Source organism: Glycomyces luteolus (assembly GCF_027622875.1).
Lineage (GTDB): Bacteria > Actinomycetota > Actinomycetes > Mycobacteriales > Micromonosporaceae > Glycomyces > Glycomyces luteolus.
In genome coordinates, this window is sequence record NZ_JAPZVP010000006.1 from 283,809 (window position 1) to 329,166 (window position 45,358).

Consider the following 45,358-nt stretch of genomic DNA (forward strand, 5'->3'; position numbering starts at 1 on the left):
GGGTCGGGGCCACCCGGCCCCCCACCCCCCCCCCCGGCGCCCGGGCCGGCCCCCCCCCCCCCCCCACTACGACATCGTAGGGCTAACCGGCAACCGCCTCGGTACCCGCTTCCTCTTCCGGCACGAAGTCGATGCCGGCCTCGGCGCGCTGCTCGGGCGTGATGGTGGTGGGAGCCGAGGTCAGCGGGTCCATGCCGCCGCCCGACTTGGGGAACGCGATGACATCGCGGATCGAGTCGGACTTGGCGAGGATGCCGCAGACGCGGTCCCAGCCGAGCGCGATGCCGCCGTGCGGCGGGGCGCCGTACTTGAGGCCTTCGAGGAGGAACCCGAACTGCTCCTTGGCTTCCTCGTGAGTGAGGCCGAGCACGTCGAAGACGCGGCTCTGGACCTTCGCGTCGTGGATACGGATCGAACCGCCGCCGAGCTCGTTGCCGTTGCAGACGATGTCGTACGCGTAGGTGAGCGCGTTCGCCGGGTCGGACTCGAACTTGTCGATCCACTCCGGGTTCGGCGAGGTGAACGGGTGGTGGATCGCGGTCCAGCCGCCGGTCTCGGTGGGTTCGAACATGGGCGCGTCGACGACCCAGCAGAACGCCCAGGCGTCCGGGTCGATGAGGCCCACGCGCTTGCCGACCTCGAGGCGGGCCGCGCCGAGCAGCTCCTGTGCCTCGCGGCGGTCGGTGGACGCGGCGAAGAACACGGCGTCGCCGGCCTTGGCGCCGACGGCGTCGGCGAGCCCGGCGAGGTGGTCCTCGGAGAGGTTCTTGGCGACAGGGCCCTTCGGCTCGCCGGTCTCGGCGTTGAAGGTGATGTAGGCCAGGCCCTTGGCGCCGCGCGCCTTGGCCCAGTCCTGCCAGCCGTCGAGCTCCTTGCGGGTCTGCGAGGCGCCGCCGGGCATGACGACCGCGCCGACATAGCCGCCGGCGTCGATCGCGCCGGCGAAGACGCGGAACTCGGTGCCGCGCAGGTAGTCGGTGAGCTCGACGAGCTCCTGGCCGAAGCGCAGGTCGGGCTTGTCCGAGCCGTAGCGGTCCATGGCGTCGTGCCAGGTCATGCGCGGAATCGGCAGCTGGACCTGGTGGTCGGCGAGCTCGGACCAGAGGGCCTGGACGACGCGCTCGCCCAGGTCGATGATGTCGTCCTGGTCGACGAAGGAGGCCTCGATGTCGAGCTGCGTGAACTCGGGCTGGCGGTCGGCGCGGAAGTCCTCGTCGCGGTAGCAGCGGGCGATCTGGAAGTACTTCTCGAAGCCGCCGACCATGAGGAGCTGCTTGAACAGCTGCGGGGACTGCGGCAGGGCGTACCAGGTGCCGGGCTGCAGGCGCACGGGGACGAGGAAGTCGCGGGCGCCCTCGGGGGTGGAGCGGGTCAGCGTCGGGGTCTCGATCTCGACGTAGCCGTCCTCGACCAGGAGGTTGCGGGCGATGTGGTTCGCCTTGGAGCGCAGGCGGATCGCGTTGTTCGGGCCGGTGCGGCGCAGGTCGAGGTAGCGGTGGCGCAGGCGGATGTCCTCGGAGACGTCCACGTGGTCGTCGATCTGGAACGGCAGCGGCGCCGACTCGGAGAGCACTTCGAGGTTGGTCGCGGTGATCTCGATCTGGCCGGTGGGCAGGTCGGGGTTCTCGTTGCCTTCGGGGCGGCGCGCGACGGTGCCGGTGACGGAGACGCAGTACTCGTTGCGCAGCTTCTGGGCGGCCTCGGCGGCCTCCGAGTCGCGGAAGACGACCTGGACGACGCCCGAAGCGTCGCGCAGGTCCACGAACTCCACCCCGCCGTGATCGCGGCGACGCGCCACCCATCCGGCGAGGGTGACTTGCTGGTCGACGTCAGCGGCACTCAACGTGCCGGCGAGGTGTGTCCGATACACGGGTTCAAAACTCCTCGAAGGAAACGGTTGGTCGATTGGACCGGCGGAGCCGGTTCGCGGCGTGCGGGTCTCGCCTGGAACGCCGCGCCGAGGCCCGCTTCGCGGGCCTGGGCCGATGACATTCTCTCGAGAATCCGTGCCAGCAGCAATCGTATAACCGCGCGCAGCGCAGCGACTCGGCCGTGCCGCCCGCCACGGCGGACGTCACGCAGGTCACGCGACGAGCCCGCCAAGCGTGCGGCCGCGGGGCCGGTCGCGCGCCGCTCCGCTCATCCTTCAGCGCGCAAGCGCACTGAAGCCGAGGAGTCTCACCACGACGTCGAGGAAGCGGCGGGCGTCGGCGACGATCGCGTCGGCCTCTTCGGGGGTGACGATGTCGGGGATGCCGGCCTGCGCGAGGACCCGCTTGCGGGCGGTGCGGGCGAAGTGCGAGGCCCACTCCTCCAGTTCCGGGGCCACGCCCCGCAGGAGCTCCCAGGTGCTCGACGGGCGGCCGGGCCGCCGCCTGCCAGTGGCGTCGCCCGCCCGCACGGCGAGCACGGCCACGGCCACTCTGAGGGCCGCGAGATGAGCCTCGGCATAGCGTTCGCCGGGGCGGGTGCGTTCCGCCGCGTCGTCCAGGTCGACGCGGGCGGTGGCGAGGAGCTGGAGCGGGGAGCGGTTGGGGAGCTGGTCCGCGGGAATGCGCAGACGCGAGTTCTGCACGGTGCCCGCCTGCACCAATCGGGGCCCGCTCGCGCCGCGGGCTCCCACGGGCGAGGCGGATCGGGTGATGGCGGGTCGAGAAGCTGCCATGACGTGGGCCTCCTAAACCTGTTCGAACTTGCGTTCGAGAAATATGGAACCATACGGGTCCGACATTTCCAACCCCCATCGTCGCTCGAAATCAGCAAATGGCTACGGACTGTCGCGCATCCGACAGCACTCCCATTGCACGGCAATAGAAAAGGGCCGCGAACCTTACAGTTCGCGGCCCCTGGAACTCGCCTGCGGCACACCCGCTGTTCGAACGAACCGGGCGGCCGCGCTAAGCCGCCCAGTAGTTCGGACGGCCTACTCCGCGATCTCGTCGATCATGCGGAGGTGGCCGCGCGCCTCGTCGGCGCGGCCGAGCCGCTGCAGTGTGCGGCCGAGCAGCCTGCGGGCGTAGAAGTCCGCCGGGTTGGCCTCGACCATCTTCTCGGAGAGCTCGAGCGCCCGGTTCAGCTGCGCGGACTTGAAGTACGCGCGCGCGGCCAAGAGCATGACGTCCGGGTGGTCCGGGTGGTCGCGCAGCAGCGGCGCGAGGAACTGGAGGGCCCCGAGCGGGTCTTTGAGGGCCAGCATCTCCTCGGCGTCGCGCAGCCGCCGAGTCTCCTCGGGGACCTGGCGCGGCCGGGATTCGGAGTCGATGAAGGCGGCGATCTGGTCGTCGGTGATGTCGTCGTAGCGCATTCCGTGGACAACGCAAGCGCGCTTCGGATCATTCCCGGTGATCAGTCGTTGCGCAGCGCCGTCGCGACCACGATCACCAGCTGCAGCAGGCCCAGCGCCGACAGCAGCAGCCAGGCCGTCACCGCGATGGTGATCGCGCCGCCGATCCACTGCTCGTACTGTCCGCCGCCCGCGACGGCGATCACGCCCGCCGCGCCGAAGCCGAGCGCGACGACGAGTTCGCGGACCGACCGCTCCCCCAAGGTGGTCATGCCGAGGTCGCGCAGGCCGACCTGCCGGGCCCGGTTGCGGGTGAGCACGTACATCCAGCACAGCGCGCCGGTCACGGTGACGCTCCAGCCGGGCGCGCCGAGGAACCACAGCGCGAGCAGCCAGGACCCTTCGGAGAGGCGCGCGGCGAGCGGCTCGAACACCAGGACCCGGCGGGTGAGGCTCGTCGAACGAGCCGCGAGGAGCGCGTACGAGGAGTCGGCCAGCGCGGTGATCCCGATCAGCGGCAGGGAGGCCAGGATGATCGGTCCGCCGAGGAGGACGCAGAAGGGGATGAGGAGGCTGGCGACGAGGCCGACGCCGACGACGGCGCCGGGCTGGAACCGGGTGGAGAGGATGACCCTGCCTACAAGGGAGTCGGCGGGCACTCGGGTGCGCATGGATGTTGTTGTAGCAGACGGCATCAAACGCGCATTCGCAGCATCGAACATAAAAGAGGACTCTACGTGTCCGTGCGGTGACCGCAATCCCTCGATCGGGTTGCCGACAGTCCTAGGGGCGGAGGTTCTGCCAGACGCGCCGGGTGGAACGGGAGTGGTTGAGGGTGGTGAAGTGCAGTCCCGGGGCGCCTTCGGCGAGGAGCCGGGCGCCCATGTCGGTGGCGACTTCGACGCCGATGTCGCGGATGGCGTCGCGGTCGTCCTCGACGGCGCGGAGGCGTTCGGCGAGCGCTTCGGGGAAGCTCATGCCGGTGAGGACGGCGAACCGCTCGATCTGCTTGATGTTGGTGACGGGCATGATGCCCGGGACGATCGGGATGTCGCATCCGGCCGCCGCGACGGCGTCGCGCAGGCGCAGGTAGTCCTCGACGTCGTAGAAGATCTGGGTGATCGCGAAGTCGGCCCCGGCGCGGCATTTCTCGACGAAGCGGCGCACGCCGTTGTCCCAGTCGAGGTCGCGCGGGTGGCCTTCGGGGAAGGCGGCGACGCCGACGCTGAAGTCGCCGGACTCTTTGATGAGTTCGACGAGTTCGCGGGCGTGGAGGACGCCGTCGGGGTGCTTGACCCAGTCGGCGCGCGGGTCTCCCGGCGGGTCGCCGCGCACGGCGAGGATGTTGCGCACGCCGACGTTGGCGAAGTGGCCGATGAGGTTGCGCAGTTCGGCGATCGAGTGGTTCACGGCCGTGCAGTGGGCCATCGTCAGGAGCGTCGTCTCGGAGTTGATCCGTTCGGTGGTCTCGACGGTCTTCAGCCTGGTGGAGCCGCCCGCGCCGTAGGTGACGGACACGTAGTCGGCGCCGAGCCCCTCGAGGGCGCGGATGGTGCGCCAGAGGACGCCATCGGCCTGCTCGTCGCGGGGCGGGAACATCTCGAAGGAGAACTTCGGCATGCCCGAGCGCAGCAGATCACCGATCTTGGCGGTCTTCTGCGGCATCACGCTGGGCACTCCGAGAGTCATGCCTGCAAATGTAACGGCTCGGGTACACGTGTTCTGACCTGCACTGGCGACCACCCAATAGTTGGGACGGAGCGCCGGTCTCCTAGGGTTCGACGCGTGGAGCTCAACGACCGCATCGACGCCGCCCTGACCGTCTTCCTCGACCGTCAGGCCGCCGTGATCTGCGGGATCGACGACAGTCTCGGCGCGTATGCGGACGCGGTGCGCGATTTCGTGCTGCGGGGCGGAAAGCGCCTGCGCCCGGCGTTCGCGTACTGGGGCGCGCGGGGCGCGGGGCTCGCGGATTCGGACGAGCTGGTCGCGTGCGTGGCTTCACTGGAGCTGCTGCAGGCGTCGGCGCTCATGCACGACGACCTCATCGACGGTTCGGACACGCGCCGGGGGATGCCGTCGATCCACCGGCGGTTCGCCGCGCTGCACGAGGCCGAGGGCTGGTCGGGCCGGCCCGGCGGTTTCGGGGCGGCGGCGGCGATCCTGCTCGGGGACCTGTGCCTGGCCTGGTCGGACGAGCTGTTCTGCTCGGCGGGCATGCCGTTCGCGGCGGTCGCGGCCGCGAGGAGCGACTTCGACCTGATGCGCACCGAGGTGAGCGCCGGGCAGTACCTGGACGTGCTCTCGGAGGTGCGCCGGGACGTCTCGGAGACGACAGCGGCGAAGGTGGCGCGGTACAAGTCCGCGAAGTACACGATCGAGCGGCCGATGCTGATCGGCGCTTCACTGGCGGGCGCTCCCGAGCGGGTTCGGGCGCATTATTCGGCGATCGGACTGCCGCTGGGCGAGGCGTTCCAGTTGCGCGACGACGTGCTCGGCGTGTTCGGCGATCCGGCGCAGACCGGCAAGCCCGCCGGGGACGACCTGCGGGAGGGCAAGCACACGTTCCTCATCGCGCGGGCTTCGGCGTCGGCGGACGCGGCGCAGCGGGCGGCCCTGGACTCGGGGCTGGGCGACCCGAACCTCGATGCGGCAGGGGTGGAGCGGCTGCGGGCGGTCCTCATGGACACGGGGGCGCTGGCCGACACGGAGGAGCGGATCGCGGCGCTGGCGGCGGAAGCCGAAGCGGCGCTGGAGGATTCGCGTGCCGATGTAGATCCGGCGGCGTTGCAGGTCTTCGCGGGCCTCCTGGTCAAGGCCGTGAAGCGGGACTTCTAGTCGCCGTCCACGTTGGATTTCGTGTCTTTCGGTCGGCTTCCGTCACCCGAATGGGCCGAATGACACCCGCACGGGTGACGCAACGGTTACCGCCTGTCCCCTCGCTCGTTGATCGGAGTGAAGGACATGAAACGGACGGTGGGACACAGTGGGACTCTTCGGCGCCATCGGGCGCGAGGCCAGGGGCGCGTTCCGTTCCCTCGGTTACGATCTGCGCCAGTCGCGGCGCTTCCGGCGGGCCGGTGCGATCGCGGTGGTGGCGGTCGCGGGCGGCATGATCGCGACGGGCGCGCTGCTGTGCGAGCCCGTGCCGGGTCTGCAAGGACTCGGCGGCGAAGGCTCGGACATCACCGACGGCTGGTTCGGCCTGGGCGCCGACACGACCGGTCAGGACGCGGAGTCATCGGAGCAGGAGACCTCGCATTCGCCTTCCGCCGCAGAGGAAGCCGACGATCCGGAGGTCACGGCCTCGTCGCCCTCCGCCGATGCGCCGGGCAAGAACCTCGGCGACGCGCCCGGCCTGGTGCCGATCGGCGAGGAGACCTCCGACTCGGTCGAGGAGCACTCGCCGACGCCGACCGAGGAGCCCACCGAGGAGCCGACGGACGGGCCGACCACGGACGCGCCGACCGAGACGCCCACGGAGGAGCCCACCACGGACGCCCCGACGACCGCGGAGCCGACGCCGAGCGCTTCACTGCCCACGAGCGACGGCCCCACGCAGGAGCTGACCGCCGAGCCGACGTCGGATTCGAGCTCCGCGCAACCGAGCGCCGAGCAGGCCCCGCGCGGCTCGACCGCGCCGATCCCGCGCAAGGGCGCCATCGGAGACTGATCAAGCGAACGCGCTTCGGTCTTCACTGCACGTTCGGTGCGGCGAAGACTCGCCGACTACCTGCCGCGGTCCCAGTGGCGGCCCGGCGTTTCGCGGCCGCCGCGCCCCGGTGCGGCACTGCCGTGCTGCTTGCTATGCCGCCTTCTCCTCGGCGAGTTCGGCCCTGATCGCGGCGATGTTGCGCTTGACGGCGGCCACGTCGGGCCCGTCCTCGACCGCCTCGCCCCGCCGCTGGTCGCGGGCGACGAGCGTCGCCAGGTTCACCAGCTCCCGGTGCAGCTGCCCGAGCAGTTGCGAGGCCTCCTTGCCCCACTGCTTGTGCGCGCGCTGCCGGGCCTTGCGCCTGCTGCGCAGCGACCGCATCTCTGTGAGGTCGTCGGCCGTGATCACCGCTTCCTCCTGATCGGACATCGTGGTCACGAACCAGTGCCATTCCGCGCGGGCCGCGAAATGGTAGAGCACGAAGAACAGCCCGAGGATGATCAGGCCCTTCCCGTAGCTGAGCGGAATGCCCAGTGCGGACGGCATGCTCGACGGCAGCGGCAGGTTCCACAGGCCGTGCATCCCCAGCGCCAGCGCGTAGAGGCCGACCGCGACGCCGAGGCGGGTGCTGAAGCGCCGCCGGGTCTGGGTCACGAAGAACGCGATGCCGAGCCCGGCCGCGCCGGTGTACAGCGGGTGGGACCAGGGCCCGGCGACCAGGACTCGGGTGAACGTCACGGTGAGCGCCCCGGTGAGGTCGGAGTTGGGGTTCATGACCGCGTACTTGATGGCGTACGTGAGGTTCTCGACCACTTGGAAGCCCAGGCCCACGAGCGCGCCGTAGATGAGGCCGTCGATGGAGCGGTCGAAATGCTCGCGCACGATGAGGACGAGCATGACCACGCCCATGGCCTTGAGCCATTCCTCGTTGAGCGGCCCCACGAGGGACGGGGCCCAGGTGCGGGCCCACTGGGTGTCGGTGAATTCGGCGAGGACGACGAGCGCGGCGTCGTTCGCGAAGATGGCGAAGGCGACGGCGGCGAGCCCGCCCCAGCACATGGCCGCGGCGCGCACCGTGGGCGGTTCGCGCTCGAAGAGGTCGAGGCGGGCGAGGATGTCGAGGAAGAAGTACGCGAGGACCGCGTTCACGCCGATGGAGGCCCACAGGGCGGTGGCGATGTCGCCGTAGTCGGGCGAGAGGACGCGGCCGAGTTCGATCAGGCCGTAGACGAGGCAGGCGACGAAGAGCCAGTAGGCGGGGCGGCGGATGCGGACGAACGCGCCTTGGCTCTCGACGACGACGCGCTCCGTTCGGACGATCACTCTCCCTCCAGTTTGAAGGAGCCGATGAACGGGTCCGGGTCGACGGAGGCGCTGCTCGGATCGTCGCCGGGGGCGATGAGGATGAGGATCGCGGCCGCGCCGCCGTTCTCGCCCACGACGGTGATCGACCCGGCCGTGTCGAGGCCGACGATGTCGGCGCGGAAGCCGGAGAGGCCCGTCGCGGGGTGCTCGTAGGGGCGCTCGTTGTTGTAGGCGTAGCCGCGTTCGGCGGTGATCGGGTCCGCGCGGCGCACAAGGAGGTTCTCGAGGCTTTCGACGTGCGTGTCGACCTCGACGGTGGCGGTGAGGGCGCCGTGGCGGAAGTTCTGGCGCTGGTCGGCCATGTGGATGCCCGGGGAGGTCCAGCCCTCGCCGGGGAGGGTGAACTCGAGGCTGGCGCCGGTGACGGGGTAGGACTGGAGGTAAAGGGTCTCCCCCTTGTCGATGTCCTGCACGGAGTCGCCGAGGGCGCGTTCGATGCCGATCCAGAACGCCAGCGGCAGTGCGATGGCGAGGGCCGCGACCACGGCCTGCCACATGCGGCCTTGTTCGACCCCGAACCGGTTCAACCGGATGGTGGCGTCGCCCAAAGTCCCCTCCCCGAGCCTTGACACACGTGGATATCAAGGTACGGGAAGGGGACCGGGATTGGTCCCGATTTCCGCGACCGGGCGGTCGAACCTCCCTGTCGCGGAAGGAGGGTCGCCTCAGGCGACCTTGGCGGTCCAGCCGTGCGTGTCCTCGGCGCGGCCGTGCTGGAGGTCGAGGATGGTCTGGCGCAGCTGCATGGTGAACTTGCCGGCCTCGCCGCCGTTGACCTGGAACTCGCCGCTGCGGCCCTTGACGGTGCCGACGGGGGTGATCACGGCGGCGGTGCCGCACGCGAAGGCCTCGGTGAGCACCCCGGACTCGGCGTCGTCGCGCCAGCGCGCGAGCGAGTAGTCGGTCTCGCGGACCTCCCAGCCCGCCTCGGTGGCGAGCGTGAAGATCGCGTCGCGGGTGATGCCGGGGAGGATCGTGCCGAGCTTCGGCGTGTACAGGACGCGCTCGTTCTCGTAGACGAAGAACAGGTTCATGCCGCCGAGCTCGTCCACGTTCTCGTACTTGACGGCGTCGAGGAAGACCACCTGGTCGCAGCCGTGCTCGATGGCCTCGGCCTGCGGGAGCAGACTCGCGGCGTAGTTGCCGCCGCATTTGGCGGCGCCGGTGCCGCCCGGTCCGGCCCGGTTGAACTCCTCGGAGACCCACAGCGTGAGCGGCTTGGGACCGTGCTTGAAGTACGCGGCGGCCGGGGAGGCGATGACCAGGTACGTGTACTCCTTGGCGGGGCGCACGCCGAGGAACGCCTCGGAAGCGAACATGTACGGCCGCAGGTAGAGGCTGGCCTCCTCCTGGCTGGGCACCCAGTCGCCGTCGACGGCGAGGAGCTCGCGGATCGAGGCGAGGAACCACTCCTCGGGCAGGTGCGGCATGGCCATGCGCTCGGCCGAGAGGTTGAGGCGGCGGGCGTTGGCCTCGGCGCGGAACAGGCCGATGCCGCCGTCGGGGTAGCGGTAGGCCTTGAGGCCCTCGAAGATCTCCTGGGCGTAGTGGAGGACCGCCGCCGCCGGGGAGAGCGTGAGCGGCCCGTAGGGCTTGACGGTGGCGCTGTGCCAGCCGCGGCCCTCGGTCCAGGTCATCTGGAACATGTGGTCGGTGAAGCTGGTGCCGAAACCGGGGTTGGCGAGGATGCGGTCGCGCTCAGCGGCCGGGATCGGGTTCGGGTGCGGCTCGCGCCGCAGGTCGGGAAGACCGTCGCTGGTCATAGATCTGTCCTTCAATGCAAGTGGCTCGGGTGCGGTGCTGTATTTGGTCCTGATGCCTAACTTACCGCTCGTTCAGGTGGTCGGGCGGTGCGTGGCCCGGTCGGGCTTCGACACGGAAAAACGCCCGGCGAGGCGCTCTTGTCGGAGCGCTGGCCCGCCGGGCGTCGAAGCTGCTTGGGTGTTAGCTGAGCTGTCCGGCGACGTCGGCGGCTACTCGGTCGCCTACCTCGCCCGTGCGGATCTTGGTGCCGGAGTCGCGTCCGCCGAGTTCGCGCTCGACCGCGGCGTTCACCGCGATGGCGGCGTCGGTGCGGCCCAGGTGCTCCAGCAGGAGCGCGGTGGAGGAGATCGCGGCGACCGGGTCGGCGATGCCCTGACCGGCGATGTCGGGCGCCGAGCCGTGCACGGGCTCGAACGTCGACGGGTGCGTGTGGTCGGGGTTGATCGAACCGGTGGCGGCCAGTCCGATGCCGCCGGTCACCGCGGCCGCGATGTCGGTGAGGATGTCGCCGAACAGGTTGTCGGTGACGATCACGTCGAACGTGTGCGGCCGGTTCACCAGGAACATGGCGGCGGCGTCGACGTGCTGGTACTCGGTGGTGATGTCCGGGTACTCGGCGGCGACCTCGTCGAAGGTGCGCTTCCAGAGCCCGCCGGCGTGCACGAGCACGTTGGTCTTGTGGACCAGGGTGAGATGGCCGCGGCGGCGCTTGGCGCGCTCGAACGCGTCGCGGATGACCCGCTCGGTGCCGTAGCGCGTGTTGAGCGACTCCTCGGTGGCGATCTCGGCTGCCGATCCGGTGTGGAGGTTGCCGCCGGCGCCGGTGTACAGGCCCTCGGTGCCCTCGCGGACGACCACGAAGTCGATGTCGCCGGGCTTCACGTCGGCCAGCGGCGTGGGCGCGCCCGGGTAGAGGCGGCTGGGCCGCAGGTTCACGTACTGGTCGAACTCGAAGCGGAGCTTCAGCAGCAGGCCGCGCTCGAGGACGCCCGGCGGGACCGACGGGTCGCCGATGGCGCCCAGGAGGATCGCGTCGTGCCCGTCCAGTTCGGACAGCACGGTGTCGGGGAGGACCTCACCGGTGCGGTTGTACAGGCGGGCGCCCAGGTCGTACTCGGTCGACTCGTAGCCGGGAAGCGCCACGGCGAGCACCTTCTGCGCCTCGGCGATGACCTCTTGCCCGATCCCGTCGCCCGGGATGACCGCGATCCTGCTCATGCTGCCTCTCTGATTTCGTCCTCAGTCGCTGAAGCGAACTGGTGCGCCGCGTACGGCCTCCGACCGCCCCGTATCCCCATCGAGCTGTGCCGCCTAGGGAAATGCGGAATGCGGGCGAGTGCGTTCACCTTAACGCACCCGTCCCGCATTCCGACGAACGACTCTCAGCAGATGGAACCGGACCGGTGAACACCACAGAGGGCGGGCACCAGGCGGCCCGCTAGTCCTGCAGGGTCACCGTCTTGACGCCCTTGGCGCCGACCGACTCCTTGATGCGGCCGAGCAGCTCGGACGGCACCGGGGCGTCGAGGGCCATCGCCATGACCGCTTCGCCGCCGGCGGCCTTGCGGGCCACCTGCATCGCCGCGATGTTGATGCCCAGGTCGCCGAGCGCCCCGCCGATGAGGCCGACCACGCCGGGCCGGTCGGTGTAGCGCAGGAACAGCAGCGAGCCGTCCAGGTCGATGTCGAGCTCGAAGCCGTCGATCTCGGTCAGGCGCAGGCCGCCGTGCGGGCCGGGGCTGATCGTGCCGGACACCGTGAGGCTCCGGCCGTCGACGAGCGCGCCGCGCAGCGTGATCAGCGTCTGGTACTCCGGCGATTCCTTCGAGGTGAACAGGCCCACCTCGACACCGCGCTGGTCAGCCACGAGCGGCGCGTTCACGTAGGTGACCGAGTCGGCCACGTCCACGAACAGGCCCTTGGTGGCCGCGAGCTGCAGCACCGTGACGTCGTGGTCGACGACGTCGCCGCGTACCTCGACCGTGAGCGACTGGACGGGCGCGCCGGTGAGCGCGTTGAACGTGCGGCCCAGGCGCTCGGCGAGCGGCAGCAGCGGGCGCACGTCCTCGTGGACGACACCCCCGGCCTGCACGTTCGCGGCGTCCGGCACGAACTCGCCGGAGAGGGCGAGGCGCACGCTCTTGGCGACCGCGAGACCGGCGTTGTCCTGCGCCTCACGGGTGGAGGCTCCCAGGTGCGGGGCCGCGACCACGTTGTCGAGGGCGAACAGCGGCGAGTCGGTGCACGGCTCCTTGACGAACACGTCGAGGCCGGCGGCGGCCACGCGGCCGTCCTGCAGCGCGGCCGCGAGCGCTTCTTCGTCGATGAGGCCGCCGCGCGCGGCGTTGACGATCCGCACCCCGGGCTTGACCTTGTTGAACGCGTCCTCACCGAGGATCCCGACGGTCTCGGGGGTCTTCGGCAGGTGGATCGTGATGAAGTCCGACGAGGCCAGCAGCGTGTCGAGGTCGACGAGCTTCACGCCGAGCTTCGCGGCGATCGCGGGCTGGGCGTACGGGTCGTAGGCGACGACGTCCATGTCGAAGGCCTGCATGCGGGTGGTGACGAGCTGCCCGATCTTGCCGAAGCCGATGACGCCGAGGGTCTTGCCCTGGATCTCGACACCGGTGAACTTCTTGCGGTCCCAGCGCCCGGCGCGCAGCGAGGCGTCGGCGCGGGCGATGTGGCGGGCGCTGGCGAGCAGCAGCGTGATGGCCTGCTCGGCGGCGGAGACGATGTTGGAGGTCGGCGCGTTGACGACCATGACGCCGCGTTCGGTGGCGGCGGGCAGGTCGACGTTGTCGAGCCCGACACCGGCGCGGGCGATGACCTTGAGCTTCGGCGCGTGCTCGAGAGCAGGGGCGTCGATGGTGGTGGCGGAACGGACGATCACGGCATCGGCCTCGACCAGCGCGGCGTGGAGGGACTCCACGTTCGTACCGTCGATCTCCCGGACGTCGAAGTCGCCGGAGAGGACTTCGACCGCGGCGGGCGCGAGCGGGTCGGCAATGACCACGACGGGTTTCGGTTCGGTCATGGATACCTCGCAAAGGTAAGGAGAGACGGAGGACCGGGCGCGGCGCTGCGTCGTCGCGGCCAATGGTATGTCGAACGCGTTAACGACTCCTTACCGACCTGCCAAATCCCGGATGATGGAACTCCCCTCGCATGGCGGGCCCCACAGGTCACGCCTGGGACAGCCCGCACCTCACGAGCCGCCGCCCGTTTCGTGAGCCCCGCGGCTACTCGAAATGGGCGTCCTCGTCGAGGAGCTCCGCCGCGTCGCTCTCCGCTTCGGCCAGGACCTGCTTCACGACCGGGATCGCCACGCCCGACCCGTAGCCCTTGCGGGCGAGCATCCCCACGAGCTTGCGCAGCACGGCGTCGTCGGCCTGGCCCGCCATGGATCGGTAGCGACGGCGCGCGAGCTCCAGCGCGGCCTCGCGCTCGTCGTCGTCGCTGACCTGCTCGACCGCCGCGTCCACGAAGTCGGGGTCGACGCCTTTGCGGCGCAGCTCCCCCGCGAGGCTCCGCTTCGACAGGCCTCTGCTGCGGTGGCGGGATTCGACCCAGGCGCGGGCGAAGACCGCGTCGTCGATGAGGCCGACCTCGGCGTAGCGCTCCAGGATCTCGGTGACGATCTCCTCTTCGAAGCCCTTGCGGCGCATCGAGTCCCCGAGTTCGGTGCGCGTGCGGGGCCGGCCCGACAGCAGTTGGAGACAGTACTGCCGGGCCGCCTCGGGGTCGTTCGGCTTAGAAGTCGACCGGGGGTTCTTCAATCTCGTCCTCGATCGGGGCGTCTGCGGCGGCGGCGTCGACGCCGAGCTTCTCCTTGATCTTCTTCTCGATCTCCAGGGCCAGGTCCGGGTTCTCCTTGAGATTGGTCCGGGCCTTCTCCTTGCCCTGGCCGAGCTGGTCGCCCTCGTACGTGTACCAGGCGCCCGACTTCTTCACGATGCCGTGCTCGACGCCCATGTCGATGAGCGAGCCCTCCTTGGACACGCCGTGCCCGTAGAGGATGTCGAACTCGGCCTGGCGGAACGGCGAGCCGACCTTGTTCTTGACGACCTTGACGCGGGTGCGGTTGCCGACGGCCTCGCCGCCGTCCTTCAGCGTCTCGATCCGGCGGATGTCCAGGCGCACCGAGGCGTAGAACTTGAGCGCCTTGCCACCGGCGGTGGTCTCGGGCGAGCCGAACATGACGCCGATCTTCTCGCGCAGCTGGTTGATGAAGATCATCGTGGTGCCCGTGGTGTTCAGGCCGCCGGTGATCTTGCGCAGGGCCTGGCTCATGAGCCGGGCCTGGAGGCCCACGTGCGAGTCGCCCATCTCGCCCTCGATCTCGGCGCGCGGCACGAGCGCGGCCACCGAGTCGATGACGATGAGGTCGACGGCGCCGGAGCGGACCAGCATGTCGGCGATCTCCAGGGCCTGCTCGCCAGTGTCCGGCTGGCTGACGAGGAGGTCGTCGACGTTGACGCCGAGCTTCTCGGCGTAGATCGGGTCGAGCGCGTGCTCGGCGTCGATCATCGCCGCGACCCCGCCCTCGGCCTGGACGTTCGCCATAGCGTGCAGTGCGATGGTGGTCTTACCGCTGGACTCGGGACCGTAGATCTCGATGATGCGGCCCTGCGGCAGGCCGCCGACGCCGAGCGCCACGTCGAGCGCGATCGAGCCGGTCGAGATGGTCTTGACGTTCTGCTTCGGCTTCTCGCCCAGCCGCATGACCGAGCCCTTACCGAACTGCTTGTCAATCTGGGCCAAGGCGAGATCGAGCGCCTTGGACTTGTCCTGAGCGGAATTCATCCCGCCTCCCCTGGTTCCTGTCTGCTTAGCCATGCTGATTACGGTAGTCGCACCCACCGACAACCTAGGACAACGGCTTGTTCGAACAGGGCACATCTCGCAGAGATGAAGGAAGCACCGTCCGCGGCGGCGGCAGCGGCTCGGTTCGCAGCGGCGCGGGGAACGCGGACGAGCACCGCCCGGTGTGGCCGGAAGGTCAGCGCACCAGGCGCGACGGAATCCGCTCGGGCCAGGCGCGGCAGACGGCCATCCACACGGCCTTGGCGTTCTCGCCCTCGGCGAGCGCCTGGTCGATGGTGCGGCCGCCGAGCTGCCCGAGCGAGTGGTCGGAGGCGACCGACCGGGCGTAGGCGGCGCCGAAGGTCTCGTTCATCCGGTCCCAGAAATCGCTCTGCTTCATGCGCCGCTCCCCCGCTTCCAGCACCTTCCGGTGCGCCGTTCCTGCCGTTCCACCGGGACAACGGTAGGCGACACCGTGGGCCGGGGCCAACCGCAGGTGGCAAGATTGCCGGGTGCCTCGCGTCAGCCAAGAACACCTCGACTCCCGCCGTCAGCAGATCCTCGACGGCGCCCGGTCGTGCTTCGCCAAGTTCGGATACGAGGGCGCGACGGTGCGGCGGCTGGAGGAGGCGACGGGGCTCTCCCGCGGGGCGATCTTCCACCACTTCCGCGACAAGGACGCGCTGTTCCTCGCCGTCGCGTCCGTGGACGCCGCGGAGATGGCGGCGACGGTGGCCGAACGCGGCCTGGTGGGCGTGATGCAGGACCTGACGACGGGCGCGGACAAGCCCGAGATCGCGGGCTGGCTCGGCACGCAGCTCGAAGTGGCGCGGCGCCTGCGCACCGACCCGGAGTTCGCCGAGGCCTGGGGGCGGCGCCGCGAGGCGATCGCGGAGGCGAGCCGGGAGCGCTTGGAGCACCAGCGCGAGATCGGGGTGCTGCGCACCGACGTCGACATCGAGGTCCTCGGCGGATTCCTGCAGCTGATGTACGACGGCCTCGTGCGCTATCTCGCGACCGGCCGCGACGACTTCGACATCACGCGCATCCTCAGTCTCGTGGAAGAGGCCGTGCGCCGCCACTGAGCGGTCGATATCGAGGACTCGCGCATTGTGCCCGTCCCTCCGGCATTTGTCACCGCCTCAACGCGACACAAAACGCGCATGGTGTTCCTAGCTGGCAGACATTTACATTCATCATTACATTTTGCTAAACTTCTCCTTTAGTCGAAAAGACAATGTGTCGCTTCAGGCTCCTCCGCGGCGCGGTCCACCGACCGCGCTCTGTGCCTCTCACAGGCCGGTCGCGGCGCCACACCCCTATTGGAGGTCATAAATGATCACCCGACTCCAACCGATCGGTCTCCTCATCGGACGCGTCGTGCTCGGCGTCGTCTTCATCGCACACGGATGGCAGAAGTTCAATGTGAACGGGATGGAGGCGACGGCGCAGGGCTTCGAGGGCTTGGGCATCCCGGCACCCACGCTGTCGGCCTACTTCACCGTCGGCGCCGAGATCCTCGGCGGTTCGCTGCTTATTGTGGGAGCGCTCCTACCGCTCGCCGGGCTCTGGCTCGCCAGCGTCATGCTCGGCGCGATGTACTTCGTGCACCCGCTCAGCGGCGCGTTCTTCTCGCAAGAGGGCGGCTACGAGTACGTGCTCCTGCTGGCCGCCCTCTCGATCGCCATCGGCTTCTCCGGCGGCGGCGCGCTCGCGGTCGACTCACTCTGGCTGAACAAGGTGGGCGACAAGAAGGCCGAGGAGCCGGCGCGGGTCGAGAGCGTGGCTTAGCCTGCGCCCCGATTGAATCCGGAGCCTCTGAGCGGTACCGCTCAGAGGCTCCGGTCGTTCACGCCAGGAACCGTCGCACGCGGGCGCGGAGGCCCTCCGCGTCGAGCCCGTGCAGGCGCTCGTGCTCGGCGGCGGTGCCGTAGCGGCGCAGCTCCTCGCGACCCACGCCGATCGACAGCAGCCGGTGCGGCCGGTCCTCGTAGGCCTCGGCGACCAGCCAGGCGGACGTGCCCTCCAGGTAGGGCTCGACCATGACGATCGTGTCGCCGGTGTCCGCCGCCAGCTCGCGGAGGCCCGCGGTGTCGAGCGGGCGCGGCGTATTCGTGTACGCCACGGTGACATCGAGATCGGCCGTCGCCTCGAGCACGTTGTCGAGCAGCGGGCCGACCACGACCACCGTCGCGCGGGCGCCCTCGCGCAGGACGAGCAGTGAATCCTCAGGCACGGCGTGCGGGTTCTCGTTGTGCCGCAGCGAAAGACGCAGGTAGACGCTATCGTCGGCGCGCACCGCGCGGTCCAGCAGCGGCGGCACCTCCGCGGCGTGGCCGGGCACGAACACCCGCCAGCCCGGCAGCGTGTCGAACAGCGCCACGTCGCGCGGACTGAAATGCGTAAAGCTGCCCTCGGCCCAGTCGTACGAGGCGCCCACGCTCACCAGGACGCCACTCGTGCCCTGGTGCTCGAAGTCGAGCTTCACCTGCTCGAACGCCCGCTCCACTAGGAAGGGCGCATACGAGTGGGCGACCGGGCGCATCCCGGCCAGCGCCAGTCCCCCGGCGGTGCCGATCAGGAGCTGCTCGCGGATGCCCACATTGATCACGCGGTCCGGATGGGCCTTCATGGCCTCGGCGAACATCTCGGACGAGATGTCGGCGAGGACCACGGCGAGGCGCGGGTCGGCGTCGACGAGGTCGGTGAGGTGCGCGGCCCAGGCGTCGCGCATGGTCAGGGTCTGCCGGTCGTCGGTCAGCGGGTCGGCGATGAACACCATCGGTCTTCTCCAGTTCAGGGGCGGTGGACGGCGACGGTGACGTGCGGCCGGTCGGGGTGGTCGGTGGTGAAGGAGCGGTACAGGGCCTCGTGGTCGCTCGCGTCGACAGTGGCGGCGCTCCAGCCGTTCACTTCGAAGCGGGACGCGATGCCGCCGTTCCAGCCGTGGGAGGCCGAGCCGTTGTCGGCGACGATCACGTCGAGGTTCGCGAGGCCGGCGGCCCCGGCGTACGCGATCGCCTCGTGGTTCGACCCCTCGTCGAGTTCGGCGTCGCCGACGAGCACGAAGACGCGCGAGTCGGGGAAGCCGGTGGCGCGCAGGCCGTGTGCGGTACCGACGCCGAGCGGCAGGCCGTGGCCGAGGGACCCGGCGGACATCTCGACGCCGGGGACGAGGGTCGCGTCGGGGTGGGAGCCGAGCGGCGATTCGAGGGCGGCGACGTGGTCGAGCCATTCGACGGGGAAGAAGCCCTTGGCGGCGAGGACCGCGTAGAAGGCGCTGGGGCCGTGGCCCTTCGAGAGCAGGAAGCGGTCCCGGGCCGGGTCGTCGGGCCGCTGCGGGTCGATGCGCAGGACCCGGTCGTAGAGGACCCAGATCGGGTCGAGCGTATAGGTCTTGACGATCGGGTAGCGCACATCGGTCACGGTGCGGTGCGCGAGCGCTCGTACTTGTTCGATGGTGTCGTTCACGCCTGCGATCATGTAACTTCAAGTCGACTTGAAGTAAAGATCGAAGTGAGCAGGGCCACATGACTTCTCATGATCCGGCGACGATGCTGACCATCGGCGACTTCGCCGCCCGCGCCGGCGTCACGGCTTCGGCGTTGCGCTACTACGAATCGCTCGGCCTGATCCACGCTGTGCGCACGGGCGGGAACCAGCGCCGCTACCGCCGCGCCGAGCTGCGCCGCGTCGCGTTCATCCGGGCGGCCCGGTCGATCGGTTTGTCCCTTGAGGAGATCAAGGCGTCCCTGGACCGGCTGCCCGACGGGCGGATCCCGGACCGCGCCGACTGGCAGCGGCTCTCCTCCTCATGGAGTCGGCGCATCGAGGACCGCATCGCCCAACTGCGGAACCTCCAGGAGGAGCTCGACGAGTGCATCGGCTGCGGCTGCCTCTCGATCAGCAAGTGCGCGATCTACAACCTGGCTGACGCGCGGGCCGATGAGGGCGCGGGGCCGCGGCTCGGCTTCAAGGCCGGCTAGGTGCGGCGGTTCAGCATTCGGCCAGGCCGCCGAGGGAGTTCAGGTTGCGGGGGTCGATCACGAGCCACACGAACGGGATGAAGCCGCGGCCCTCGGCGAGCTCCACTTCGACCATGAGGTTCGAGGCGGCCTTGCCGGGGTGGTAGTCCCAGAAGCCCTCGTCCTCCCAGCCGCTCGGGTCGATGGTCTCTGCTTCGGCGAAGCAGGCGAGCTCGAACTGCTCGCCGACGTCGGCGTAGTCGATCGCGTCCGGATCATCCGCGGCGCCGCGAATGCCGGGCCTGCCACCTTGGTTCTGGCAGTATGTGCGCATTTGCGGGCAGTCCCAGTAAACGGTTCCCACGACAGTGGTCGTGTCGCCGGTACCTGTCACCGGATCGATATCCGTCGCGGGGCTGTGGATCGAGAACATGTACGTGTCCGAGGCGTTGAGGCCCTCGAGGGTGAACTCGGCGCACGACACGTCTTCGAGGCTGCCCTGATCGCTGGCGCCGGTGTAGTCGACCCGGCAGCCGGTCGACTCGGGGTCGGCGTCGGTCGTGACGGTGAGCGAGGAGACCCCGGAGGCGACCTCGTCGACTTCTCCCGGCCAGGCCGGGAGCACTGCATCGGTCTGTGCGGCATCGGATTCGGCGTGCACCTCGCCGGTGCCGTCCGGCTCCTCGCCGCCCGTCCCGTTGGAGTCGTCGTCGCGGTTCAGGAGCTCCGAGAGGACCGCTCCGATGATGAGGGCGATGAGCAGGGCGATGACGAAGATGGTGAACGGCCGCGGGGACCGCTTGACCGGCCGGGGCGCGGGTGGCGGCAGGACGCCGGTCAGCGGTGCCGTCGGCGGGCCTTGGACCGCTCCGGGAGTGAGGGCGCTCGGAGCGGGCGGCTGCGGCGAGCTCGGGGCGTGGGGCGCTGCGGCCGCGGGGGTGACCGGCGCCAGCGGCGCGGCGGGCGTGCGCGGTGCCGGAGCGTGGATCGCCACGGCGCCTTCGCTGACGACCAGCTCGGGCTGTTCGATGAGGGTCGGAGCGACACCGAGGCCCTGGTGGATCATGGTGGCGGCCAAAGGCATCCGGCTCGCGCCGCCGACCATGAACACGCCTGCGAGCTCCTCGGGCGCCTTCCCGGCCTCGCGGATCACGGCCCGGGTGATCGCGACCGCCTGGGACAGGAGCGGCCGGGCCAGCAGGTCGAGCTCGGCGCGCGTGAGCAGTTCCTCGATCGGGAAGCCGGGCACCGCGATCTCGGTGCTGGTATGGCGCGACAGGCGCTCTTTCGCTTCGCGCACCTCGTCATAGAGCGCGAAGCGCTGGCGCAGCCGCTCCGGCCCGGCATCGGGGTCGAGGAGCCCGGCCCACTGCTCGGCGCGCTCCTCGGACCCGGCGAAGCGCCCGCCGAGATAGTCGACGAGGGCCTGATCGAGGTAGTGCCCGCCGATGCGGTCGGAGCCGTCCACGGCGAGCACGTCGAAGCCGGTGTCGGTGCGCGCCACGGCACTCGCGTCGAAGGTGCCCGCGCCGAGGTCGAAGACGACGAGGGTCTGGCCGGGCGCGAGGTCGTGGCCGAGGAGGTTCGCGAAGTAGCGGGCGGCGGCGACGGGTTCGGGCAGGAGGACCGGGGACACCGCTCCGGCGCTGGCGGCGGCGTCGGCGATGATGTGGCGCCGGGCCGGGCCCCAACCGGCGGGGACGGTCACGGTGACCGACCGGGGCACCCCCGCGGCGGTGCCGCAGTCGGCGATGGCCCGGCGCAGGACTGCCGCGACGGCATCGCGGACGGGGACCTCCTTGTCGCCCAGGAGGATCGTCGCGGCGTCGAGGCGCAGCTTCGGGTTGCGTTCGTAGCGCTCGGGACGGCGGCGGCCTTCTCGGGCGGCGTCGCGTCCCACGAGAATGGATGCCTCGTAGTCGATATATATCCCTGAAGGCAGGAGTGGCGTGCCTTCGAAGAGCAGCTGGTGGCGGCGGCCGTCGTCGCGCAGGACGGTGGCGACCGTGTGGTGGGTGCCGAAGTCGATGCCGAGCGCGGCTGCCGTTCGAGGGGCGGAGTCCATGCCGAGCTTTCTGGGGAGGGGCGGATCGGGTCCGCACCAGCGTACTCGGGCGCGGCGACGAGCGGATCGGTCGCTTTCGGCGGCAAGGCGATCGGGTGAGAACGCGACCTCTCCTCGATGCGAGCGGCAGTCGCGCCTCGCGGATTGTCGGACCGGTGTGGGAGGTTGGTCCTTTTCGGTTGGTCGGAGGCGGACAGCGGGCGGGTAAGGGGCATCCCCTATGCCCGCCGCGGCGCTCGGCGACAGCCTGACGCCTCGACCGGCCGGCCGCCGTCAAGCCGTTCCGGGATGCGAAAGCGGCCCTGGGGGAATGCATTCCCCCAGGGCCGCTTGCTCAGTCAGTGCTGACCGGCGCTTCGGTGCTTACCAGCGGTCGCGACGCTCGCGGTCGCCTCGGAAGCCGCCGCGCTCGCCGCGGTCGTCGCCGCGGAAACCGCCACGGGTGCCGCGGTCGTCGCTGCGGAAGCCGCCGCCGCCGCGGTTGTCGCGGTCGCCGTAGCTGCGACGCTCGCCGCCTCCGTAACCGCCGCTGCGGTTGTCGCCGCCTCGGAAGCCGCCGCCGCGGTTGTCGCGGTCGCCATAGCTGCGACGCTCGCCGCCGCCATAGCCGCCGCCGGAGCCGCCTTCGCGGTTGCCGCGGTAGCCGCCGCCGGAGCCGCCTTCGCGGTTGCCCCGGTAACCGCCCTCGCGGTTGCCCTGGTAGCCGCCGCCGGAGCCGCCTTCGCGGTTGCCGCGGTAGCCGCCGCCGGAGCCGCCTTCGCGGTTGCCCCGGTAGCCGCCGCCGGAGCCGCCCTCGCGGTTGCCCCGGTAGCCACCGCCACCGCTGCCGCCACGGCGTTCGCCGTAGCCGCCGCGACGCTCGCCGCCACCGCGGTCGTCGCGCTCGCGGCGCGGGCCGCGGTCATCGCGGTCGCGGCGCTTCGGCGGGTCGAGGATCTCGCGCTCGGCCTGCTCGCGCAGACGGGCCGCCTCGGTGCGCAGGCCCTCGGCGTCCTCCTTCAGACGCTCGATCTGGCGCTCGAGGCGCTTGACCTCTTCGTCGCTGCGCGCCGCCTGGTGCTCGGCCGAGACCGCGCGCAGGTCGGTGAAGTTCCGGGCGCCCATGAGCTTGGTGAGCTCTTCGTCGAAGTTGTCGTTGACGTAGTGGCGCTGGGCCTCGACGCCGGCGCGCTCGATGAGGCTGAACATGCTGCGGTTCTGGTGCGGCAGCACCAGGGTCGCCACATGCCCGGACTGCCCGGCGCGCGCGGTGCGGCCGGCGCGGTGCAGGTAGTCCTTGTGGGTCTTCGGCGGGTCGACGTGGAGGACCATGTCGACGCCGTCCACGTGGATGCCGCGGGCCGCGACGTCGGTGCAGACCAGCGCGTCCAGCCGCCCGTTCTTGAAGCGGTCCAGGACCTTCGAGCGGTCGACCTGCGACATGCCGCCGTGGAGGCCCTCGGCGTTGACGCCGGCCTCGCGCAGCTCCTCGGCGATGCGGTCGACGGCGAGCTGCGTGCGCACGAACACCATCGTCAGGCCCGGACGGGACGCGACGGCGGCGGTCATCGTGGCCTTGTCGCGCGGGCCGATGAGCATCAGGTGGTGGGTCATGGTGGTGACCGAACCGGCCGGCGGGTCGACCGAGTGGACGACGGGCTCGGACAGGTACTTGCGGACGAGGACGTCGATCTCCTCTTCCAGCGTGGCCGAGAACAGCATCCGCTGGCCGCCCTTGGGCAGCTGGTCGAACAGCTCTTCGACCTCCGGCAGGAAGCCCATGTCGGCCATCTGGTCGGCCTCGTCGAGGATCGCCAGTTCGACGTCCTCGAGCGAGCACTCGCCGCGGCGGATCAGGTCGCGCAGGCGGCCCGGGGTGGCGACGAGCATGTCGACTCCGCTGCGAAGCGCGTCGATCTGGCGGTTGAACGCGGTGCCGCCGCAGACGACCTTCATGTCGATGCCGACGGCGTCGCCGAAGGTCTGCAGCGACTCGGCGACCTGGATGGCCAGTTCGCGGGTCGGGGTCATGATGATCGCGCGGGGGCGCTTGGCCCGGGTGCGGCCGCCGGCGGCGAGGCGCGACAGGGTCGGCAGGCCGAAGGCCAGGGTCTTGCCCGAGCCGGTCTGGCCTCGGCCGAGGATGTCGCGTCCGGCGAGGGCGTCCGGGATCGTCGCGGCCTGGATCGGGAAGGGCGTGATGATGCCCTGCTCGGCCAGCGCGGCGGTGATCTTCTCGGGCAGGCCGAGTTCGTCGAAGGACGGGCCGGTGTAGACCGGGACCTCGTCGGCCTCGACGGTGAAGTCATCGGCGGGGGCCGTGTCCGCGGCAGCGGCCTGGGCGGTGTCGTCGACGCTGGTCTCGACCGTGGTCTCGGCCGGGGCCTCGGTCACGGCAGCGGCTTCGACGGCCGGCGCTTCGGTGGTTTCGGGGGTTTCGAGTGCGATGTCGGATTGACTGATGGCAGCATCCGGCACAGTTTTGTCAAGGGTCATAGTTCGCCTTCCGCGAGAACGACTTCGTAAGTGACGCACGTTCCGCGGAGATTTGGTTCACCATGAGCCGACGGTGATGGGGCGGGACGCGCCTGATCGGGCCACTAAGAGGGCCAGCTATGAACAATAGCCGACCGTGGAGGAGACTCGCTACCTTCACGGTCGGCTTGTGCCTAGAGACACCATTTCGAGGCCGCGTCTTCTTGCGGAACGGCCTTTCGCGGACCGGCGCCGGTCGGGTCAGGCCTCGAACTTGCGCTGGAATTCGCCCCCGGCGTCGACGATCTCGTACCCGAGGGTGACGTTGATGTCGATCATCGGGGCGTTGACGTCGGCGTTGTCCGTCCAGATCGCACGGATGTGCGGGAAGTTCTCGCGCACGAGCCGCAGGTTGACGATCTTGAGGAGCAGGCCGAGGCGGTGGCCGCGGTGGTCCTTGTCGACGATCGTGATGCCCTGGTAGGCGTCCGGGAACTCGCCGTCGTCGTGGATGAACACGCACGTGTTGGCGACGACCTCGCCGCTGCCGCGGTAGCGGGCGACGGTCTGGACCGTCTTCATGCCCATGGCCTCGCTGCGGTCGGCCTTGGCGTTCTTCAGTTCCGCGTCGACGGTCTCGGGTTCGAGTTCGAGGTCGCCGAGCGGGACTTCTGCGAGGATCGTGGAGTCGATGCGGGCCATCGTCTCGACGAGTTCCTCGGGGGTGCGCCCGATCCACGAGATGATCTCGTACTCGTCGCCGGCGGCGGCCTGGGCCTTCTCGAGGAGGGCCTGCTCGGTGCCGGCGTCGAGGGCGTCCACGGCGCAGCGGCGGTTGATCCAGGTGAGGGCGAGCTTGAAGCCGTGCTTCTCGCTGAACAGCTGCCCGGCCTTGGAGCGTTCGAGACCGCCTTCCCAGCTCATATGGGTGTCGAGGGTGAGTTCGGTGCGGCCGCGCTCGCGCGCGTACGCGACGAAGCGGTCCACGAGGGCCGAGCCGATGCCCTTGCGGCGGTGGTCGGGGTGGACGTTGATCCAGGCCCAGCCGAAGTGCAGGTTCGCGCGGTTGGGCAGGCCGATGCCGAGCAGGGCGACGACCTGGCCGTCTTCGACGGCGACGAAGTGGGCCTCGTCCTCGTCCGGCGGCGGGTAGCTCAGGCCGGCGATGAAGGTGGCCCGGTGCGGGGCCGGGTTCTCGGGGGTGTCGGCCGCGTGGGTGGCGCGCATGACGTCGAATGCGCCGGAGACGAGGTCGCCGTCCGCGGGGTCGAGTTCGATGATTTCCATGTCGTCAGTGTGGACACCGGCTGTGCGGCGCGGCAACCGAATTTCGGTTCCGGGACGCGGATCGGGCGCCGGCGGGCGACGCGGGGGGCAGCCCGTGCCGGTGCGGGTCCGGCACGGGCGGTCCGGTCAGGCGTCGAGTTTGCGCTTGTAGGAGACGAGCGCGTCGACGGGGCGGAAGCCGAGCCGGTCGTTGATGGCGACCATGTTGGCGTTCGTGTCGGCGTTGCCGGTCCAGATGGTGGTGACGCCTGGGTGGTGCTCGCGCAGTTGGCGGAGGTTGGCGATCTTGGCGAGCAGGCCGAGGCGGTGGCCTCGGTGGGCGGGGTCGACGATGGTGATGGCCTGGCCGGCGTGCTCCTCGCCCGCGTGGACGTAGATGACGGTGTTGGCGGCGACCTCGCCGGTGGCGCGGTGGACGGCGATGGTGCGGACCAGGGTGTGGCCCTGCGCTTCGGCGCGGTCCTCACGGGTGCGCACGAAGTCGGCGTCGACCGTGCGGGGGCGCAGGTCGAGGTCGCCGAGCGGGATCTCGGCGAAGATCTGGGAGTCGATGCGGCCCAGACCTTCGACGTACTGCTCGGGGCAGCGGCCGATCCAGGAGACGAGTTCGTAGTCGGCGGCGGCGGTGATCGACTCGTCCCAGAGGCGGGATTCGGTCGTCTGGTCGAGGTCGCCGAGTTCGAGGTTGCGGTGGATTTCGGTGAGCGCGGACGTGAAGCCGCGCTTCTCGAGGAACCTCGCACCGGTGTCGGGGCGGCTCGGGCCCCCGTCGACGGCGGTGCGGACGGTCACGACGAGTTCGCTGCGGTGCTCGTCCCGGGCGAACCGCAGGAGGTGCTCGAGGAGGGCGGTGCCGGCGCCGCGGCGGCGGTGGTCCGGGCGGACGGCCAGCTCGGCCTCGACGTAGTGCGTGTTCTCCTTGTGCGGCAGGTAGATCCATAGCTGGCCGAGGACCTTGCCGTCCTCGACGGCGGCGCGGCATTGGAGCTCGGAGTTCGGCGGCGGGTGCTCGAGCGCCCCGGCGTAGCGCTCCGCGGGGACGGGGGCGAGTTCGGGGGTCTCGGCGGCGCGCACGGCCTCGAAGACCTCGTGGACCTGCAGCAGGAGCTCCCGCTCGGCGGGGAGGATGCGGCGGATCTCGCTCATCAGTCCCCCAGCTTCTTCTGGTACTCGGCGCTGGCGTCCACAGTGGTGTAGTTGAGGAGCTCGTTGATGGCGATCATCGGGGCGTTGACATCGGCGTTGTCCGTCCAGATGTACTCGACGTGCGGGAAGCGCTCGCGGATCTGGCGGAGGTTGGCGAGCTTGAGGAGCAGGCCGAGCCGGTGGCCGCGGTGGGCCGGGTCGACGATGGTGATGGCCTGATGGGCGTCGCGGTAGCCGCCTTCGTCGACGCCGACCTCGGTCCACGCGACGATCTCGCCGGTGCGGTCGAGCGCGACGGAGTGGGCGATGATCCGGCCCTCGGCCGCGTAGACGGCCTCGCGGCCGCGGAGCTTCTCGGGGGTCACGTGCTCGACCTCCATCTCGATCTCCCCCAGGGGGATCTCGCTGATGATCATGGTCTCCATGCGGCACATGGTGTCGAGGAGGTCGTCGGGAACGGCGCCGATCCACTGGCGCACCTCGTAGGCGTCGCCGGCGGCGGCCAGCGCCTTCGCGTACTGCTCGGCCTCGCGTTCGGGACCGAGGGGGTCGACGGGGCTGCGGCGGTTGACGGTGGTGAGGGCCTTGCTGTAGTCGCGGTCTTCGAGGAGGCGCGCGAAGCGCTCGTCGCGCGCGGGGCCGTTCTCCCAGTAGACCGGGGCGCTGGTGAGGACGGTGGTGCGGCCGTGCTCGGCGCTGAAGCGTTCGACGTGGTCGAGGAGGGCGGTGCCGACGCCGCGGTCGCGGTGGTCGGGGTGGACGGCGCCGAAGCGGAGCATCGCGAGTTCGCGGTTCTCGTCGGTGAAGAAGGTGGCCCGGGTGTGGCCGAGGAGGGTGCCGTCCTCGACGCAGGCGAACCAGTAGTTCTCGCGGCCGGGGAAGGCGTGGGTGAAGAGGGTCGTGAAGAAGCGCTCGACGGGCGCGGGGTTCTCGGGGGTGTCCGCGCGGTGGGCGGCGGTGGAGACGGCGAAGGCCTGTGCGATGAGTTCGGGGTCTGCGGCGCTGAATTCGATGATTTTCACTGGAACAGTGTGCCGGGTGGGAGGCAGGGTCTCAATCCGATATCGGTGGATGCCCGGCCCCTGTCCGTTCGGTCAGGTGTGGATGACCGTTCGTAGGATGCGGACCGGTGCCCGCTTTCCCGTCTTAGCAGGTATCTCCACCGCATGCTCCCGACAGAAACGGAACCGACCGTGAGCGGATCGACTGTCCCCCCAGGGGAACCACCGGGGCCGCCGCCGTTGCGGGCGGCCACCAAGCAGAGCGAGTTCGAGGATTTCGTGCGCGCCCGGTCCGGCGCGCTGTACGCCTCCGCGTACCTGCTCACGGGCGACCGCGGGCTCGCCGAGGACCTGGTGCAGGACGCGCTGGCGCGCACCTGGCGTTCGTGGAAGCGCCTGCACCGCACCGCGAACGCCGAGGCGTACACGCGGCGCACGATGTACCACCTGCATGTGAGCCGCTGGCGGCGCAAGAAGGTCGCGGAGGTCGCGACCGAGGCCGTGCCCGAGCGTCCGGACGAGGAGCCCGACACCGCGTTGCGCCTCGCGGTGCACGCGGCGCTGCTGTCGCTGCCGGCGACGCAGCGCGCCGCGATCGTGCTGCGCTACTTCGAAGACCAGACCGAGGCGTCGGCCGCGGCGATCCTGGACTGTCCGGTCACCACCTTGCGCGCCCGCGTCCAGCGGGGCCTGCGGCGGCTGCGGAACGGCTTCCCCGAGCTGGTGATCGGCGGCGACCCGGGCACGCATCTCGCGCGCTGGGAGTCCGAATTCGCGAACGTGAGGGGAGAGGCCAATGCCTGACTCGATCCGTGAAGTGCTGCAAGGCATCGCAGGTGACGACGGGCCTTCCCGGGACCTCGCGGCGGGCGCGTACCGGCGGGCCCGGTCGATCGGGCGGCGGCGTTTCGCCGCGGTCGCGGTCGCGGTGGTCGCGGGCCTGGCCATGGCCGGTGGAGCCACGGCCGCGATCGTCGACCGCGACGGGGTCGAGGAACCGCCCCCTGCGATCGACCCGACCGATGCGGCGACCACGCCGCAGGAGGTGACGCCCACCGGGACCGAGGGCCACGAGACGTGCGGTGTGCCCGACGGCTGGACCGGCTGGGGGCCTTCGGATTCGATGGGCGACCTGGACGCGCTCCCCGACGGACTGGTGTTCGAGGTGCGCCAGGACGGCGCTTCGGCCGATCCGGCCTTGGTGCGGTTCGAGGGCGAGGAGCCGTCCCCGGTCATGGGCGAGGGCGGCGAGTACTACCTGGCGCCGGACGGGAGCCGCTTCGCGGTCGGGGGCGCTTCGGAGTGCGCTGGGACGCTGGCGACGCTCACCGGCGACAAGATCGACGGGGTGCCGGTCTTCACCGTGCAGTGCTTCCCGTCCTGGTCCCCCGATTCGGACCGGGTGGTGCTCAACATGGCCGACGCCGAGTCCACCGGGACGTACCTGCTCGATGTGGCGACGGGCGCGGCTTCGTCCGAGGTTCCCGAGGAGGTCGGCTGCTCGCCGCGCTGGTCCGCCGACGGCGAGTACCTGGTGAGCGCTGACGGCTCGGTCGCGATGCGGCCGGACGGGAGCGGCCGGGTCGAACTGGAGGGCGCCGCGGCCTGGAACGCGGACGAGGAGTTCACGGGCCTGTCCTCGGTCTCCGCCGACCTGAGCCGGGCGTGCCTGCAGTACGACGACGCCGAGACGGCGCAGCCGGGCCACACCCAGGCGAACCGCTGCGACCGCTTCGTGGACACCGCGACGGGCGATGAACTGGAACTGCCGGTGGAGGCGGACAACCCGAACGTGGTGTTCCTGGCGAACGGGTGGATGATCGTCTGCGACGACCAGTACGGCCAGATCGTGCTGTCCCTGGTGGACACCGAAGGGAACGTCGCGGACACGCGGACGCTCCCAGGGCAGAGCTCGGGGGGGACGATCCTGCGGGGCTACTACGTCGGCTGATCGGCCCGAGGTACCACAGAAGCCGCTGTCCTCCACTTGGAAGGGCAGCGGCTTCGGCTATCGGCTTAGAGCGCGCGCAGGTTGGCGGCCTGCGGACCCTTCTTGCCCTGCTCCACATCGAACTCGACCCGCTGGTTCTCCTCCAGCGAGCGGTAGCCGCTGCCGGTGATCGCGGTGAAGTGGACGAAGATGTCGGGGCCTTCTCCATCGGGAGCGATGAAGCCGAAGCCCTTGTCGGAGTTAAACCACTTAACAGTGCCTTGCGCCATTACTGCGTTTCCTTGCGATGTTGATCTCCAGACCTGCCGTTCACCCGCTCCGGAAACCCGGGGCGACCTGCGGCGGCGCGGCCTGTCTGTGCTGCCATTGCTGGCCTTTCACCACTTCGGCGAAGAATACTCCGAACCGGCTTCTGCACCCTACAATACTCCGGCTCCCTCGAATTGGGTCTTGTACAGCTCGGCGTACAGGCCGCCGCGGTCCACGAGTTCGTCGTGGGTGCCGGACTCGGCGACCTTCCCCTCCTCGAGGACCACGATCTTGTCGGCCCGCCGCACCGTCGAGAGGCGGTGGGCGATGACCAGGGACGTGCGGCCTTCGAGGGCCGAGTCGAGGGCGCGCTGGACGGCCGCCTCGGACTCGGAGTCGAGGTGCGCGGTGGCCTCGTCGAGGATCACGATCGGCGGGGCCTTGAGCAGGACCCGCGCGATCGCGAGGCGCTGCTTCTCGCCGCCGGAGAACCGGTAGCCGCGCTCGCCCACGACGGTGTCGAGCCCCGATTCGAGGCAGCGCACGGTGTCGCCGATCTGGGCGCGGTCGAGCGCCTCCCAGATCTGCTCGTCGGTGGCCTCGGGCCGGGCGTAGGCGAGGTTCTCGCGCACGGTGTCGTGGAACAGGTGCGCGTCCTGGGTGACCATGCCGATGTGGGCGGCGAGCGAGGCGGCCTTGAGGTCGCGCACGTCGACGCCGCCGACCTCGACCGCGCCTTCGGTGACGTCGTAGAGGCGCGGCACCAGGGTCGCCGTGGTGGTCTTCCCGGCGCCGGAGTGGCCGACAAGGGCCACGAGCTCGCCCGGCGCGACGTCGAAGGAGACGCCGTCGAGGATCTGGCGGCCGCTGTCCGAGCGGTCGGGCCGGGCCAGGTCCTCCAGGCTCGCGAGCGAGACCTCGTCGGCGCCGGGGTAGCGGAACCGCACGTCGCGGAAGCTGACCGAGGCGGCGCCCGCCGGGAGCTCGCGGGCGTCGTCCTTCTCGCGGATGAGCGGCTGGAGGTCGAGGACCTCGAAGACGCGCTGGAAGCTGACGAGCGCGCTCATCACGTCGACGCGCACGTTCGACAGGGCGGTGAGCGGACCGTACAGGCGGGTGAGCAGCAGGGCCAGGGTGACGACGGTGCCGGGGCTGAGCTGCCCGGCGAACACGAGCGCGCCGCCGAGCCCGTACGCGAGGGCCTGCGAGAGGCCCGCGACGAGGGTGAGCGCGACGATGAACGTGCGGGCGTACATCGCGGTGGTGATGCCGATGCCGCGCACCCGGTCGGCCTTGTCGGCGAAGGCCGAGGACTCGGTGGCGGGGCGGCCGAAGAGCTTCACGAGCATCGCGCCGCCCACGTTGAACCGCTCGGCCATCTGGGTGTTCATGGCCGCGTTCAGGTCGAAGCCCTCCTTCGTGAGCGCCGCGAGCTTGCGGCCGACCCACTTGGCGGGCACCAGGAACACCGGCACCAGCACGAGCGAGAGCAGCGTGATCTGCCAGGACTGGAAGAACATGACGCCGATGATGAGCGCGACGGCGATGCCGTTCGAGACGAGCCCCGAGAGGGTGCTCGTGAAGGCCCGCTGGGCGCCCATCACGTCATTGTTCAGGCGCGAGACGAGCGCGCCGGTCTGCGAGCGGGTGAAGAACGCCACGGGCATCGACTGCACGTGGTCGAACACGACCCGCCGCAGGTCGAAGATGATGCCCTCGCCGAGCTTCGCGCCGTACCAGCGCATCGCGAGGTTGAGGAGCCCCTCGACCGCGGCGAGCCCGGCGATGATCGCGGCGATCGTGACGACGCCGCGCTGCGTGCCGTTCGCGCCGGTGAGCTCGTTGACGATGTCGCCGGCGAGCACCGGGGTGGCGACGCCGATCGCGGCGATGAGCGTCACGAGTCCGATGAAGAAGCCGATGTCGCGCCGGTACGGCCTCGCGAAGCGGAGGATGCGGCGCTTCACGCCGCGGGAGAGCTTGACGCCCTTGAGGTCGTCAGCGCGCCGCATGGAGCGCATGGCGTCCCATCCGGCAGGTCCCATCGATGACACTGGGCCTCCTGTGTGCAGGTATTGCCCAAGATCGTTCTGGGGCCGCGCTCGTCGTCTGCCTGCAAGGCGGAGCGGGTGGGCTTGGGCTGGAGCTTGAGCTGCTGTCTAGTCGACACCGTCAACGCCGGGCCCCGCCGAGTTTATTTCCGCGGGCCTTTCCTGGCCCCTCCGCGGGTCCGGAGCTCGGTGCCGGACTCGGCCAGGAGCCGGTGCACGAAGCCGTAGGAGCGCCCTATGGTTGAGGCGATGTCCCGGATGCTCTTGCCCTTCTCGTACTCGACGCTCACGAACTCGGTGAGCTCGCGGCGTTCAATGCCCCTCACCTGCCGGTTCGGGTCGGTCCTGGCGGACTCGGCCGCGGGGAGGCCGGGAACACCACTGCTGCGGGGTGGAACCTCTGGTGCCATGTGTCCTTTCCTATGCACGGAGGGTAATGAAGGTGCGTTGTGAAGTTTGCCGGAGTTTTCTCGCCCGGCGGTCGCTTGTGTCGGATACCCGATAGTTTCGTAACGTGACCGCACCGCAGAGCTCATTCACCGACCGGGTCGACGCCCTCGCCCCGGCCCGGCAGCGCCACGGGCGGCTGCGCGACATCGCCATCTGGCTCACCCTGCTGGTGGCCACCTTGACGCTCGCTTCGGTCGCGGTCGAGACCTCCGAAGTGGTCGGTCCGTCGACACTCCCCTGGTGGCCGGCGCAGAACCTCCAGTTCCACGTCACCGCGGGCATGGTGGTCGCGCCGCTGACGGCCGCGGCCGTGCTCGCGGCGGCCTCGCGGCCCGCGGCGGCCCGCATGTCCTGGAACACGCTGCTGGTGCTCTCGTACCTGGCCTCGATCACCTGGTCGGCCGCATTGCACACCAATGTGGACCCCACGACGATGACGACCGCGACTGCCGGTGCGCGGCAGGCGATCGCGCTCCTGGTCTCGTACACCGGCTCGCAGGCGGGCCTGGCGATCACGGTGATCGCGATCTCGTGCCTGTCGGTGCCGCTGACGCTCGTCGCGGTCAAGTCGGTGGCCGGACCCGTTGCGGCGCGGTCGCTCTCGCCGGTGCTCATCCTCGGTCCGTGGGCGGCCTGGACCACCTTGGGCATCGACGGGATCTCGGCGGCGGCCTGCGCGGCCGTGCTCGCGTGCGGCGCGGTCGTCTCGGAGCGGAAGGTCCGGGGCGCGGACGCGTTCTGGGGCGCGGCGGCCGCGGGCGGCCTGCTGGGCATCGCCGCGCTGCTCTCCTACGGGGCAGCGTGGTTCGCGGTCTCGCTGCTCTGCATCTTCTTCGCCCGGCGCCGGTCCGCCCAGATCCTCGCCGCCGCCGCTGCGACGCTCACGGTGCTGGGACTGGCTGCGACCCTGGGGAACTCGTGGCCGTACGGGCTCGTGGACACCTACAACGCGGCGATCGGCGAGATCGCGGCGCACCCGGGGCAGCTGTGGTGGCTCGCGCTCATGCCCGCACTGGTGTGCGTGGCGTGCGGCCCGGCGATCATCGAGAGCCTGCGGCGCTTCGGATCGAGCACGGCGTGGCCGCTCATGATCGGGCCGCTGATGGCGCTGATGATCGCGCCGCTGAGCGGATCGAATCCCGAGCAGCCCGAGTACGGCTGGATCGCCTTGTGCCCGTGGCTGATCGTGGCGGCGACGGCCCCTAAGCACTACCGCTCGCAGGAGACCGGGAGGCTCGGCGAGCCGCGCATGCGGTCGGTACGAGTGCCGCTGGTGACCGCCGGAGCTGGCGCCTGCGCGGCGATCGTGCTCATGTATTCAGGATGAGCCCGGCCTCGGGCTGAGTCGAGGCCGCGATCGAGCGGCGGTCCCACGGACCCCCGTCCCCACCCGCCACTGGGGGGAAGGACTGCGGCCCAGCGTCCCGCCCGGGTACGACAGGACGGGGGCCGCAAGGCCCCCGTGTCACCCGAGCGTGCGGGCGGCGATGCCGCCTGGATCGCGAGGCCGGCGCTTACGCCAGCTCGACGAGCTCCATCAGATCATCGGACCACAGGTCCTCGTCGCCGTCGGGGAGCAGGATCGCGCGCTCGGGCCGCAGGGCCTGCACCGCGCCCGGGTCGTGCGTCACCATCACGATCGCGCCGCTGAAGCCGTCGACCGCGTCGAGCACCTGCTGGCGGCTCGCCGGGTCGAGGTTGTTCGTGGGCTCGTCGAGCAGCAGCACGTTCGCGCCCGAGCACACCAGGCTCGCCAGCGCCAGCCGCGTCTTCTCGCCGCCGGAGAGCACGTGCACGGGCTTGTGCACGTCGTCGCCGGGGAAGAGGAACGCGCCGAGGATCTTCCGCAGGTCGGCGTCGGGCAGGTCCGCGCCGGAGTCGGAGGCGGCGGACTGCATCTGCTCGAGCACGGTGCCGGTGTGGTCGAGGGTGTCGTGCTCCTGCGCGAAGTAGCCGATGCGCAGTCCGTAGCCGGGTTCGACCTGGCCGGTGTCGGGTTCGAGGGTTCCGGCGAGCATCCGCAGCAGCGTGGTCTTGCCGGCGCCGTTGAGGCCGAGGATGACGACGCGGGAGCCGCGGTCGATGGCGAGGTCGACACCGGTGAAGATCTCGAGCGATCCGTAGGACTTCGAGAGGCCCGAGGCGGTGAGCGGGACCTTGCCGCACGGGGCGGGCTGCGGGAGGCGCACGTCGGCGACCTTCTCCTGCAGCAGGTCCTCTTCGAGGTTGTCGAGCATCTCCTCGGCGCGGCGGATCATGCCCTTGGCGGCCTTGGCCTTGGTGGCCTTCGCGCCGAGTTTGGCGGCCTGCTTGGTGAGGGTGGCGGCCTTCTTCTCGGCGTTGGCGCGCTCGCGGCGGCGGCGTTCGGCGTCTTCGGCCCTCTGGCGCTGGTAGGCGGTCCAGCCGAGGTTGTAGCTGTCGATGACCGAGCGGGTCGGGTCGAGGAACCACACGGTGTTGACGACTTCGTCGAGGAGCTCGACGTCGTGGGTGATGAGGACCAGGCCGCCCTTGTGGTTGGCGAGGAAGCCGCGGAGCCAGTTGATGGAGTCGGCGTCGAGGTGGTTGGTGGGCTCGTCGAGGAGGAGGATGCCGTCGCCGTCGTCGGAGAAGAGGATGCGGGCGAGTTCGACGCGTCGGCGCTGGCCGCCGGAGAGGGTCTCGAGCGGCTGGGCGAGGATGCGGTCTTCGAGGCCGAGCTTGGAGCAGATGCGGGCGGCCTCGGATTCGGCCTGGTAGCCGCCGCGGGCCGAGAACTGCTCTTCGAGGCGGGAGTAGCGGTTGACGAGCTTGTCGCGTTTGGCGTCGTCGGCGACCTCGGCGAGTGCGGCCTCGGTCTTGGCCAGGTCGGACAGGAGCTGGTCGAGGCCGCGGGCGGAGAGGACGCGGTTGGCGGCGGTCTGCGTGAGGTCGGCGAAGCGCGGGTCCTGCGGGAGGTACCCGAAGGGGCCGCTGTTCTCGATCTTGCCGGCGTAGGGCTGGGTGAGCCCCGCGAGGACGTTCATGGTGGTGGTCTTGCCGGCGCCGTTGCGTCCGACGAGGCCGATCCTGTCGCCGGGCTGGATCCGCAGATCGGCCCCGGACAGGAGGATGCGCGACCCGGCGCGCAGCTCGAGACCGGTGGCAGTGATCATGTGGGGACTCCTTCAGGCGATGGCGGCCGGAGGTCGGCGACCGGGCGGTGGCGGGCAAGGTCCAACTTGGCGACGCTGCCGCAGACTTTCCAAGTTTAGGCGGCGTCGTACGTCACGGTCATGCCGATATAACCGGTGCCACCATGAGGATGCGCGCGGTCACATTCCGTGTTCGACCTCCTCCGTTCGGGGGAGGCACGGCCGCCCCGGGGTGCCGACCTCTGCCGCAAGAGGACCAGTTCGGGCGTTGTATCGCCTGGTCATGGGCTTGTTGTCCAAATCGGGTCTGTTACGTTTCCACGCGCTATGGGCAAACATGACGACACCAGCGAATCCGCTGGCAGAGAAATGACCAGCCGCCGCCTTCGGGCCGTGCTTCGGCGCCGCCGCATCCGTCGCGAACGTCACAGTTGGCGTTTCGTGAACGCAGGGCTCGCCGCCGCGATCCTCGTGGGCTCCGGACTCGCCGCCCTTTCGGGGCACAACGCCGCGGCGCAGGCCGCGGAGGCCGAGCAGCAGCAGAACGACACGGTCGTCCAATCCGAATGGCAGGTCGACACCGTCCTGAGCGGGATGGAGACCAAGTGGGTGGCCGAGCAGGCCGCCCGCGAGAAGGCCGAGCAGGCCGCTGCCGAGGAGGCGAAGCGCGTCGCTGCCGAGAAGGCCGCGAAGGAGGCCGCTGAGCAGGCCGCCGCCGAGGAAGCGGCCCGTGTGGCCGCTGAAGAGGCCGAGCGCGCCGCTGCCGAGGCCGCCGCTAAGGCCGCCGAGGCCGCGAACCCGTGGATGGCGCCTTCTGAAGCGGCCATCACGTCCTACTACGGGATGCGCGACGGCAGGCTGCACGGCGGCACGGACTTCGCCAACTGGGAGGGCGACAAGATCCCGGTGGTCGGCGACGGCACCGTGACGTACGTCGGCTACGAGGCCGGCGGCTACGGCAACGTGGTCTACGTCGACCACGGCGACGGCATCGAGACCCGGTACGCGCACGCCTCCGAGATCCCCGTCAGCGTCGGCGACAAGGTCTCCAAGGGCGACACGATCATCCTCTCCGGGAACACCGGCGGCTCGACCGGCCCGCACCTGCACTTCGAGGTGCTCATCAACGGCGAGAAGGTCGACTCGCTCGCCTGGCTCGAGGAGCACGGCGTCGACGTCGGCTGACGCCGAGACGGCTTTTCTCTCTCCTTACAAGTGAATAGACGGCGGCCCCGGGGCCACGGCGAAGCTTGCGAGCCGTGTCGATGCACAGCATCTCCCCCGGGGCCGCCTCGTCTTGTCTAGCGCAGGGTGAGCTGCGGTTCGATGAGGGTGGAGTCGGGGACGTCGTGGCCGTCGAGCTTGCGCATCAGGTGCCGCACGGCCGTCTGGGCGAGGGTCTCGGCCGGGACGAGGACGGACGGCAGCTGCGGGTGGACCCGCTCGGCGACCTCGTCGGGGCCGATGACGACCACGTGGAAGTCCTCCCCCACGCGCTTGCCCGCGTCGGCGAGGGCGTGCATGACATGGCCGACCGCCGGCTCGTTGTGGACGGCGAGGCCGGTCAGGTCCGGCCGCGCGGAGAGGAGCTCCTTCACCGTGCGCTGCACCTCGGTCGGGTAGTTCGGGCAGGGCCGGACCTCCCCCCGCAGGCCGGGGCGGCTGAGGAAGCCCTCCCGGACGCGCTCGGCGAAGCCCGTGCGCCGCTCGTAGACCGCTTCGGCAGCGCCCAGCAGCGCGATCTCGCCGCAGCCGCGTTCGGCCAGGTAATCGGCGCACACCCGGCCCGCCGCCGTGAAGTCGAGGTCGACGCACGTCAGGCCCTCCGAGTCCGCCGGGAATCCGATCAGGACGTTCGGGAGTCCCAAGCGGCGCAGGGTCTCCACCCGCGGATCGCGGACTTCGACGTCCATCAGGATCAATCCGTCCACAATGGCTGAAGCTGCGACGCGGGCCAGGCCCGAGGGCCCCTCGTCGGCCGTCATGAGCAGCACGTCCTGGTCGTGGCGGCGCGCCTCCGCGACCGCCCCGGCCGCGAACTGCATGAGCACCGGCAGGTGCATGCCGTCGCGGATCGGGAACATCATCGCGACGACCCCCGCGCGCCGGGAGGCGAGCGAGCGCGCCCCGGCGTGCGGGTGGTAGCCGAGGTCGGCCACGGCAGCCATGACGCGGTCGGCGGTCTCCGGGGAGATCGACCGCTTCCCGCTCAGCACATACGAGACGGTGCTGGCGGCGACCCCGGCGCGTGCCGCGACATCGGCGATCGTGACGCCCCGGCCGGCCACTAGGACTCCCCGCCGAAGGCCAGTGAGGCGAGGCGCACCGGACCGGACTCGAAGGACACGTACAGGTCCTTGACGCCCTCGATGCGGCCCAGTTCCACGGTGATGTCGGTGTAGTCGTACACGCCGTCGGTCGCCGGGGTGTCGATCTTGGCGAGCACGTCGCCGTCGAGCGGGTCGTCCACGCGGAGCGTGAGCTGCGAGGCCTGGCCCGCGACCCGGGCGGTCACCGTGGAGTACCCAGGGCCGAAGTCGCAGTCGCCCAGCATGATCCAGCCGCCGGCCTCCTCGGCGGCGATCACGTCGCCGGAGGTGCGGCTCTCGTCGCGCCAGAGCACGCCCTCGTAGCTGTCGTTCGCGGTGGCGGCCAAGGGCTTGGAGAGGTCGCGGGCGCCCACGGTCTCGCCGTCGACGCGCACCGACGCGGACAGGACGATGTCCGTGGCGGAGCGGCCGACCATGAGGCGCTGGCGGGACTTCTCGACGACCATCCGCCCGTTCACGTTGTCCCAGTGGGCGAGTTCGTCGACGGGAACGGTGAAGGCGACCGTGCGGGTCTCGCCAGCGGCCAGGCGGACCTTCTCGAAGCGGCGGAGCTGGCGCAGCGGCTGCTTGACGCGCGAGCCGCACTGGTGCGTGTAGAGCTGCACGACCTCGACGCCGTCGCGGTCGCTCGTATTGGTGACCTCGACGGTCACGGCGAACTCGCCGCCAGGACCGGCGTGCTCCTTGTCGGCCTTGAGATCCGCGTATTTGAAGTCCGCATAGGACAGGCCGTGGCCGAACGGGTAGAGCGGCTGGCCGAGGTAGTAGAGGTAGGTCGCGTCGGAGGCCACGATGTCGTAGTCGAGCATCGCGGGCAGCTCGGCCGCGTCGGTGTACCAGGTCTGCGGGAGGCGGCCCTCGGGGTCGCGGTCGCCGTAGAGGACGTCGGCGAGCGCGTTGCCCCATTCCTGTCCGCCGTGGCCCGACCACACGATCGCGGGAACGTGCTTCTCGGGCCAGTTCGCGGCGTAGGGGTAGGAGGAGGACATGACCAGGATCGTATTCGGGTTCGCCTCGAGCACCGTGCCCAGCACCCACGCCTGGGAGGACGGCAGGTTCAGGTCGGTGCGGTCCTCGGTCTCGCGGCCGTTGACCAGCGGGTGGTCCCCGAGGACGACGACGGCGACGTCGGCGTCGCGGGCGAGCTCGGCGGCGACCTCGCGGCCCTTGACGACGACCTCGAGGTCGAATTCGGCGGCGTCGGCGCGGTCGTCGCTGAGGACGAGCCGGCCGTCCTCGATGGCGTACCAGTTGTCGCTGACGGCGTTCTCGGCCTTGTTGACCTGCTGGAGGGCCAGCTTGCCGCCTTCGACCTCGACGATCGTGAACGTCTCGTGCACGTCGAACTCGTGCGGGCCGACCGAGTCGGCGCCGACCGTGCCGTCGCGGCGGCCGTCGACGTACTTGCCGGTGGCGACGTTGCGGGCGGTGTAGGACCAGCCGCCCCAGTCGAACAGGTCGAACTGGGCGGCCGCACCGGTGGTGTCGGTGAGTTCGAGCGCCTTGCCGTCCTCGACCGCGGTCACGTAGCCGGTCTTGTGGCGCAGGCGGATGCGGTCGACGCCCTCGCTGCAGACGACCTCGGCGCGCTCGGCGAGGGCCTGGCGGGCGGTGACGGCGTACGGGAGGGTGCCGGAGTACCAGTCCTGCATCTGGACGTCGGCGAGCGGGCCGATGACCGCGATCTTCTTGGGGGCCTTGAGCGGGAGGAGGCCGTCGTTCTTGAGCAGCGTGACCGACTGGGTCGCGGCCTCCCGGGCGAGGGCCTGGTGCTCGGGCGAATTGACGAAGTCGTCGCCGATGTGCGCGTACGGGTCCTCGGGGTCGAACTCGCCGAGCCCGAAGCGCACGTGGAGGTTGCGGCGCACGGCCGTGTCGATGTCGCCCTCGTCGAGGAGGCCGCGTTCAATGGCGGCCTCGACGTGGGCCAGGACGCCGGGCGCGTTCTCGTCGTCCTGCGTGAACGAGTCGAGACCGGCCTTCACGGCCGCGGCGTAGGCGGTCGGGAGGTCCTCGAAGTAGCCCTGGAGTTCCGCGAGGTTGTTGGGCGCGTAGGCGTCCGAGACGATGAACACCTCGTCGTCGGCCCAGGTGCGCAGCTCATCGTTCACCAGGGGCGTGACGTGGGCCGGGCGGCCGTTGACGAGGTTGTAGGAGAGCATGACCGCTACCGCGTCGCCGCTCGCCAGTGCCGGGCGGTGGGCGGCGAACTCGTATTCGCGGAGCACCCTCGGCGGCATGTTCGAGGAGGTGGTGCAGCGGTCGGCCTCGTTGCCGTACGCCAGGAAGTGCTTGACGGTGGGCGCGGTCTTCCACACGGAGCCGTTGTCGCCCTTGAGGCCCCGCGCGTACGCGGCGCCCATGAGGCCGGTCATGCCCGCGTCCTCGGAGTAGCCCTCCTCGTTGCGGCCCCAGCGGGGGTCGCGCAGGGGGTTCACGGTGGGGGCCCACACGTTGCGGCCGACCTTGACCGGGTCGTTGTGGTTGAAGGCGAGCACCTCGTCGGCGACGGCCGCGCCGACCTGCTCCACGAGTTCGGGGTTCCAGGTCGCGCCCAGGGCGACCACCTGCGGGAAAACGGTGGCCTCGCCGAGCCACGCGAGGCCGTGCAGCGCTTCGGTGCCGGTCTTGAAGGGGCCCATGCCCAGGCGTTCGACCGGGCGGTGGTACTGGTGCAGCAGGCCGATCTTCTCGTCCAGCGTCAGGCGCGAGAGGAGGTCGGCGACGCGCTCGGCGCGCGGCAGGTTCGGGTCGCGGAAGGCGGGGCGCGGGTCGGTGTCGCTCATGGGTGGACTTCCTTGCTTACTCGGACGTCGCTGTCGTTGTGAGGCTGTGCTCCTGGAAACCCGTGTCGAAGCGCTTCGATGATCAGGGGGTTACGACCGTGATCTGAAACTGGAAATTGTCTTGTCGAAGCGCTTCGATTGAGGATGCAAGATTTCTACACCTTGGCCGTGAGACAAGTCAAGGCGGGTGAGATGCGACAACGTACGTATTTGACGGGTTTCACCCGTTCCGAAGGTCTTTGACCTGCGGTAACGGGCGGGGTAACAATCGTGAAACAGACGCTAGGAGCCCAGCGGCGTGGGCATCCTCCCGGCGTCGATGTCATTGAGGATGCCGGTGGCCGCGCCCAGGGCGGGCGCCTCGTGGCCGAGGGCCGAGACGACGATCTCGGCGCCTCCGGCCCCGGAGGCGTGGGTGCGGGCGGCCAGCTCGCGCTCGGCGGCCGGGCCGATCCACGGGCTCAGCGCCTGGTAGTGGCCGCCGAGGACCACCGCCTCGGGGTTGAGCAGGTCGACGGCGAGCGCGATGCCCGCGCCGAGGGAGCGGCCGATGCGGTCGAGCGCCTCGAGCACGTCGGGCTCTTCGGCGCGGGCGCGGGTGACCACGTCCTCGACCTCGGCCTCGACTTCGGCGCCCGCGATGTCCTCCGATTCGGACAGCGCCTTCAGGACCGCGCTGATGCCCGCGAGGTCTTCGACGCGGCCGACCTCGCCGTCCACGTCGATGAGGAGGTTGCCGATCTCGCCGGCGAATCCGGTTGCGCCGCGGCGCAGTTCGCCGTCCACGATGAGGCCGGCGCCGAGGCCGATCTCACCGGTCAGGTAGATCATGTTGGACACTCCGGCCCAGGAGCCGAAGCGCTGCTCGGCGACCGCGCCGAGGTTGGCGTCGTTGTCGGCGGTCACGGCGTACTTCGGGTCGCGCATGGCCTGGCGGAGGCGGCCGGTGAGGTCGAAGTCCTCCCAGCCGAGCATCGGGGCGCGCTGGACGACGCCCTCGTTGTCGATCATGCCGGGGACGGCCACGGCGAGGCCGAGGATCTGGCGGCCTTCGGCGTCCATCTTGTCGACGGCGCGCTTGGCAAGGCCCGCAAGGGCGGAGACGGAGCGGCCGGGGGTCGACCCGGCGCCGTCGTGGGCGCGGCGCCAGGACAGGAGGCGGTTCCCGGCCAGGTCCACCGCGACGAGCGTCATGTAGTCCACATTGACTTCCACGCCGAGCGAGGCGTAGTAGCCGGTGTCGACGCTGAGCAGCACGGCGGGACGGCCGATGTTGCCGATGACCGAACCGGATTCGCGCAGCACCCGCCGCTCGATGAGCTCGGCCACCAGCGACGAGACCGTGGCCTTGTTGAGGCCGGTCTTCGCTGCGAGATCCGCACGGGAGCAACGGCCTTCGGCGCGGACCTGACGCAGCACGAAGCCGAGGTTGTTGGCCCGCACGTCGGTGAAGTCGGCGCGCTTGGCGCGGAGCCGCGCTTCCTCGCCGACGGTCCCGGCCGACTTCGACGCTATGCGCATCGCCATGAGTTCCTCCTGTGCATGTCCCGGCTCATTCTCATAGATCACGACAACCGGTCGTCGGGCGGTCCCTGACCGTTGCGCAGCGAAGCGTTTCACCACAAGGGCCGTTCCCGAATCGTGACCAATCCGCGTCCGTATCGCCTGACCCCCGGCTTGTGCCGGGTGTCACCGTGCGCTACTTTAGTTTATCGAATAGCCGAACTAATTATCGGCCAGACCCCCCATAAAACCCTCACAGTGCAGTACGACCGAAAGGACAGCAACGTGGCTACTCCCTCAGACGGGTCGATCTTCCGGCGCCGCTCCCTGTTCAAGGCAGCCGGCCTCGGCGCGGCTGGCGCCGCGGGCCTTCCCCTCATCGCCGCGTGCAGCGACATCGAGTCCGGCGGCGGCACCTCGCAGACGACCGAGGGCTTCGACTTCCTGCCCACGTACAAGGAATGGCCCCTCCCCGTCCAGCCCGACCTGGTCGGCGAGCCGCCGAACCACCCCTCCGGCTTCACCACCTACCCCGAGCCCGTCCCGGCCATCGAGAACCTCCCGTCCAACAGCGGGACCTTCGAGATCACCGTGCCGATGTGGGGCGAAGCCCCCTCGAACGACGACCCGTACTTCCAGGCGATCGCCGACGCCAGCGGCGGCACCACGGTGAACCTGCGCCAGGCCGACGGCAACACCTTCGCCGAGACCTCCGTGCAGTGGCTCAACGCCAACGAGTTCGGCGACGGCATCATGCTCTTCAGCTGGATGCTCTTCGCCCACCCGAACTTCCAGGAGACGGTGGTCAACACCTTCTACGACCTGACCGACATCGTCAAGGGCGACATCTCCGAGCGCTGGCCGCTGCTCGCCGGCCTCCCGACCGCCTCCTGGGGCCAGTCGGTCTGGTCGACCGACCCCGAGGACCCCGAGACCGCCCGCGTCTTCGGCATCCCCGGCTCCTTCTCGGGCGGCTCGAACAACGCGATGTTCGCCCGCACCGACCTGCTCGAGGCGGCCGGCCAGGCCATGCCGACCTCGGTCGAAGAGCTCATCGAGGTCGCCCGCGCCGTCAGCGACGACGCCAACGGCCGCTGGGCCTTCGGCGGCCTCGACTACCTCACCCCGTCCTGGTTCGGCCTCGCCGGCGGCGACGGCTGGGCCTACATCGACGGCAAGCTCGTGCACAACTGCGAGCGCCCCGAGTACACCGAGTGGCTCGAGTTCCGCCGCCTCCTGTGGGACGAGAAGCTGGTCCACCCGGACGTCCCCACCGGCACGCTCGACGGCCAGGCCCTGCACAAGGCCGGGACGATCGTCTTCCAGCTCGACGGCATCTCGTGGTGGCAGGGCTTCATCGACCAGTCCACCGCCGAGGGCACCGGGGGCGCCATCGCCCCGCTGGGCGCGCTCGCCGCGAAGGGCCGCAAGCCGCTCGTGCACGTCAACACCGGCGTCGACAGCTGGACCTTCCTGAACAAGGACCTCTCCAAGGAGCAGGTCGAGGAGTTCCTCGACTTCTGCAACTTCGCCTCGGCGCCTTACGGCACCACCGAGTACGAGCTCATCAACTACGGCGTCGAGGGCACGCACTTCACCTACGGCCCCGACGGCGTTCCGGTCTTCAACGAGGTCGGCAACGTCATCGTCGGGGCCCCGGTGAACCACAAGACCATCTCGGGCCACGTGCAGCAGTTCCTGACCGGCACTCCCGACATGGTCCAGGCCCGCTTCGAGTACAACGCCTCGCTGAAGGAGTTCGCCGAGGTCAACATCTTCGAGGGCATGCGCGTCGAGGGCCCGGCCGACTTCAAGTCCGCCGGCCAGGTGCTCATCGACCAGCAGAACGACATCGCGTTCGGCCGCGCCGAGATCTCGTCGATCCCGGACATGGTCGAGACCTGGAAGAACAACGGCGGCGAGTCCGGCCGCGAGCACTACACCGCCGCTTACGACAAGCTGCACGGCTAAGGCGCCCGGCCCTCCCCGTCCCGCACAGGTACTCACTGACTGGAATTCACACAAGCGATGGCAGCTCTCCAGACCTCAGCGCCCCCGGTTTCGCCTCCGGGCCAGGACCGCGTCATTGTCAAGCGCAAGCGGACCGTGGCCCAGCGGTTCCGGTCCGACTGGCCGCTCCTGCTCATGACGCTCCCGGCGATGGCCCAGCTCGCGGTGTTCTTCTACTGGCCCTCGGCCTGGAACGTCATCGCGTTCATGGACTACAGCCCGCACCGCCCGTTCTGGGAGAACCCCCTGGTGGGCTTCGCCTGGTTCGAGCGACTGTTCAACAACCCGTACTTCATGCCGGCGCTGCTGAACACGCTGAAGTACTCCTTCGCGAACCTGCTGTTCCTCTTCCCGCTGTCGATCATCCTGGCCCTGATCATGCACAGCGTGGTCTCGACCAAGGTGCGCAGCGTCTTCCAGTCGATCGTGTACCTGCCGTACTTCTTCTCGTGGGTCCTGGTCGTCACGGTGTTCGTCCAGACGCTCGGCTCCGACGGCCTGGTCTCCAACTGGCTGCTCGACTTCGGCGGCGACCGGCTGTCGTTCACCTCGAACCCTGACACGTTCATGTTCCTGGCCTGGCTGCAATGGGCCTGGAAGGACGCAGGCTGGGGCATGATCATCTTCCTCGCGGCCCTCGCCTCGATCAACCCGAGCCTGTACGAGGCCGCGGCCGTGGACGGCGCCAGCCGCTGGCGGCGCATGTGGCACATCACCCTGCCGGGCATCCGGCCGGTGATCGTGCTGCTGCTGATCCTCCACATCGGAGGCATCCTGTCGGTCGGTTTCGAGCAGTACCAGCTGCAGCGCGACGCGATCGGCTACCAGACCACCGAAGTGCTCGACACCTTCATCTACTACCGCAGCGTCATCGGCACCGAGGGCCCGTCCTTCGGCACCGCGGCAGGCCTGTTCAAGGGCGTGATCGGACTGATCCTGGTCCTCATCGCCAACAGCGTCGCGCACCGCCTCGGAGAGCAAGGGATCTACCAGAAGTCATGACCGCCATCGACATCAAGCTCAAGCCCCGCCGCAAGAGCGCCCGCCCCGTCTGGGACGAAGAGCCCTCGGTGCTCGGGAAGGCCGTCAAGGCGCTCTTCCTGATCTGCTACGGCGCGGCCATCGTCCTGCCGATCTGGGCGGTCGTCGCCACCAGCTTCGCCAGCGAGGAATCGCTCGCCTCGGCGGGCGGGAACCTGCTGCTGATCCCGACCGATTTCAGCTTCGCGGCCTACCAGGAGATCTTCGACGGCGGCGCGCTCACGAAGTCGCTGATCCTCACGATCGGCCTGACCGCCGGAGGCACCGCGCTGAGCATGGTCCTCACCATCGGCGCGGCCTACGGCCTGTCGCGGACCGGCTCGCTCCTGCACCGGCCGCTGCTCATGCTGGTGCTCTTCACGTTCCTGTTCGCGCCGGGCCTCTACCCGAGCTTCCTGGTCGTGCAGAAGCTGGGCCTGTTCAACAACTACCTGTCGATCATCCTGCCGATGGCGTTGAGCGCCTTCAACCTGATCGTGCTCAGGTCGTTCTTCATGAACAGCGTCCCGACGGAGCTGCTCGACGCGGCGCGCATGGACGGCGCGGGCGAGTTCCGCACCCTGTTCAAGATCGTGCTGCCGATGTCGAAGGCGATCCTCGCGGTCATCGCGCTGTTCTACGCGGTCGGCTACTGGAACATCTACTTCTCGGCGGTCCTGTACATCCCTGGCCTGGAGACGCAGCCGATCCAGGTGGTGCTCCAGCGGATGCTCATGTCGACGCAGGGCCTGCCCGGCGCCGCGGCCAACGTGAGCCAGTACCAGTCCGCCGCCCCGGACGCGGCGCTGAAGATGGCCGTGGTGGTCTGCACGATCATCCCGATCGTCATCATGTACCCGTTCATCCAGAAGCACTTCACCAAGGCCGTCATCACCGGCGCCATCAAGGGCTAGATGTATTGCCCCGTGAGGTTGGGAACGCGGGTGGCGGGTGGGTTGCCTCCGAGTGCGGTATGGCCGCGGTGATGGTTATACCAGTGCAGCCATGCCGGGAGGGCGGCTCGTCGCTCGTGTTCTGACCGGTAGGGGCGGGCGTAGGCCCATTCGTCGGTCAGGGTGCGGTGGAACCGTTCGACTTTCCCGT

The 45,358-nt window shown here is 70.0% G+C and carries 40 protein-coding genes; 12 read left to right on the forward strand and 28 right to left on the reverse strand.

The window, feature by feature from the left end:
* Positions 1-82: 82 nt before the first annotated feature.
* From aspS to metF, 5 genes are all read right to left on the reverse strand, one after another.
* The gene (aspS, locus tag O1R50_RS10115; RefSeq protein ID WP_270109889.1) at positions 83-1,870 is read right to left on the reverse strand and encodes an aspartate--tRNA ligase; all 1,788 of its coding nucleotides are present in this window, start codon (positions 1,868-1,870) and stop codon (positions 83-85) included.
* Between the two features lie 276 nt (positions 1,871-2,146).
* Complete coding sequence (locus O1R50_RS10120; RefSeq protein WP_270109890.1) at positions 2,147-2,665, reverse strand: SAV_6107 family HEPN domain-containing protein; 519 nt, start codon at positions 2,663-2,665, stop codon at positions 2,147-2,149.
* 258 nt (positions 2,666-2,923) lie between these two features.
* Positions 2,924-3,304 (reverse strand): tetratricopeptide repeat protein, encoded by a 381-nt coding sequence (locus O1R50_RS10125; protein ID WP_270109891.1) that lies wholly within the window; start codon positions 3,302-3,304, stop codon positions 2,924-2,926.
* Between the two features lie 41 nt (positions 3,305-3,345).
* Positions 3,346-3,954: a hypothetical protein gene (locus tag O1R50_RS10130; protein WP_270109892.1), complete on the reverse strand. Its 609-nt coding sequence runs from the start codon at positions 3,952-3,954 to the stop codon at positions 3,346-3,348.
* Positions 3,955-4,066: 112 nt separating this feature from the next.
* Positions 4,067-4,972 carry a methylenetetrahydrofolate reductase [NAD(P)H] gene (gene metF, locus O1R50_RS10135; RefSeq protein ID WP_270109893.1) on the reverse strand — a complete coding sequence of 302 codons (906 nt, stop codon included), beginning with the start codon at positions 4,970-4,972 and terminating at the stop codon, positions 4,067-4,069.
* A 96-nt stretch (positions 4,973-5,068) separates the two neighbouring features.
* On the opposite strand from metF, the gene O1R50_RS10140 reads away from it, so the two are divergent.
* Positions 5,069-6,121 (forward strand): polyprenyl synthetase family protein, encoded by a 1,053-nt coding sequence (locus tag O1R50_RS10140; protein ID WP_270109894.1) that lies wholly within the window; start codon positions 5,069-5,071, stop codon positions 6,119-6,121.
* A gap of 148 nt (positions 6,122-6,269) precedes the next feature.
* Complete coding sequence (locus O1R50_RS10145; protein WP_270109895.1) at positions 6,270-6,956, forward strand: hypothetical protein; 687 nt, start codon at positions 6,270-6,272, stop codon at positions 6,954-6,956.
* A gap of 132 nt (positions 6,957-7,088) precedes the next feature.
* Here the strand turns inward: O1R50_RS10145 and O1R50_RS10150 are convergent, their stop codons facing one another.
* From O1R50_RS10150 to O1R50_RS10185, 8 genes are all read right to left on the reverse strand, one after another.
* Positions 7,089-8,261, reverse strand: coding sequence for a PrsW family intramembrane metalloprotease (locus O1R50_RS10150; protein WP_270109896.1), 1,173 nt, complete (start codon positions 8,259-8,261; stop codon positions 7,089-7,091).
* Positions 8,258-8,851 carry a hypothetical protein gene (locus tag O1R50_RS10155; protein ID WP_270109897.1) on the reverse strand — a complete coding sequence of 198 codons (594 nt, stop codon included), beginning with the start codon at positions 8,849-8,851 and terminating at the stop codon, positions 8,258-8,260. Before O1R50_RS10155 ends, O1R50_RS10150 begins: the two co-directional genes overlap by 4 nt.
* Before the next feature lie 117 nt (positions 8,852-8,968).
* Positions 8,969-10,066, reverse strand: a complete 1,098-nt coding sequence (locus O1R50_RS10160) for a branched-chain amino acid aminotransferase (RefSeq protein ID WP_270109898.1) — start codon at positions 10,064-10,066, stop codon at positions 8,969-8,971.
* Positions 10,067-10,247: 181 nt separating this feature from the next.
* Positions 10,248-11,285 (reverse strand): 3-isopropylmalate dehydrogenase, encoded by a 1,038-nt coding sequence (locus O1R50_RS10165; RefSeq protein ID WP_270109899.1) that lies wholly within the window; start codon positions 11,283-11,285, stop codon positions 10,248-10,250.
* A gap of 220 nt (positions 11,286-11,505) precedes the next feature.
* The gene (serA, locus tag O1R50_RS10170; RefSeq protein ID WP_270109900.1) at positions 11,506-13,104 is read right to left on the reverse strand and encodes a phosphoglycerate dehydrogenase; all 1,599 of its coding nucleotides are present in this window, start codon (positions 13,102-13,104) and stop codon (positions 11,506-11,508) included.
* A 205-nt stretch (positions 13,105-13,309) separates the two neighbouring features.
* Complete coding sequence (locus tag O1R50_RS10175) at positions 13,310-13,846, reverse strand: regulatory protein RecX (RefSeq protein WP_270109901.1); 537 nt, start codon at positions 13,844-13,846, stop codon at positions 13,310-13,312.
* Complete coding sequence (gene recA, locus O1R50_RS10180) at positions 13,821-14,873, reverse strand: recombinase RecA (protein ID WP_205325792.1); 1,053 nt, start codon at positions 14,871-14,873, stop codon at positions 13,821-13,823. Before recA ends, O1R50_RS10175 begins: the two co-directional genes overlap by 26 nt.
* A gap of 196 nt (positions 14,874-15,069) precedes the next feature.
* Positions 15,070-15,273: a DUF3046 domain-containing protein gene (locus tag O1R50_RS10185; RefSeq protein ID WP_205325755.1), complete on the reverse strand. Its 204-nt coding sequence runs from the start codon at positions 15,271-15,273 to the stop codon at positions 15,070-15,072.
* A gap of 112 nt (positions 15,274-15,385) precedes the next feature.
* Between O1R50_RS10185 and O1R50_RS10190 the strand changes: the two genes are divergently transcribed.
* Together O1R50_RS10190 and O1R50_RS10195 are read left to right on the forward strand one after the other, a co-directional pair.
* Complete coding sequence (locus O1R50_RS10190; RefSeq protein ID WP_270109902.1) at positions 15,386-15,958, forward strand: TetR/AcrR family transcriptional regulator; 573 nt, start codon at positions 15,386-15,388, stop codon at positions 15,956-15,958.
* Between the two features lie 250 nt (positions 15,959-16,208).
* Positions 16,209-16,664, forward strand: coding sequence for a DoxX family protein (locus tag O1R50_RS10195; RefSeq protein ID WP_270109903.1), 456 nt, complete (start codon positions 16,209-16,211; stop codon positions 16,662-16,664).
* Positions 16,665-16,722: 58 nt separating this feature from the next.
* On the opposite strand, the gene O1R50_RS10200 is transcribed toward O1R50_RS10195, so the two are convergent.
* Both O1R50_RS10200 and O1R50_RS10205 read right to left on the reverse strand, forming a co-directional pair.
* The gene (locus tag O1R50_RS10200; protein WP_408612669.1) at positions 16,723-17,607 is read right to left on the reverse strand and encodes a transketolase family protein; all 885 of its coding nucleotides are present in this window, start codon (positions 17,605-17,607) and stop codon (positions 16,723-16,725) included.
* 62 nt (positions 17,608-17,669) lie between these two features.
* Entirely contained in the window at positions 17,670-18,344 is a 675-nt protein-coding gene (locus O1R50_RS10205) for a transketolase (protein ID WP_270109905.1), read from the reverse strand.
* A 59-nt stretch (positions 18,345-18,403) separates the two neighbouring features.
* Here O1R50_RS10205 and soxR point away from each other — a divergent pair, with 59 nt between their 5' ends.
* Positions 18,404-18,859 (forward strand): redox-sensitive transcriptional activator SoxR, encoded by a 456-nt coding sequence (gene soxR / locus O1R50_RS10210; protein WP_270109906.1) that lies wholly within the window; start codon positions 18,404-18,406, stop codon positions 18,857-18,859.
* Positions 18,860-18,869: 10 nt separating this feature from the next.
* Here the strand turns inward: soxR and O1R50_RS10215 are convergent, their stop codons facing one another.
* The 5 genes from O1R50_RS10215 to O1R50_RS10235 all read right to left on the reverse strand — a co-directional run bounded on the left by O1R50_RS10215 (position 18,870) and on the right by O1R50_RS10235 (position 26,812).
* Positions 18,870-20,903: an Hsp70 family protein gene (locus tag O1R50_RS10215; RefSeq protein ID WP_270109907.1), complete on the reverse strand. Its 2,034-nt coding sequence runs from the start codon at positions 20,901-20,903 to the stop codon at positions 18,870-18,872.
* A gap of 363 nt (positions 20,904-21,266) precedes the next feature.
* Positions 21,267-23,378 (reverse strand): DEAD/DEAH box helicase, encoded by a 2,112-nt coding sequence (locus O1R50_RS10220; RefSeq protein ID WP_270109908.1) that lies wholly within the window; start codon positions 23,376-23,378, stop codon positions 21,267-21,269.
* Between the two features lie 240 nt (positions 23,379-23,618).
* Positions 23,619-24,644, reverse strand: coding sequence for a GNAT family N-acetyltransferase (locus O1R50_RS10225; RefSeq protein ID WP_270109909.1), 1,026 nt, complete (start codon positions 24,642-24,644; stop codon positions 23,619-23,621).
* Between the two features lie 126 nt (positions 24,645-24,770).
* Complete coding sequence (locus O1R50_RS10230; RefSeq protein ID WP_270109910.1) at positions 24,771-25,790, reverse strand: GNAT family N-acetyltransferase; 1,020 nt, start codon at positions 25,788-25,790, stop codon at positions 24,771-24,773.
* Positions 25,790-26,812: a GNAT family N-acetyltransferase gene (locus tag O1R50_RS10235; protein ID WP_270109911.1), complete on the reverse strand. Its 1,023-nt coding sequence runs from the start codon at positions 26,810-26,812 to the stop codon at positions 25,790-25,792. The genes O1R50_RS10230 and O1R50_RS10235 overlap by 1 nt, the downstream gene beginning before the upstream one ends.
* A 171-nt stretch (positions 26,813-26,983) precedes the next feature.
* Here O1R50_RS10235 and O1R50_RS10240 point away from each other — a divergent pair, with 171 nt between their 5' ends.
* A complete protein-coding gene (locus O1R50_RS10240) occupies positions 26,984-27,595 on the forward strand; it encodes a SigE family RNA polymerase sigma factor (RefSeq protein WP_270109912.1) in 612 nt (203 codons plus the stop codon).
* Positions 27,588-28,742: a TolB-like translocation protein gene (locus O1R50_RS10245; RefSeq protein WP_270109913.1), complete on the forward strand. Its 1,155-nt coding sequence runs from the start codon at positions 27,588-27,590 to the stop codon at positions 28,740-28,742. The genes O1R50_RS10240 and O1R50_RS10245 overlap by 8 nt, the downstream gene beginning before the upstream one ends.
* 65 nt (positions 28,743-28,807) lie before the next feature.
* On the opposite strand, the gene O1R50_RS10250 is transcribed toward O1R50_RS10245, so the two are convergent.
* From O1R50_RS10250 to O1R50_RS10260, 3 genes are all read right to left on the reverse strand, one after another.
* Positions 28,808-29,011 (reverse strand): cold-shock protein, encoded by a 204-nt coding sequence (locus tag O1R50_RS10250; protein WP_270109914.1) that lies wholly within the window; start codon positions 29,009-29,011, stop codon positions 28,808-28,810.
* A 150-nt stretch (positions 29,012-29,161) separates the two neighbouring features.
* Complete coding sequence (locus O1R50_RS10255) at positions 29,162-31,036, reverse strand: ABC transporter ATP-binding protein (RefSeq protein ID WP_270109915.1); 1,875 nt, start codon at positions 31,034-31,036, stop codon at positions 29,162-29,164.
* A 149-nt stretch (positions 31,037-31,185) separates the two neighbouring features.
* Positions 31,186-31,452, reverse strand: coding sequence for a helix-turn-helix domain-containing protein (locus O1R50_RS10260; RefSeq protein ID WP_270109916.1), 267 nt, complete (start codon positions 31,450-31,452; stop codon positions 31,186-31,188).
* A 104-nt stretch (positions 31,453-31,556) separates the two neighbouring features.
* On the opposite strand from O1R50_RS10260, the gene O1R50_RS10265 reads away from it, so the two are divergent.
* Entirely contained in the window at positions 31,557-32,819 is a 1,263-nt protein-coding gene (locus O1R50_RS10265; RefSeq protein WP_270109917.1) for a hypothetical protein, read from the forward strand.
* Between the two features lie 187 nt (positions 32,820-33,006).
* Here the strand turns inward: O1R50_RS10265 and O1R50_RS10270 are convergent, their stop codons facing one another.
* A complete protein-coding gene (locus O1R50_RS10270; RefSeq protein WP_270109918.1) occupies positions 33,007-34,626 on the reverse strand; it encodes an ABC-F family ATP-binding cassette domain-containing protein in 1,620 nt (539 codons plus the stop codon).
* Positions 34,627-35,046: 420 nt separating this feature from the next.
* Between O1R50_RS10270 and O1R50_RS10275 the strand changes: the two genes are divergently transcribed.
* The gene (locus tag O1R50_RS10275; RefSeq protein WP_270109919.1) at positions 35,047-35,790 is read left to right on the forward strand and encodes a M23 family metallopeptidase; all 744 of its coding nucleotides are present in this window, start codon (positions 35,047-35,049) and stop codon (positions 35,788-35,790) included.
* Positions 35,791-35,906: 116 nt separating this feature from the next.
* On the opposite strand, the gene O1R50_RS10280 is transcribed toward O1R50_RS10275, so the two are convergent.
* The 3 genes from O1R50_RS10280 to O1R50_RS10290 form a co-directional block, all read right to left on the reverse strand.
* Complete coding sequence (locus O1R50_RS10280) at positions 35,907-36,893, reverse strand: LacI family DNA-binding transcriptional regulator (protein WP_270109920.1); 987 nt, start codon at positions 36,891-36,893, stop codon at positions 35,907-35,909.
* Positions 36,893-39,721, reverse strand: coding sequence for a glycoside hydrolase family 3 protein (locus O1R50_RS10285; protein ID WP_270109921.1), 2,829 nt, complete (start codon positions 39,719-39,721; stop codon positions 36,893-36,895). The genes O1R50_RS10280 and O1R50_RS10285 overlap by 1 nt, the downstream gene beginning before the upstream one ends.
* 282 nt (positions 39,722-40,003) lie before the next feature.
* Positions 40,004-41,248 carry an ROK family transcriptional regulator gene (locus O1R50_RS10290; protein WP_270109922.1) on the reverse strand — a complete coding sequence of 415 codons (1,245 nt, stop codon included), beginning with the start codon at positions 41,246-41,248 and terminating at the stop codon, positions 40,004-40,006.
* 261 nt (positions 41,249-41,509) lie between these two features.
* On the opposite strand from O1R50_RS10290, the gene O1R50_RS10295 reads away from it, so the two are divergent.
* From O1R50_RS10295 to O1R50_RS10305, 3 genes are read left to right on the forward strand one after another with little or no spacing between them, the layout of a single operon-like run.
* Positions 41,510-43,195, forward strand: a complete 1,686-nt coding sequence (locus tag O1R50_RS10295) for a type 2 periplasmic-binding domain-containing protein (RefSeq protein ID WP_270109923.1) — start codon at positions 41,510-41,512, stop codon at positions 43,193-43,195.
* A 57-nt stretch (positions 43,196-43,252) separates the two neighbouring features.
* Positions 43,253-44,236, forward strand: coding sequence for an ABC transporter permease (locus O1R50_RS10300; RefSeq protein WP_270109924.1), 984 nt, complete (start codon positions 43,253-43,255; stop codon positions 44,234-44,236).
* The gene (locus tag O1R50_RS10305) at positions 44,233-45,168 is read left to right on the forward strand and encodes a carbohydrate ABC transporter permease (protein WP_270109925.1); all 936 of its coding nucleotides are present in this window, start codon (positions 44,233-44,235) and stop codon (positions 45,166-45,168) included. Before O1R50_RS10300 ends, O1R50_RS10305 begins: the two co-directional genes overlap by 4 nt.
* Here O1R50_RS10305 and O1R50_RS10310 read toward each other — a convergent pair.
* Positions 45,165-45,358: integrase core domain-containing protein (locus tag O1R50_RS10310; RefSeq protein WP_270109926.1), on the reverse strand; the 194-nt coding region annotated here is incomplete at its 5' end. The genes O1R50_RS10305 and O1R50_RS10310 overlap by 4 nt on opposite strands.

Excerpts from the sequence above, each read along its gene's own strand:
- O1R50_RS10120 (WP_270109890.1), bottom strand. The coding sequence starts at position 2,665 with ATGGCAGCTTCTCGACCCGCCATCACCCGATCCGCCTCGCCCGTGGGA.
- O1R50_RS10125 (WP_270109891.1), bottom strand. The coding sequence starts at position 3,304 with ATGCGCTACGACGACATCACCGACGACCAGATCGCCGCCTTCATCGAC.
- O1R50_RS10130 (WP_270109892.1), bottom strand. The coding sequence starts at position 3,954 with ATGCGCACCCGAGTGCCCGCCGACTCCCTTGTAGGCAGGGTCATCCTC.
- metF (WP_270109893.1), bottom strand. The coding sequence starts at position 4,972 with ATGACTCTCGGAGTGCCCAGCGTGATGCCGCAGAAGACCGCCAAGATC.
- O1R50_RS10160 (WP_270109898.1), bottom strand. The coding sequence starts at position 10,066 with ATGACCAGCGACGGTCTTCCCGACCTGCGGCGCGAGCCGCACCCGAAC.
- O1R50_RS10165 (WP_270109899.1), bottom strand. The coding sequence starts at position 11,285 with ATGAGCAGGATCGCGGTCATCCCGGGCGACGGGATCGGGCAAGAGGTC.
- serA (WP_270109900.1), bottom strand. The coding sequence starts at position 13,104 with ATGACCGAACCGAAACCCGTCGTGGTCATTGCCGACCCGCTCGCGCCC.
- recA (WP_205325792.1), bottom strand. The coding sequence starts at position 14,873 with ATGAATTCCGCTCAGGACAAGTCCAAGGCGCTCGATCTCGCCTTGGCC.
- O1R50_RS10185 (WP_205325755.1), bottom strand. The coding sequence starts at position 15,273 with ATGAAGCAGAGCGATTTCTGGGACCGGATGAACGAGACCTTCGGCGCC.
- O1R50_RS10195 (WP_270109903.1), top strand. The coding sequence starts at position 16,209 with ATGATCACCCGACTCCAACCGATCGGTCTCCTCATCGGACGCGTCGTG.
- O1R50_RS10200 (WP_408612669.1), bottom strand. The coding sequence starts at position 17,607 with ATGCGCGACGCCTGGGCCGCGCACCTCACCGACCTCGTCGACGCCGAC.
- soxR (WP_270109906.1), top strand. The coding sequence starts at position 18,404 with ATGACTTCTCATGATCCGGCGACGATGCTGACCATCGGCGACTTCGCC.
- O1R50_RS10215 (WP_270109907.1), bottom strand. The coding sequence starts at position 20,903 with ATGGACTCCGCCCCTCGAACGGCAGCCGCGCTCGGCATCGACTTCGGC.
- O1R50_RS10220 (WP_270109908.1), bottom strand. The coding sequence starts at position 23,378 with ATGACCCTTGACAAAACTGTGCCGGATGCTGCCATCAGTCAATCCGAC.
- O1R50_RS10225 (WP_270109909.1), bottom strand. The coding sequence starts at position 24,644 with ATGGAAATCATCGAACTCGACCCCGCGGACGGCGACCTCGTCTCCGGC.
- O1R50_RS10230 (WP_270109910.1), bottom strand. The coding sequence starts at position 25,790 with ATGAGCGAGATCCGCCGCATCCTCCCCGCCGAGCGGGAGCTCCTGCTG.
- O1R50_RS10245 (WP_270109913.1), top strand. The coding sequence starts at position 27,588 with ATGCCTGACTCGATCCGTGAAGTGCTGCAAGGCATCGCAGGTGACGAC.
- O1R50_RS10250 (WP_270109914.1), bottom strand. The coding sequence starts at position 29,011 with ATGGCGCAAGGCACTGTTAAGTGGTTTAACTCCGACAAGGGCTTCGGC.
- O1R50_RS10255 (WP_270109915.1), bottom strand. The coding sequence starts at position 31,036 with ATGGGACCTGCCGGATGGGACGCCATGCGCTCCATGCGGCGCGCTGAC.
- O1R50_RS10260 (WP_270109916.1), bottom strand. The coding sequence starts at position 31,452 with ATGGCACCAGAGGTTCCACCCCGCAGCAGTGGTGTTCCCGGCCTCCCC.
- O1R50_RS10270 (WP_270109918.1), bottom strand. The coding sequence starts at position 34,626 with ATGATCACTGCCACCGGTCTCGAGCTGCGCGCCGGGTCGCGCATCCTC.
- O1R50_RS10285 (WP_270109921.1), bottom strand. The coding sequence starts at position 39,721 with ATGAGCGACACCGACCCGCGCCCCGCCTTCCGCGACCCGAACCTGCCG.
- O1R50_RS10290 (WP_270109922.1), bottom strand. The coding sequence starts at position 41,248 with ATGGCGATGCGCATAGCGTCGAAGTCGGCCGGGACCGTCGGCGAGGAA.
- O1R50_RS10300 (WP_270109924.1), top strand. The coding sequence starts at position 43,253 with ATGGCAGCTCTCCAGACCTCAGCGCCCCCGGTTTCGCCTCCGGGCCAG.
- O1R50_RS10305 (WP_270109925.1), top strand. The coding sequence starts at position 44,233 with ATGACCGCCATCGACATCAAGCTCAAGCCCCGCCGCAAGAGCGCCCGC.